Origin of the sequence: Tychonema sp. LEGE 07196 (assembly GCF_963890365.1) — a bacterium.
In the GTDB taxonomy this organism is placed as follows: Bacteria; Cyanobacteriota; Cyanobacteriia; order Cyanobacteriales; family Microcoleaceae; genus Microcoleus.
The window spans coordinates 1-55,126 of record NZ_CAWPRX010000182.1 but is presented as its reverse complement, the minus strand read 5'-3'; the positions used below and the strand labels follow the sequence as shown (position 1 = coordinate 55,126).

Annotated in this window: 38 protein-coding genes and 1 pseudogene; 23 read left to right on the top strand and 16 right to left on the bottom strand. The window is 45.2% G+C overall.

The window, feature by feature from the left end:
- Positions 1-1,110: CRISPR-associated endoribonuclease Cas6 (gene cas6 / locus AACV78_RS21650; RefSeq protein ID WP_445329595.1), on the top strand; the 1,110-nt coding region annotated here is incomplete at its 5' end.
- A 265-nt stretch (positions 1,111-1,375) separates the two neighbouring features.
- Here the strand turns inward: cas6 and AACV78_RS21645 are convergent.
- The 3 genes from AACV78_RS21645 to AACV78_RS21635 form a co-directional block, all read right to left on the bottom strand.
- A complete protein-coding gene (locus AACV78_RS21645; protein WP_194012780.1) occupies positions 1,376-2,818 on the bottom strand; it encodes a DUF2079 domain-containing protein in 1,443 nt (480 codons plus the stop codon).
- Between the two features lie 108 nt (positions 2,819-2,926).
- The gene (locus tag AACV78_RS21640; protein WP_228042376.1) at positions 2,927-4,498 is read right to left on the bottom strand and encodes a DUF2079 domain-containing protein; all 1,572 of its coding nucleotides are present in this window, start codon (positions 4,496-4,498) and stop codon (positions 2,927-2,929) included.
- Positions 4,499-4,507: 9 nt separating this feature from the next.
- Positions 4,508-6,052 carry a DUF2079 domain-containing protein gene (locus AACV78_RS21635; protein ID WP_194012781.1) on the bottom strand — a complete coding sequence of 515 codons (1,545 nt, stop codon included), beginning with the start codon at positions 6,050-6,052 and terminating at the stop codon, positions 4,508-4,510.
- 127 nt (positions 6,053-6,179) lie between these two features.
- Here AACV78_RS21635 and dxr point away from each other — a divergent pair, with 127 nt between their 5' ends.
- Positions 6,180-7,370, top strand: a complete 1,191-nt coding sequence (gene dxr, locus AACV78_RS21630) for a 1-deoxy-D-xylulose-5-phosphate reductoisomerase (protein ID WP_194012782.1) — start codon at positions 6,180-6,182, stop codon at positions 7,368-7,370.
- A gap of 320 nt (positions 7,371-7,690) precedes the next feature.
- Positions 7,691-8,365 carry a Uma2 family endonuclease gene (locus tag AACV78_RS21625; protein ID WP_194012783.1) on the top strand — a complete coding sequence of 225 codons (675 nt, stop codon included), beginning with the start codon at positions 7,691-7,693 and terminating at the stop codon, positions 8,363-8,365.
- Between the two features lie 12 nt (positions 8,366-8,377).
- On the opposite strand, the gene AACV78_RS21620 is transcribed toward AACV78_RS21625, so the two are convergent.
- The gene (locus AACV78_RS21620; RefSeq protein WP_194074333.1) at positions 8,378-8,890 is read right to left on the bottom strand and encodes a phosphoribosyltransferase; all 513 of its coding nucleotides are present in this window, start codon (positions 8,888-8,890) and stop codon (positions 8,378-8,380) included.
- 97 nt (positions 8,891-8,987) lie between these two features.
- Between AACV78_RS21620 and AACV78_RS21615 the strand changes: the two genes are divergently transcribed.
- The gene (locus tag AACV78_RS21615) at positions 8,988-10,160 is read left to right on the top strand and encodes an RNA-guided endonuclease InsQ/TnpB family protein (protein WP_194010741.1); all 1,173 of its coding nucleotides are present in this window, start codon (positions 8,988-8,990) and stop codon (positions 10,158-10,160) included.
- Between the two features lie 97 nt (positions 10,161-10,257).
- Positions 10,258-11,007, top strand: a complete 750-nt coding sequence (locus AACV78_RS21610) for a pentapeptide repeat-containing protein (RefSeq protein ID WP_194010742.1) — start codon at positions 10,258-10,260, stop codon at positions 11,005-11,007.
- A 285-nt stretch (positions 11,008-11,292) separates the two neighbouring features.
- On the opposite strand, the gene AACV78_RS21605 is transcribed toward AACV78_RS21610, so the two are convergent.
- A complete protein-coding gene (locus AACV78_RS21605; protein WP_194010743.1) occupies positions 11,293-11,493 on the bottom strand; it encodes a hypothetical protein in 201 nt (66 codons plus the stop codon).
- A gap of 732 nt (positions 11,494-12,225) precedes the next feature.
- Complete coding sequence (locus tag AACV78_RS21600) at positions 12,226-12,423, bottom strand: hypothetical protein (RefSeq protein WP_194010744.1); 198 nt, start codon at positions 12,421-12,423, stop codon at positions 12,226-12,228.
- 1,546 nt (positions 12,424-13,969) lie between these two features.
- On the opposite strand from AACV78_RS21600, the gene AACV78_RS21595 reads away from it, so the two are divergent.
- The 5 genes from AACV78_RS21595 to AACV78_RS21575 all read left to right on the top strand — a co-directional run bounded on the left by AACV78_RS21595 (position 13,970) and on the right by AACV78_RS21575 (position 25,849).
- Positions 13,970-14,158, top strand: a complete 189-nt coding sequence (locus tag AACV78_RS21595) for a hypothetical protein (RefSeq protein ID WP_194010745.1) — start codon at positions 13,970-13,972, stop codon at positions 14,156-14,158.
- 1,222 nt (positions 14,159-15,380) lie between these two features.
- Positions 15,381-16,235 (top strand): calcium-binding protein, encoded by an 855-nt coding sequence (locus AACV78_RS21590; RefSeq protein WP_194010746.1) that lies wholly within the window; start codon positions 15,381-15,383, stop codon positions 16,233-16,235.
- Between the two features lie 481 nt (positions 16,236-16,716).
- The gene (locus AACV78_RS21585) at positions 16,717-19,938 is read left to right on the top strand and encodes a tetratricopeptide repeat protein (protein WP_194010747.1); all 3,222 of its coding nucleotides are present in this window, start codon (positions 16,717-16,719) and stop codon (positions 19,936-19,938) included.
- A 24-nt stretch (positions 19,939-19,962) separates the two neighbouring features.
- Positions 19,963-24,054 (top strand): tetratricopeptide repeat protein, encoded by a 4,092-nt coding sequence (locus tag AACV78_RS21580; RefSeq protein WP_194010748.1) that lies wholly within the window; start codon positions 19,963-19,965, stop codon positions 24,052-24,054.
- Positions 24,047-25,849, top strand: coding sequence for a tetratricopeptide repeat-containing sulfotransferase family protein (locus AACV78_RS21575; RefSeq protein WP_194010749.1), 1,803 nt, complete (start codon positions 24,047-24,049; stop codon positions 25,847-25,849). The genes AACV78_RS21580 and AACV78_RS21575 overlap by 8 nt, the downstream gene beginning before the upstream one ends.
- Before the next feature lie 124 nt (positions 25,850-25,973).
- On the opposite strand, the gene AACV78_RS21570 is transcribed toward AACV78_RS21575, so the two are convergent.
- Positions 25,974-26,153, bottom strand: a complete 180-nt coding sequence (locus AACV78_RS21570) for a phosphotransferase (protein ID WP_194010750.1) — start codon at positions 26,151-26,153, stop codon at positions 25,974-25,976.
- A gap of 64 nt (positions 26,154-26,217) precedes the next feature.
- Here AACV78_RS21570 and AACV78_RS21565 point away from each other — a divergent pair, with 64 nt between their 5' ends.
- From AACV78_RS21565 to AACV78_RS21520, 10 genes are all read left to right on the top strand, one after another.
- Complete coding sequence (locus AACV78_RS21565; protein WP_194010751.1) at positions 26,218-26,952, top strand: glutathione peroxidase; 735 nt, start codon at positions 26,218-26,220, stop codon at positions 26,950-26,952.
- A 195-nt stretch (positions 26,953-27,147) separates the two neighbouring features.
- A complete protein-coding gene (locus AACV78_RS21560) occupies positions 27,148-28,119 on the top strand; it encodes a sodium-dependent bicarbonate transport family permease (RefSeq protein ID WP_194010752.1) in 972 nt (323 codons plus the stop codon).
- A gap of 4 nt (positions 28,120-28,123) precedes the next feature.
- On the top strand, positions 28,124-28,432 hold the full coding sequence (locus tag AACV78_RS21555; protein ID WP_194010753.1) for a P-II family nitrogen regulator: 309 nt from the start codon (positions 28,124-28,126) through the stop codon (positions 28,430-28,432).
- A 357-nt stretch (positions 28,433-28,789) separates the two neighbouring features.
- Entirely contained in the window at positions 28,790-29,275 is a 486-nt protein-coding gene (locus AACV78_RS21550; protein ID WP_194010754.1) for a hypothetical protein, read from the top strand.
- Between the two features lie 171 nt (positions 29,276-29,446).
- Entirely contained in the window at positions 29,447-31,420 is a 1,974-nt protein-coding gene (locus tag AACV78_RS21545) for a carbamoyltransferase family protein (protein WP_194010755.1), read from the top strand.
- 241 nt (positions 31,421-31,661) lie between these two features.
- Complete coding sequence (locus tag AACV78_RS21540; protein ID WP_194010756.1) at positions 31,662-32,069, top strand: SxtJ family membrane protein; 408 nt, start codon at positions 31,662-31,664, stop codon at positions 32,067-32,069.
- A complete protein-coding gene (locus tag AACV78_RS21535) occupies positions 32,070-32,234 on the top strand; it encodes a DUF5989 family protein (protein WP_194010757.1) in 165 nt (54 codons plus the stop codon).
- A 4-nt stretch (positions 32,235-32,238) separates the two neighbouring features.
- Positions 32,239-33,471, top strand: coding sequence for an SGNH/GDSL hydrolase family protein (locus AACV78_RS21530; RefSeq protein WP_194010758.1), 1,233 nt, complete (start codon positions 32,239-32,241; stop codon positions 33,469-33,471).
- Between the two features lie 13 nt (positions 33,472-33,484).
- Complete coding sequence (locus tag AACV78_RS21525; RefSeq protein WP_194010759.1) at positions 33,485-34,810, top strand: hypothetical protein; 1,326 nt, start codon at positions 33,485-33,487, stop codon at positions 34,808-34,810.
- A gap of 6 nt (positions 34,811-34,816) precedes the next feature.
- Positions 34,817-36,151, top strand: a complete 1,335-nt coding sequence (locus AACV78_RS21520) for a hypothetical protein (protein ID WP_194010760.1) — start codon at positions 34,817-34,819, stop codon at positions 36,149-36,151.
- Between the two features lie 164 nt (positions 36,152-36,315).
- Here the strand turns inward: AACV78_RS21520 and AACV78_RS21515 are convergent, their stop codons facing one another.
- Entirely contained in the window at positions 36,316-37,647 is a 1,332-nt protein-coding gene (locus AACV78_RS21515; protein WP_194010761.1) for a hemolysin family protein, read from the bottom strand.
- 438 nt (positions 37,648-38,085) lie between these two features.
- Here AACV78_RS21515 and mfd point away from each other — a divergent pair, with 438 nt between their 5' ends.
- Both mfd and AACV78_RS21505 read left to right on the top strand, forming a co-directional pair.
- Positions 38,086-41,658: a transcription-repair coupling factor gene (gene mfd, locus AACV78_RS21510; RefSeq protein WP_194074332.1), complete on the top strand. Its 3,573-nt coding sequence runs from the start codon at positions 38,086-38,088 to the stop codon at positions 41,656-41,658.
- A 200-nt stretch (positions 41,659-41,858) separates the two neighbouring features.
- Entirely contained in the window at positions 41,859-42,512 is a 654-nt protein-coding gene (locus AACV78_RS21505) for an S-layer homology domain-containing protein (RefSeq protein ID WP_339383754.1), read from the top strand.
- A gap of 495 nt (positions 42,513-43,007) precedes the next feature.
- Here AACV78_RS21505 and AACV78_RS21500 read toward each other — a convergent pair whose 3' ends face one another.
- Positions 43,008-43,724 carry a biliverdin-producing heme oxygenase gene (locus AACV78_RS21500; protein ID WP_194012505.1) on the bottom strand — a complete coding sequence of 239 codons (717 nt, stop codon included), beginning with the start codon at positions 43,722-43,724 and terminating at the stop codon, positions 43,008-43,010.
- Positions 43,725-44,007: 283 nt separating this feature from the next.
- On the bottom strand, positions 44,008-47,253 hold the full coding sequence (gyrB, locus tag AACV78_RS21495) for a DNA topoisomerase (ATP-hydrolyzing) subunit B (RefSeq protein ID WP_194012506.1): 3,246 nt from the start codon (positions 47,251-47,253) through the stop codon (positions 44,008-44,010).
- A 286-nt stretch (positions 47,254-47,539) separates the two neighbouring features.
- Between gyrB and miaA the strand changes: the two genes are divergently transcribed.
- Positions 47,540-48,463, top strand: a complete 924-nt coding sequence (gene miaA, locus AACV78_RS21490; RefSeq protein WP_194012507.1) for a tRNA (adenosine(37)-N6)-dimethylallyltransferase MiaA — start codon at positions 47,540-47,542, stop codon at positions 48,461-48,463.
- A 378-nt stretch (positions 48,464-48,841) separates the two neighbouring features.
- Here the strand turns inward: miaA and AACV78_RS21485 are convergent, their stop codons facing one another.
- The 6 genes and pseudogenes from AACV78_RS21485 to AACV78_RS21460 form a co-directional block, all read right to left on the bottom strand.
- Complete coding sequence (locus tag AACV78_RS21485) at positions 48,842-49,537, bottom strand: CsgG/HfaB family protein (RefSeq protein WP_194012508.1); 696 nt, start codon at positions 49,535-49,537, stop codon at positions 48,842-48,844.
- Between the two features lie 194 nt (positions 49,538-49,731).
- The gene (locus tag AACV78_RS21480; RefSeq protein ID WP_194012509.1) at positions 49,732-50,106 is read right to left on the bottom strand and encodes a DUF1823 family protein; all 375 of its coding nucleotides are present in this window, start codon (positions 50,104-50,106) and stop codon (positions 49,732-49,734) included.
- A gap of 129 nt (positions 50,107-50,235) precedes the next feature.
- Entirely contained in the window at positions 50,236-51,267 is a 1,032-nt protein-coding gene (gene gap, locus AACV78_RS21475) for a type I glyceraldehyde-3-phosphate dehydrogenase (RefSeq protein ID WP_194012510.1), read from the bottom strand.
- A gap of 340 nt (positions 51,268-51,607) precedes the next feature.
- Positions 51,608-52,528: an NAD(+) kinase gene (locus tag AACV78_RS21470; protein WP_194012511.1), complete on the bottom strand. Its 921-nt coding sequence runs from the start codon at positions 52,526-52,528 to the stop codon at positions 51,608-51,610.
- Positions 52,529-52,816: 288 nt separating this feature from the next.
- Positions 52,817-54,355: a hypothetical protein gene (locus AACV78_RS21465; protein WP_194074331.1), complete on the bottom strand. Its 1,539-nt coding sequence runs from the start codon at positions 54,353-54,355 to the stop codon at positions 52,817-52,819.
- Between the two features lie 75 nt (positions 54,356-54,430).
- Positions 54,431-55,024, bottom strand: a pseudogene (locus AACV78_RS21460) (cobaltochelatase subunit CobN); the annotation flags it as partial.
- Positions 55,025-55,126 lie beyond the last annotated feature (102 nt).

Sequence of the window (55,126 nt, the reverse complement as noted above, 5' to 3'; positions counted from 1 at the left end):
CATCCCGCCCGCCCCAAAAAATCTGATTCTTCTGGGCTGAATTGGCCCGCTGACACCGAGTTAGTCGGATTAGTGTTTGAATTAACTCCCCGCGCTGCAAGCTATCTGTACGCGCAGTATGCCATAGGTTTACACGCTTGGTTTTTGCATCAAATACAGGAAACTGACCCGGATTTATCGCAGCTTTTGCACGACGGGGAGTCAGAAAAAGCCTTTACTATATCGGGATTGGAAGGTGATTTAGCTGCAAGCGGCAAAGAATTTCAGCTTGCGGGCGATCGTATTTATCGCTGGTACGTCACAGGACTTTCAAAGCGAGTAGTGCAGTGGCTGAGTCAGTGGCTGCAAAATTTGCCCGAAGAGATAGATTTGCGAAATGCTCCGCTACTCATTCGCTCTTGGGAAATTGCTTTTGCTCCCACAACTTACCAGCAATTACTAACAGCAGAATTACCATTATCGCGCAACGTAAAACTTAGTTTTGTAACTCCTACAAGCTTTCGCAGCAAAGGTCATCACTTCCCGCTACCAGTTCCCGAAAATGTTTTTCACAGCTATTTGCGCCGATGGAATAATTTTTCTGGGGTAATTTTTGACCAAGCAGAATTTTTGAATTGGATTGATGAAAATGTAATTATTAGCCGCCACAAGTTGGAGTCGCAGAAGGTGGCGGCTGGCAAAAAAGGCATGGTGACGGGGTTTACTGGGGCTGTGGAATTTGCGATCGGGCGATCGGGCCAAAATCGCCCAGATTTTGTACAATTATTTTATGCTTTGGGGCAATTAGCGCCTTACTGCGGCACTGGGCACAAAACAACTTTTGGTTTGGGACAAACGCGATTGCAATGGCTGACAGAATCGCCGACAGAAGTGTCGATACAAAGTGTTTTGGCGGCGCGAATAGATGAATTGACAGAGAAGTTTATGGAGATCAGAAAGCGTAAAGGTGGCAGTCGGGCTGCTGAGATTGCGGAAACTTGGGCGACGATTTTGGCGCGCCGGGAATTGGGAGAATCTTTGTTTGATATTGCTGCGGATTTGCAAATGCCCTATGAAACTGTGAAAACTTATGTGAAGTTGGCAAGAAGGGCTTTGAAAGTTGAGGAGTAAAATAATTGGGCATGGGCTCGCGCAGGGCATACCTCACCACGTTTGAGAACCGCTATAGGACTTACCCACGGGTAGCCAGAAACCGGGTTTTTTACGAAAATAATTCGTTTTCACCAGCAGATTAGGTAAAAAACCCGGTTTCTTTAGTCGCAGCGCGTAAGTCCCGATCAAATTGATTTGTTAATGAGGTTTGTTTTACGAACCGCGTTGGCGTAGCCTGCGCGAAGCGCTTAGGCGCAAAGGGCGCGAAGGAAGAGATGATGATTTATTTTTTGGCGTTTTGAGTAAATAGATATATATCATCTCGCTGATATTTGAGTTTAAATTGGGGATTGTTGGTGAGTTGAGTTACTAGGTTTTGTACAAAAGCTCGATCGCTCATCCAGCCGGGATACCTCAGATTCAGCAAGACATAATCAAATTCTGCGAGATTTGCAGGAGGTGTCTTAGTCTCAGTTAACTTTACCACGGGGCGGTGCGTTAAGTGGGGAGCAACGCGAGAAGTTGTTAAAACGCTGCCTTTTGTGTTGACGAGAGCGATGGCTTCTTTGGTAGCTGGCAAAGTGTCGAGGTAATCTAGATAAATAGTCCAAAAATATCCGTATTTTGCTAAAGCTAAAAAAGCGATTAATGACCAAATTATAATGATTTTGGGCAATGGATAATTAGGAATTGGCAATCTATCAAATATTATCTTTCCTTGAGACTGATTTCTATCTGCTAAACTAGAAATTACGGCCACTAATAAAAATGGCAAAATCGGAATAGAATATTGATGGATCAAATCCCGCTGAGCTGGGATATCGGAAAGAATATTCATCGCCAACATCGGCACGGCGCTAATTAAAGGTGTCAGGTGACGCAGGGAAAGCCACCAAATTACAGGCAAGGTTAATAACGCTAAATATTCAACTGTATCTAAAGAAAATAAACGTCCTAAAACTAGATTTGGTTTGAAAATTAAATTAACAGCAATTTCTAAAACTGAATGTCCTAAATATTGATATCGCCCGATTCCTGCGTGTTCTCTTCCTAGATTGAAATACGGTATTACGGCTTGAGTCACTACCAGGAACCAAGCCGCGCCGAGAAACAGAGCTATGAGTCCGCAATTGCGTTTTTTGTCGAAACACAACAGCCACAAACCCATCGCAGCTACAGTTAAAGATAATACGGCTTTGCAGCTCAAAACTAAGACGATAGCAGCACAAAACCACAGGGTTTTATTGAGTCTGGCGGCTAGGATTGCTGCTAGCAGTGCGGGTAGGGCAATTACTTCTGGGTGGAAGTCGAAGAGGTTGACATTGAAGACTAATGGATAGAGAAGGTAAATACAGGCGATCGCCCGAGATATGCTATTATTTAATCCGGCTTGAATGGCCAAACTCCAAACTGGCAAAGCACCCAATGCTAGAGCAAATGCTTGGACTAGCAACAGCCAATGAACGTCGGGATATATTTTGTAAAGCAAAGCTACGGGATACATCACTCCAGCGGCGTGATTTCCCATGTGGTGAATTTGGAGAAATGAGGAAAACGGCGTTTGTCCCTGACTGATTAGATACGCTACTTGGTCGTAAATTCCCAGTTCAAAGGCGTTGGATTGAAACAGGGCGTGGCGTATACTGCTGCACAGTAAAAATATTAGCACAAAAAGGGCGATCGACCAAATTACAGGCTCGTATTTTAGATGCTTAAAATTGTTCATATTGTATTCATCCCAAAATTATCTTAAAATTATCTGCGTTTCTCTCTGTTTCTCTGCCTTAAATCTGCGGTTGGTTTTGAGCGATGAATAATTCTTGCAATAACTCTACTAATTCTGAATTCTTTCAAACAAAAAAACATCATCTTGCTGATAGCTTATCTTAAATTCAGGAGAATTTTTAAGTTGAGCCGCGACACGCACAGCAGTATCCGCAGTATCCGGCCAAGGATGGCGCAAATTTAGCAGTACATACTCAAATTCATTCAAACTTTGTCCGTTAGCAACTTGATGCAGCAATTTAATTGTTTTTCGGTGAGCGAGATGAGTTGCTAGAGAATTATCTGTTAACACATTGCCTTTTGTTTCCACTCTGTTAATTGCCTGTCGCGTAGCTTGCCAAGTATCGAGAGATTCTAAATAAATTGTTCCAAAATAGCCGTACTTAGCCAAAGCTAAAAAAGTGATTAGCGCCCACAAAATTAATAATTTTGACAGCCAAGAGTTAGTAAATAGCAATTTGCCACTTTTCCTGCTTTGGCGAACCCAAATCCGGTGCTTCCAGATACGTTTAACAGATTTAATAGAAATACGCTGCGATACTTTCGTCCAAATTCGCGGCATCCAATTGCGATAATTCCACAGATAATTACCTGCATTTTTCCAGAAATTGCTCGCTCTTTTTTGTCTGTCTGCTAGGGTAGAAATTACAGCAGTTAATAAAAATGGAAATATCGGCACAGAATACTGGTGAATCAAATCTCTTTGAGCATCTATATCGGAAAGAATATTCATCAATAGCATCGGCGAAGCACCAATTAAGGGCGAAAGATGTCTGGGGGAAATCCACCAGATTGCGGGCAAAAATAACAAAATTAAATATCCCAAAGTATCTGCTGAAATCAGCCGCCCTGCTACTAAGTTAGGTTTCAGCGCTAAATTAACAACTATTTCAAAAACCGAGTTTCCTAAATAGTGATATCGCCCCACACCTGCGTGCTGTTTTCCTTGATTAAAATACGGTACTATTGCTTGAGTTGCTATCAAAAACCAAGCCGCGCCGAGAAATATAGCGATGAGTCCGCACCTGCTCTTTTTTTCAAAGAAAAACAGCCAAACACCCATCATCACGATGGTTAAAGATAATACGGCTTTGCAGCTTAAAATTAATACTGTGGCGGCACAAAACCACAGGATTTTATCTAGTCTGGCTGCTAAAATTGCTGCTAAGATTGCGGGCACAGCAATTACTTCGGGGTGGAAGTCAAACAGATTGACGTTAAATACTGCGGGATAAAGCAGGTAGACTGCTGCAATGGCGATCGCCTTTGATTCGTTTAATCCCGCTTGACGTGCTAAACTCCAGCAAGGCCAAGCACCTAAAGCTAAGGAAACAGCTTGTACGAATAACAGCCAGTGAACATCGGGATATATTTTGTAAAGTAAAGCTAGCGGATAGAAAATAAACGCTGTATGATCGCCTAAAATATTGATTCCCATTAATGAGGAAAATGGCGTTTGATTTTGAGAGATTAAGTAAATTGCTTGGTCAAAAATTGCTAAGTCGAATGCTGTGGAATGAAACAATGCGTGTCGCGCGCTGCTGGCGATAAATAAGATTATCGTTGTCACGACAATCATTAAAAATACTGGATGGAATTTTGCGGATTTTAAAGTTAGCATTCTATGGATTTAATCGGGGATGCGTTTAAATAGTATAACGTCGTTTTTTTGATAAGTTAATTTAAAATTTGGATCGTTTTTTAGTTGGTTGGCTAAGGTATTTCCAATTTTTTCAGTGTCGGGCCAGGGATGGCGCAGGTTGAATAATATGTATTCAAATTCAGCTAGGTTTGTTTGGGGTGAAATTTGTGAAAGCAATTTTACGATGGGGCGGTGCGCGAAGTGAGGGGCAAGTCTGTTATCTGTTAAAATACTGCTTTGGGGTTGAACTTGTGCGACTGCTTCCCCTGTGGCTTGCCAGGTATCTAGTCTATTTAGATACAGAAAAAAATCTTTATATTCTCCGAAAATTAAGAATATTATTAATGACCAAATTATCATTTGCTTCGGTAATTGAAAACCGTGCCACAGTTGCGGAATTGGTATTTTTATAAATGGTAAATTCGCCCTTTGAGAACGGGAAAATATTTGCGGGTTTATTTTGAATTGGGAGTTTTTGCGGTTTGATTCTTTGGCGATAATTGCTAGGATTAAAAATGGAATTATCGGTACTGAATATTGATAGGCTAAGCTGCGTTGAAATGGCAAGTCGGAGAGGATATTGATAATTAGGGTAGGGATGGCAGGAATGAGGGCTGTTAAATATTTGAGGTTGTTTGGGCGGGGAAATGGCAGCAGCAGCCAAATTATGGGTAATATCAGGATGAATAAGTATTTTATTGTATCGATGGAAAGGATTCTTCCTAAGATTAATTGTGGCTTTAATAAAAGGTTGATGATTATTTCTATTACGGATTTTCCTAAATAGCTGTAGCGCCCGACTCCGGCGACTTCGCTACCGCTAAAGTAGGGGATAATTTTCTGGGAAGCAATCAAAAACCAAGCTATACCTAGCAAAAGTGCGATCGCCCCACACCGCTGCTTTTTTTCGCAAAAAAACAGCCACAACCCCATAGCAGCAACGGTTAGGGACAAAACTGCCTTGCAGCTCAAAACTAACAGAATTGCGGTACAAAACCACAGGATTTTATTTAAACGCGCTGCCAAAATTGCTGCTAAAATTGCGGGTAAAGCGATTACTTCCGGGTGAAAATCAAATAAATTGATGTTGAATACTACCGGATAGAGCAAGTAAATAATTGCGATCGCCCGGGATTGTTCTTGATTTAAACCGCCTAAACGCGCTAAACTCCAGCTAGGCCACGCCCCCAGGGATAAAGCAACTGCTTGTACCAACAGCAGCCAATGCACGTCTGGGTAAATTTTGTAGAGCAAAGCTAGCGGATAATAGATTACCGCTGCGTGATCTCCCAAAATGTGCATCTCCATTAAAGAAGAAAAAGGTGTTTGGTTTTGGGAGATCGAGTAAATTGCTTGGTCAAAAATTCCTAAATCGAAAGCTGTTGATTGGAATAAAGCGTGCCGCAAACTGCTACAAAAAAAGAAAATTGCCGCAGCGGTGCCGATCGCCCAAACCAGACTCGACGGTGGCTGCGATCGACCTTCTTCTATATTTTCGGCGCTGTCATCAACAAAATTTTCCCTATTCTCCATGAAATCTGGCACTAGCTGATCGGTCAAAATATGATGCCATCGAATGTGCTTGCCGCGCAATAGTTAACCGCTAATTTTAGTTCGCGCAATCGTAATATTAGAATAATCCACAAAACCTTAAAAAATTGTGAAAGCAATAACTCTTCTCGGCTCCACAGGCTCCATCGGCACTCAGACTCTGGATATTGTAGCTCAATACCCCGAACAATTTCGGATTGTCGGGTTAACCGCAGGACGAAATGTAACATTGCTGGCGCAGCAAATTCGCCAGTTTAAACCAGAAATTGTCGCGATTTGTGACGAAGATAAATTACAGGAATTGCAGGAGGCGATCGCAGATATCGACCCTCAACCTATTTTACTTGCTGGGGAGTCAGGCGTTGTCGAAGTTGCCAAATACGGCGACGCTGAAGCCGTAGTCACCGGCATAGTTGGCTGTGCGGGTTTGCTGCCAACAATTGCGGCTATAGAAGCAGGCAAAGATATCGCCTTAGCAAATAAAGAAACCTTAATCGCCGGCGGCCCCGTTGTCAACCCCTTAATCGAAAAATATGGTGTTAAAGTATTGCCTGCCGATTCGGAACATTCGGCAATTTTTCAGTGCTTGCAAGGCTTGCCGGCGGGAGGGTTGCGCCGGATTATTCTTACAGCTTCCGGCGGTTCTTTTCGAGATTTGCCGATCGACTTCTTAGCAGAAGTAACAGTCGCCGATGCCTTGAAACATCCGAATTGGTCGATGGGGCAGAAAATCACGATTGATTCTGCTACTTTGATGAACAAAGGATTAGAAGTAATTGAAGCTCATTACTTGTTTGGAATGGATTATGACGACATTGATATTGTCATCCATCCCCAGAGCATAATTCACTCGTTAATTGAACTGCAAGATACGTCGGTTTTGGCGCAATTAGGCTGGCCGGATATGCGGTTGCCGCTGCTTTACGCTTTGTCTTGGCCGGAGCGAATTCCTACAGATTGGCCGCGGCTGGATTTGGTAAAATCTGGCGATTTAACTTTCCGAGAACCAGACCACAAAAAGTATCCTTGTATGCAGTTAGCCTATGCAGCGGGACGTGCGGGCGGCTCCATGCCTGCGGTGCTGAATGCGGCGAACGAACAGGCGGTAGCGCTATTTTTGGACGAGAAGATTCAGTTTTTGGATATTCCGAAGTTGATTGAGCAGGTGTGCGACAAACACCAAGCTGATAACTGTGAAAGTCCTGGTTTAGAGGATATTTTGGCAGCGGATCAGTGGGCGCGGCTGGAAGTTTTGGCTGGAAGTGTCGAATTGGGCGATCCTCTTCGAGGGCTTCGCTAACGGATTCTTTCAATTCGCTAATTGTATCAGCAGACTTGCAATTACCCACAAGCCCGCCGGGGAATAAATTCCCCGTCTCATAGCTAAAGTCGGTTAAAACCGACTGTCAAACCTTCATTAATAGATATCCAGTCCTCTTTTAGAGGACTTCAGCTATGAGACAGGGGTTTTCAACCCCTGGCGGACTTGTGGGTAAACGCAATTGCGGACTATTCCAAAAAGTGCCAAAGATCGGGCAAAACCAAATCAAACTTTTGCCCGATCGATTCTTGAATCCCTTGATAAAATAGAGCTATGACTCCCATTCATGGAAGCAACCGATGCAAACAGAAACCAAACCAACCGTATTTAAGCTAAATCAACTAATTATCCCACCAGGCAATAAAATAAAATTACAAAATATTAGCTGGGAAATGTACGAAGCTATCCTAGACGAGTTAGGGGAAGGTTACGCACTTCGACTTACTTATTATAAAGAAACACTAGAAATTGGGAGGCCGCTACCAAAACATGAAAAAGCTAAATCATTGATTGGTGACTTTGTTAAGTTACTTCTGGAAGAGCTTAATATTGATTGTGATGTTTTAGGTTCGACTACCTTCAAAAACAAAGAAATGCAGAGCGGCGTAGAACCTGACGATTGTTTCTACATTCAGCATGAAGCTGCAGTCAGAGGTAAGGAGAGAATAGATTTAACAGTAGATCCGCCTCCCGATTTGGCGATCGAGATTGACAACTCCTCACAAACCAGTTTGAGCAGCTATCAAGCTTTGAAAGTGCCGGAACTTTGGAGATATGACGGGCGAATCGTGAAAATCTATCTGCTCCAAGACGGAAAATATATTGAGTCTGATAGCAGCCCAAATTTCCCCGACTTTCCCATTATTGATGTAATTACTCAATATGTCGATCGCAGCAAAACTGAAGGCCGAAGCCCGACACTCAGAGCATTTAGAGCTTGGGTAAAAGAGCAACTACCAACCAAAGACTCGTAGCGGCGGGTTTTGCTAATTTTTGACTTTCGCCGCAAAATCAGCCGCACTCATTTTTTCGTACATTTCAAAAGGTTGGTGAATCCAAGGATTGTCAGCCAAATAATCTACATAATAATCCGGCTTTGCCACAGAACAAGCCTTGTACCAAAGTACAGCCGTCCGAATTTCCTGAATATCTTCGCCGTAGCGGTTTTGCAGCCAAAGGATACCTCGATCTAAACTAATGCCCGAATCCACCAAATCGTCAACTAACAGGATGCGGCTGCCCAAATTATCGCCCACCATTGTCAAATTAGGCGCAAACTCGATCGCCCGCCGGACTTTTCCCTCCGCCCCACCGTAGGACGAGGCCGCTAAAATCGCCAGAGGTTTGTCGAAAATCCGCGACAGAATATCGCCCACCCGCAGCCCACCCCTCGCGAGACACACAATGCGATCGAATTTCCACTGAGATTCATCAATTTTTACAGCCAAATCCTCAATTGTCCGATGGTACTCTGACCAAGAAACGTAAAGGTCGCTCATCAAAAAAATGGGTAGAAACCCCGTCCTTTTAGGACGGCTTTACAAAAAGACTTGCCTCAAACCAACAATATCACAGAAAATGTGTTAACGTGTGAGAATGGAAAAAGCCTACCGCTACCGATTCTATCCCACTACGCAGCAAGAAAATCTCTTGCGACGGACAATGGGGTGTACACGGTTAGTGTACAACAAGGCTTTGGCTGCTCGCACAATCGCGTGGTACGAGCATCAAGAGAAAGTTGGCTACAGCCAAACCTCCTCTATGCTGACGAATTGGAAGAAAGAGGAAGAGCTTGATTTTTTGAATGAAGTTAGCTGCGTACCTTTGCAACAAGGACTCAGACACCTTCAAGCAGCGTTTAGCAACTTCTTTGCCGGTCGCGCTAGATATCCTAACTTCAAGAAGAAGCATAACGGTGGCAGTGCTGAATTCAGCAAGTCAGCTTTCCGCTGGAAAGATGGACAGGTATTTTTAGCTAAATGCACTACTCCATTGCCAATTCGTTGGAGCAAACAAATTCCCGAAGGGTGCATTCCGTCTACCGTTACGGTAAGACTGACACCTGCTGGACGTTGGTTTGTTTCCATGCTTGTAGACGACTATACAATCAAGCCACTTCCGAAGATAGAGAAATCTATTGGATTGGATGTAGGAATAACCAGCCTAATTGCTACTAGCGATGGCGATAAAATCGCCAATCCTAAGCACTTTAAAAAGCTTCGCAAGAAGCTAAAGAGGAAACAGAAAGCGTTAGCCCGCAAGCAAAAGGGAAGTAACAACAGGCAAAAAGCGCGGGTACAAGTAGCAAAGATCCATGCACAGATCACCGATGCGCGTAAAGATTTTCTACATAAATTAACAACTCAACTAATTCGTGAAAACCAAACGATTGTAGTTGAGGATTTAGCTATCAAGAATATGGTGAAAAACCATAAATTAGCTTTGGCGATCAGTGATGCTAGTTGGGGCGAACTAATTCGCCAGTTGGCGTACAAATGCGAGTGGTACGGTCGAGAGCTAATAAAGATAGACCGCTGGTTTCCCAGTTCTAAGCGTTGTGGAAACTGCGGGTATATTGTAGATAAATTACCGTTGAATATTCGGGAATGGGAATGTCCTAAATGTGGGACAAACCATGACCGAGATATCAACGCTGCAAAAAACATTTTGGCGGCTGGGCTAGCCGTGTCAGTCTGTGGAGCAACTGTAAGACCCCAAGAGAGTAAATCTCGGAAGGCTGGTGCTACGAAGCAGAAACCTAATCAGTGATGATTGGGAATCCCCGCTCCTTGTTTGACGGGGTGGATGTCAAGCCTAATATTATTGAAATATCAATGATATTATTCAATATTTTGAGGGAAATGACATGAATCCAGACGAACTTCTCAGACGGTATGCAGCCGGAGAACGGGTTTTTCAGAAAGTAGACCTGGCCGGGGTCAATATGTCAAGGATAAATTTGCGCGATATTAACCTGAGTCAAGCTGATTTAAAAGGTATAAATGCGATCGGCATCATCCTTTACAGAGCCAATCTGTATCAAGCAAATATCAGCCAAGCAAATATCAGCCAAGCCAACCTCATGTCGGCTAATTTCGGCGAATGCGAAGCGGTGGGAGCGAACTTAAGCGGAGCCATCTTGCGGAGTGCGGTGCTCGGCGGGGCAGATTTAACCGGGGCGAGTCTCAGAGGTGCAGACATGAGAGAGGCCAACCTTCAGCGGGCAATTTTGATTCAAGTTTATGCAGTTAACGTTAACTTGCAAGGTGCCAACTTGACAGAAGTAAAACTTTGCCACATCAACCTCAGCAAAGCAAATTTAACCGACACCAACTTTACACAAGCCGATCTCAGCCATGCTAAGCTGACTCAAGCAAATTTGAGTTGGGCAAATTTGACCGAAGCCAATCTCGAAAAAGCAGATTTGAAGGGAGCCAATTTGAGCGGAGCAAACTTGAGCTGTGCGAATCTTCATCTAGCTGATTTGAGCGGAGTTTCCCTTAAGGGAGCAAATCTCCGGGGAGCAAACCTGCATCAAGCTAATTTACGCGGGACAAATTTAAACGAGGCGAATCTCAGAGAAGCGATGATGCCTGATGGCAAAATTTCTGAGTAAATAAGCTGGCAAAATAGAACTTTAAACTGCGGGGTGCTGTGGCGCACCCTACCTTTAGTTTAAATCCTGATTTTATTGAGAGGATTTAATTCTGTCTTTAGGTGAATGCGTTTTTGAATGGATACCGTACCGCGTACCATTCTGAGTGGAGAGGCAAAAATTTTAGATTACTGTTCAATCTCCAGATTCATCTGTTGACTAAATCTAAAATCTAAAATCTAAAATCTACTAAAATCTATTGACTGTGTATTTCCACAGAATCTGCAAAAAATTTTGTACTTGAGTTTAGTCTACGACTTTCAGCCAGCCCCGCCGAACGGCGTGGAGCAAGCGGTTGATGGCTGTTTGATCTTCTTCGCTCAGACGGTCGTTTAACAGCGCTGTTTGTAGCTGGCGTCGGTGAGTGGGAGTCAACAAACCCGAGTGATATACCTGAAAGACTAGCTCTGCAATACTAGATTGAGTTAAAAGCGTTTGGGTCATCATTGTGTTTTTTTTGAACTCGCTTTTAGTAGTATTGACTAACTTTCCAAAGTTTAATGTGATTCAAAGAGGCGAGTTAATGTGATCTATTCGGCTTTGATTTGTGATTTGTGTCAGCCAAAGTTAGGTATCGTATTTTCCTAGATATAGATAGAAACTCGAAACACCAACTCTGTCAAGATTTCTGGCTTTTGGTAATTCCGAAATCTGTAGCTTTTGTTAAGAGATTACTACAAATAAATTAATATTTATCTCATAATAGACTACGAATGTTTGCGAACTAAACCGATCGACTTAATAAAACGTAAAAGTTTTATGGGACAAAATGGGTTTAAAGCCTCCTCCTTGTAGGGGAAAGGAAAAATTAATTTCCCTCGCTGCTAATCCTGTTGGCGTAAGTCTTTCGATCAAATGACAAGCTGTTTAGTGTTTGCTGTTGAACGGGTGTAGTGGTGGAGGATTTGTCCGTGGATATACTTAAGTAATACTAACTGTTGACTACTTCCAATCGAAAATCCCGGCTTTTTGAAGAAACCGGGTTCGACTGCAACGATCGCACTACGATTTTTTTTTAATAAGGTTAAAAGCTTTACAGGAGAGAAAGTATAGCAGTGCGAGCGAAGGATGAGGTATTGCTCCCTCAATCCCCAATCCCCCAATTCCCCAATCTAAAGTCTAAAATCTAAAATCCACTGACTTCTCACCTTTTTGAGAAAGGCGATATCTCTGAGGGGACTAATCGGAAATCCCGATCCATCCGCGGCGGATGGCGTAAAGCAGGCGGTTGACTGCATCTCGGTCATCTTGGTTCAGAGCGCTTTGGCAGAACGAAAGCAGTTTGTGGCTTTGAGTGGGAGTCAGATTTCCTGAATAGGTGACTTGATAGAATAGTTCAGCGATCGCCCGATCGGATTGTAAAGTCAGAGCTTGCATGAAATTTCGTTAATCTTGACTGTTCTAATATGCAGTGTTTGAGATGACAGTAGGGTGATTGCCGTCAGCTAAGCTGTGCGATCGTTCTGAACTATACTTGCGATCGAAGTCTGGGAGTATAGGTGAGTTAAATCACCGAAGAACAAAATATTCGATCGCCTTTGGGGTCATTTTCGGGCTGCTCTCAAAGTTTGACGAAACGTCAAAAACTCATGAGAGCAAGGCTTTGAGCGCCGCTGGCTGTCGCCAAAGTGCGTGTTGAAGGCGACATCTTGGGGTGTGGAGTCTAATATCTGTGAAAGTTTGGGCGATCGACAGTTGCAGGGTCGGGGAAAATTTGCGATCGGCAAACCGCACCCTGAGATATAATAATGATCAATACTTCGAGCCCATCTTATAGACTAACAGGTAAAACAATGATCGTTATTGGCTACTTTTCGATTGCCTTAATCGTTTTTATTGTTTGGTTCAAAAGTTTTTGGAACGATAGTGCGACATCAAAAACTGACTTAATCTCTTGGATAGCCTTAGTAATCGGCCCTCTGATTTGGCCTGTTGTGCTGCCCCTATCCCTTTTGCAAATTACCAGCAAAAAGTCTGTTGTTCCAGTTAAATCCGAGTAATTGTTCTAATAAATTGTAGAAGTAACTGACTCAAACGCTGTTGGGTGTTTCGTCATAACTTATCCCCCCTACATCGCTCGTGGCAGCGATCGCATCTTCATCTTGTTTTTCCCTAACCATGTGCATCTATAAGGTCAATATTTTTTGACCGCTCTCCAATTCTGCATTCTACTATTTTAATCCTGCTTTTTTGTCACCAGATTACTCTGACAAGCCTGATGCTGTCATGGCTGAGGTTCCTGACAGTATCAGGGAGCATCTCTGTCCGAATGCAAAAAGTATTTTTTACGACTTGCGCTCTGTCGCGCGATCGCGCGGGCTTGGCTTATAGATGTGTCGCGAGGTAGCGTCCTCCATCGCACGGGTTCGATAACCTGTGCTGCGAGCGCGACAGCACTCAAACAAAAAAATGCTGTTTACTACACAGCCAGAAACACTCAAGCTCGATAAGCAATGTAACACGGTCTGTTGCTCGATCGAGTATAACTTAAGACATATTTATTTGAGCGATCGCTCACTAACTTCATAGTTTTTCTGGCTTTGGGCCGCCGCACGCCCTTGAGGGAATTTGGGAAAATGCGCGCAGGACAAAAACCGCTACAGTCTTTGTGCTGCAGGCTTTAGCAGCTATTGTTTCTTAAAATGTAGCAGCTTTTTACAGGCAATTGTAGAGTTGGAGAACGCCTAAATCGTCGAAGTCTTACCGCAGTTAGATAGACAATGCAAGGGGGAGACTGCAATATGAAATAGCAATAACAACTGTTTGCCCCATAGGCAAAATTTGTTGTAGGCGATCGGACATCAGGATTTGAGTACGCCAGCGTTCGGATTTTAGAACGGGTGCTGTATTGGCGGGAACTTCTCAAAAAAACGTGCCGTCACTGTAGCCAACTTTGCTATTTACACAAACAATAGGACTTAAAATGAAAGAAATATCTGAAAAGCCAGTTTATCGAATTCTTAATCTAGTGTCGCTGCTAGCCCTGAGCTACTATGCAGCTACTTCGATAGGTTATATTTTCGAGAGCGACCCTCACATTTACAGCTACGATAACCAGAGCTATTCTAACGGCTCAACTCAGCAACTAGAAGCACACAAATCGTCTCAATAGTACAGCTTGTCTATGAATGCTCAATCAAATTCCCTCGAAATTGCTAATTGCGGGCGTACTCCTCGAAGTTAACAATTAGCCAGAATTTTATTACTTAATAATCAATTTGATTAATTTAAATTGTTAAATATAATTATCAGAAAAACTTATATATTAATTGTCAACTGTCAACTGAATGCAGGAGGCTGAGGGTGTAGTTTCACTTTTAACAGTCCCATACTCCGGCTTTCAAGATTTATCTGTTTGGCATTGTGTCGCCAACCGAAGACAACTAATCCGATTTGCGATCGGCGATTGGTGGTGACTTCCTGCGCCAGCGGGTTGGGAACCTAGGCTCGATCGGTTGCATTTTTTGAGCGAAACTAATGTTAAGCTCGGCAGCAAATTATTCTCACCTTTGACCAAACGTCTTAACTCTAAGCTATTGTGCAAATAAACATTGTATATTTTGATGACAATCAAAAATCGTCAAATTCTCTCCCCCTCTCCCCTGATCCCCATCGGACCCTCAATCGCCATACACAATCTATATGAGCAACAGCTTAGTGTGCGGCCCTTAATCGCAACTCGATTGCCGAAATCACCGATTTTATTAGATAAAAACTGGGGTGATGAGCCACAAAAGTGCCTCAAGGACTGTGTTGGGGCGCAATTTTGACCGAAAGCGACCCCAAGCTTGGGCGGCCTGGGAATGCCCGCTAAATTTTTTTTTGATTTTTTGGGAACTATTGGCGGAACTCAAAAGTCAGGTCAACGAGAGTATACTAAAACATTGCAACTCCTGTTCTGCCCGAACGGGCCCGAACAGGAGTAGCAGGGCGATCGACAGTTGCCAAGGACTGCGGTGCAAATTCTCAATCTTGAGAGCATACTCCCATTAAAAATGGTCAGCGTGTATTTGCAGACTAATGTTTTAAAAATGACTAGCCGCACCAGAGCTAGGTATGGTAAACTCACAAACGTTTAAGTGGAATATTTTCGTGTTAGAGGAGGGAGTTGTGGAGTGGAGAGTCCAAAGCAGGAAAAAACCGATATTTGCTGCTATACGAATAAAGGATTGTACTCGCGCTCCGGGGCTCCCTGCTGACAAATTAAATTACATGACAGCTTATAGCAGCCGGGTCAATTAGGGTCTCAACCGATGTCCGGTTTCATTTATTGAATCCCTTTGGAGGGAAAAGTGTATTGTAGAAAAATGATTGATCTTTTAGGAGGAGTGTAAATGACACAGGTAACTAATCCAACAACGCCAGTAACTTCTAACCCGACAGGTGGTGGTGGTTCTAACATTATCGGCGCTCAAACGGATAACAGATTGAACGGCACCCAACAAGCCGATATCATTCTGACTTTTGGCGGCAATGATGTCATTGCTGGCGGTGGTGGTGATGACATCATTATTTCCGGTGGCGGCAGTGACAGCATCGGCGGCGGCAGTGGCAACGACGCTATCTTTGCAGGCAGCGGTAACGATGCGGTCGCTGGCGGTGACGGCGACGACCGGATCTTTGGCGGTAAAGGAAATGACATCATCGACGGCGGTGCTGGCAATGACTTGGTTTCTGGCGACAACGGCAACGACACCGTACTCGGCGGAAGTGGCAACGATACCGTCTTTGGCGGCCGGGGCAACGATATCGTGAGCGGTGGCGACGGCAACGACAGCCTCTACGGCGGTAAGGACAACGATACAGTCGATGGCGGTGCTGGCAATGACTTTATCTCTGGCGACAGAGGTAGCGATGTCTTGACTGGCGGTGCCGGCAGCGACACGTTCTACTTCGCTGGTTTTGGCGGCGACTTCGGCGTAGACACGATCACTGACTTTACTCCAGCCGAAGATAAGATCGTATTGAAGTCAGGCGGTGTGTTGGGTGCTTTGGGCACAGGCTTGGATTCCAGCGAGTTTGTCGTGGTTTCTAACTTCAATGCAGCCAGCAGCCCTGGAACTGCTAACAAGTTGGTTTACGACCCGCAAAACGGTGTGTTGTACTTCAACGGTACCGGCGGAGTGCTAACTATTGCTCAGTTGCAACCTGGCCTGACAATTACCTCGAACAACTTAGAACTGTTCTAAAACAACTGGCAGTTGTGGGCCAGCACTGGATAACATCTGGGGCTGTTCTTACAACTGCCGATCGTGTTTTAAAGGATTTCAACCTCACTCTGCTACCAGCGGGGTGAGGTTTCAATTCGGGAATTGAAGTAGGGACTGTTATAGCAGGAGGCAGGAGGCAGGAGGCAGGAGGCAGGAGGAAGAGGTAATAATAGCAATGATTTGGGCACTCGAAAAGACCCTAAGCGTTGTGGCGGTTGCTATAAAAAAAAATCGATCGCCAGTTATTGATGAAATTAATCGATCGCCCGCTCGCCTAATACCAAATTCATAAAATAGCGCTACATATCTACCCCCCCCCAGCCCCCCCTTATTAAGGGGGGGAGTCAAACTTTCGGTAGTAGCATAACTTTATGAAATTGGTATAAAATATACAAAAATTTTAAAATCATAATTTATAAGTTTTCCTGAAGCGGGGAAAAACCGCAACTGCCCAGAAGCAATGAGCACTGAAGCATACATCCGTCAAGCCCAAGTTTATTTGAAGCAGGGGAAGTTAACTGAGGCGATCGATATTTGCCATCAGGCGATCGAACTACAGCCATTTTCGCCGCTAGCTTACACCACTTTAGGCGAAATTCTCGAAGCGAGCGGAGACCCGACAGCGGCAAGAGATGCTTTTGTGCAAGCTTTGGAAATTTCGCCCCAGTTTGTTCTGGCTCATGCTTATTTGGGTCAACTTTACAACGAGTATTGCTGGTTGGATGAGGCGGCTTTTCATTACCGCAAAACTCTGGAGTTGAAGCCAGATTGGGCGGAAGTTCATTATAACTTGGGAAATGTTTTTCACAAGCAGGGTAATTTGTTGGGCGCGATCGACTGTTACCGAAAGGCGATCGCCCTTCAACCCAATTATCTCCTTGCTTGCTACAATCTGGCTGTGGTTTTAGATGAAAACAATCAGCTTGCTGCGGCTATTGATACCTACCGTCTGACGATTGCCAAACAGCCGGATTATGTGGAAGCTTACAACAATTTGGGCGTGCTTTTGCTGAAGGACGATCGCCCTGCTGAGGCGATCGAGATTTACCAACAAGCGATGGAGATTAAGCCGGATTGGGCGACGCTGCACAATAATTTGGGGCAAGCGCTGCAGGACAAAAATCCCGATCGGGCGATCGCATCTTACCTCAAAGCTATTGAGTTGGAACCCGACATGGTTTTAGCCCACTACAATCTGGGGAAAGCTTGGCAATTGCAGGGAGAACATTCGGCGGCGGTTGCTTGTTTCGATCGGGTAATCGAACTAAATCCCCAACATATTTCGGGCTGTACGGATGCCGGATTTTCTTTGATGGTTTTGGGTCAAATTGCCGAAGCCATGCCTTATTTTCGGCAGGCGATAGCTCTGAAGCCTGATTTTGTTGAGGCTTACTGCCGTTTGGGAGAAATCCGGCAAACTGCTGCTGCAGAGGATGATGAATTGTCAAGGGCGATCGCTGCGTGCGATCGATTTCTCGCAGCATTGATGGGAAGTTCGGCAACGGATTTTGTAGCGGATGTAACGGATTTAACGGATTTAAAAGTCAAGGAAGAAGGAAGAAGGAAGAAGGAAGAAGTCCGAGGGAAGAAGTCCGAGGGAAGTTCGGCAACGAGCAATGTACGGGATGTAACGGATGTAACGGATGTAAGTCCGTCGGAAGAAGTCCGAGGGAAGAAGGAAGAAGGAAGTTCGGCAACGGATTATGTAGCGGATGTAACGGATGTAACGGATGTAACGGATGTAAGTCCGTCGGAAGAAGTCCGAGGGAAGAAGGAAGAGGGAAGAGGGAAGAGGGAAGAGGGAAGTTCGGCAACGGATTATGTAGCGGATGTAACGGATGTAACGGATGTAAGTCCGTCGGAAGAAGGAAGAGGGAAGAAGGAAGAGGGAAAAGGGAAGAAGGAAGAAGGAAGAGGGAAGAGGGAAGAGGGAAGATTAATTACCGATTCCCCCTTACCAATGCCCAATGCCCAACGCCCAATGCCCAATTGCCCTGTTTGGCCGATGCCCGATTCCCAATTACCAATTGCTGAAATTTGCGATAATTTAGCAGCAATTTACCTGCATTTGGGTAACGCTTTAACAGAGTACGGCGGTGCTGAATCTGCCGCCGCTTATTATCAAAAAGCTTTGCAAATTAATCCGAAAAATCCAGAACTTTACTGGCGGCTGGGCAATTGCTTGGTACAGCAAAAGCGCCTGAATGCGGCCATTGCAGTTTACCACATGGCTTTGACGGTTCAACCAGCTCTACCGCAGGTTTATGTAGAATTGGCAAAAGTCCAGGAAAAACAGGGGCGCTGGCAACGGGCGATCGACTATTATCAAAAAGTTTTAGAATTGCAAAGCTGCGGGTATACTCAACTATCGCAAACAGGGAACTCTCTGGCAATAGCAACAAGTGCGATCGCACTTCCTCAAGGTATTTATCTATCGACTTGGGATTGGTTGGTTAATGCCCAATTGGATGCTGGGAATTATGTAGAAATAGTTTGGCAAGCCCAGACAGAAAATGCCGAAGTTTTGGCTCATTCCCAATTACCAATTGCTCATTCCCAATTGGCAAATTCCGATTGTGGTGGTTTGACTTGCGGGCTGTGTTTGCAGCGAATTTCTAAGTGGTTCGATCCGGTGCATTTGGGTTGGGGAGTTTACGGTTTATCTAACTCGAAACCGATACCTGTGGATGCGCTAAAAACTTTTGTGGCACAGATTCCCCACGGGCGAGTTTGGATTGTGCCGCAGCAAAATTATTGGCTGATTTCCAAGGCGATCGCTGTCATTACTCCCGATAATTATTTGTTGGCTGATGTGTCGAGAGATTATCCTGATTTGTTGCCGGGATGCGACAAGCATGATGTTAGAAAACATAGCGTTTTTGACTTAGAATCTTTTCCAGGTTTAAAACAAATTGAGGGCGTGGTGGCGGTGCTTTCTGGCTTGTCGGGAAATGTCTATTTTCACTGGATGGTGGACGTTTTGCCGCGAATTGAATTGCTGCGGCAAAGCGGTAGGGATTTGGCAGAGATTGATTGGTTTTTGGTGAATAGTTGTCAGCACCAATTTCAGCGGGAAAGTCTCGAAATTCTGGGCATTCCCGAAGCAAAGGTTTTGGAGAGCGATCGCCTGCCTCACCTTCAAGCAACAGAGTTAATTGTACCTTCTTTTGCGGGATATTTGGGCTGGCCGCCTGGGTGGGCGATGGATTTTTTGAGGCGGGAGTTTCTCACGAAAATTATCCCAGGTTCGAGTTATCCAAAACGCATTTATATCAGCCGCCACAAAGCGAGGTATCGCCGAGTTTTGAACGAGGAAAATGTGGTTGAGATTTTGGAAGAATATGGGTTTGTTTCTATCTTCCCTGAATCGATGTCTTTGGTTGAACAAATTGCTCATTTTGAGGCTGCTGATGTGATAGTTGCCGCCCACGGTAGCGGCTTAACTAATACGATGTTTTGTCGGCAGGGAACTAAAGTAATTGAGTTGGTGTCGCCTCACTATATCAGCCATTATTACTGGGGGATTAGTCAACATTTGAAGTTAAATCATTATTACTTGGCGGGCGAGGCTTTTGAATGCTATCCTATTAGACAGTTAATGTATCAAAATTCACTGACTGAAGATATTTTGGTGAACTTGAGTTCGCTAAAAAGGATGCTTGAAGTGGTTAATTTGGGTTAGCTGGCATTTGGAGTAAATTTAATTATGCCCTCGATTGAGAAGATGCAAAAAGCAGCGGTTGATTTGAATCGGCAAGCAGAAATTCATTTAGCTGAAGGAAGATTTAATGAGGCGATTGCTGCTTGCGAGTTAGCGCTGAAAATTGAACCGAATTTGGCTGCTGCTTGTCAGACGCTGGGAAAGGTGATGCAGGTGCGAGGTGAAATTGAACAAGCTAAGCAGTGGTATGAATCGGCGCTGGATCGCAATCCAAATTTGCCGGAAGTTTACGCTAATTTAGGCATTTTGTATTCTCAGGCGAAACAGTGGGAAAAGGCGATCGCCAGTTGTGAAAAAGCGATCGCCCTAGCGCCAAATTTTGCTGCTGCTTACCGACAGTTGGCGAAAGTTTGGACGCAGTTGGAGAATCGAGAAAAGGCGACTGAGTGTTGGTATCAAGCTTTCAAAATCGAGCCGAATTGGGCAACTGCTGACGAGTACGTCACCTTGGGAAATGGTTTAGTTGAATTGGGAAAAGTGCCACAAGCGATCGAATGTTATTCCCGGGCAATTGAGTTAAACCCGCAACTGGCAACAGCTTATCACAATTTGGGGGAAATGCTGGTAGGTCAGAAGCGGTGGGATGAGGCGATCGCCAATTACCGCCAAGCCATTGCCATCAATCCAGATTCTTTTGAATCTTACCACAGTTTGGGTAAAACTTGGGCCGAGCGAGGAGAATGCGATCGGGCGATCGCCTGTTACCGCAAAAGCCTCGAAATCAATCCGAATTACGCCCGTGCATACCTTGGTTTGGGCAATGTTTGGGCGCAGAAACGCGAGTTTGATGTCGCAATTCAATGTTACCGTCAGACTCTGGAAATCAATGATAATTCCTATTGGGCGCACAATTATTTAGGCGAAGCTTTGGCTCAAAAACAAATGTGGGAAGAAGCTATTAGTTGCTACCGCCAAGCCATTGCTATCAATCCCGAAATTCCTTGGTTTTACTGCAATTTAGGAATTGCTTTAACCTGCGAAAAATCCTGGAATGAAGCTGTTAGCGCTTACCTCCGCGCGATTCAACTCGAACCGAATTTGACTGGAATCAATCAGAGATTGGGATATGTTTTGCGGAAGCGCAGCGAATCGGGTTTAGACAGCACAATCGAAGTTTATTGTCAAGCTATAGAGCTGCTTCCTAGCGGAAAAAATTACCACACATTGCTGGGAATTGAGTTGGATGGAGCGGAATTTTTGATAAATTTAGGCAACAGTTTAGCGAAACAGAAGCAGTTGGAAGGTGCGATCGTATTTTATAGCATGGCCATCAAAATCGATCCCAATGCTGCGGAAGTTGTCGCCAAACTTCAGGAAGTGCGGGCGAAACAACAGGAATTGTACGCAGAAATCGCTGCTTACCGCCACCAAATCGCAATCGATCCGAGCAACTCTAAGGCTTACAATGATTTAGGCAATATTCTACCGCAATTAGGAGAATTGACCGAAGCAATTATTTGCCACCAAAAAGCCAGTGAATTGAGAGGTTGGCCAGAATGTGCGGCGAAAAATTATCAATTTACCCAAGATTGGTTTACCCACAATATCCCTATTTGGCAGCGGCATTTGCAGCAGTTTACCGGAATCGCAGATTTTCAAGTTGTGGAAATCGGCAGTTTTCAAGGAATGTCGGCTTGCTGGTTGTTGGACAATATTTTAACTCATCCGACGGCAAAAATTACTTGCATCGATTTGTATTTTCAACAACATTTTAAGGGCAATATTGTTAAAACGGGAGTGGGCGAGAAGGTAATTGAATTAGAAGGTTACTCTCAAGATTTGTTAATTAATTTAACTTCAGAATTTTACGATATTGCTTACGTTGACGGCTGTCACAAACCCACCAGCGCTTTGCAAGATGCGATTTTATCTTGGAGGTTGGTAAAAGTTGGCGGATTGATGATTTTTGACGATTACGAGTTTACTTTTCCCGATAGCCCGGAGCAAGATACTAAAATTGGAATCGATGTTTTTTTGGAGATGTTTAGCAGTCAGTTAGAAGTAGTACACAAAGGCTATCAACTGATTGTCAAAAAAACGGACAATCAAAAATTGGGCGAAGAGCAAACTCTGTTGTCTCTGGGTTGGGAAAAGTTGGGGGATATTGCGGCAAATACGGGTTATTTGGATGAGGCGATCGCCCGCTATCAAACAGCTATCAAAATTAAGTCTGAGAATTACTTGACTCACCACAAGTTGGGTAAAGCTTTGCAAGCAAAAGATTTGTTTGAGGAAGCTGGGGCCGCTTACCGAAGGGCGATCGCGCTTAACCCTAATTTTAGTTGGGCTTACCACTTTCTGGGGGAAACTTTACAGGCGATCGAGCAATACAGCGAAGCCGCTGCTGCTTACCACAAAGCGATTGAATTAAATCCCGATTTTTGTTGGAGTTACAATAATTTAGGCGATGCGCTGATGGAGCTTTCTGAGTGGGAAAACGCTGCTGTTAGTTACCACAAGTTAGTTGAACTGAATCCCGATTTTTGTTGGTCTTACGAGAGATTAGGTAAGGCTTTGGTTGCACTAGAAAATTGGGAAGAGGCGACGGATGCTTACCGCAAAGCTATTGAATTAAATCGGGATGATTGTTGGCTGTACAATAGTTTGGGCGAAGTTCTAGAAAAACAAGAAAATTGGCCGGAAGCAGCGGTGGCTTTTGGCCGTGCTGTTGAGCTAGAACCCAATGAGAGTTGGCTGTACAAAAAGTTGGGCGATGCGCTGCGGAATCAAGGGGAATTGGAAAGGGCGATCGCCATTTACGAAAAAGGCATAAATCTCGATCCAAAATCCTGTTGGTGTTACGAAGGATTGGGTTTGAGTTTAATTGTAAAACAGCAGTGGGAACCTGCAATCACTAATTTAGTTCAAGCCCTGCAAATTCAACCCGATTTGTTTGAAGCTTACGATAATATAGGGTATGCTCTGGAACAACAAGGAGAAGTCGATGAGAGCGATCGAGCAAAATGCAGCAATCAAATCTTACCTTTAAGTATTCTCAAAAAATACTGTGGGTTTACAGAAGATTTGACCGTTACAGCAGAATCCAATCCGCACCTCACCTGCATTGACATCTATCCTGCGAGTCAAATCAATTTATCTGATTCCAAAACAATCGACAGCAGCCGCAGATTTGGGGAAAATCAAAGTCATTCCAGAAAAGCTTTTGTTGCCGTATTGTCAAACGGACGAGCTTGGGCCGATGTTGTGACTACCGCCGTGATTAATTCAGACAATAAACTTGTTGCTGATATTTCAATGGGTTGTGCTGAATTAGTAATTACTTCCGACAAATTGCCTCCCGCTGAACACGTCGATGGAAATGTGGCTTTTTTATCTGCTCGCTGGGGTGGAGCCTCTTATTTTCATTGGATGTTTGATGTGATTACCCGATTTGACCTTTTGCAGCGCAGCGGATTGATAGAAACTATAGATAAGTTTGTTGTCAATGCCTCGGATTCTTCCTATCAAGCAGAAACTTTAAATACTTTAGGAATTTCTCAACATAAACTTTTAGAAAGCCGCTGCAATTTACATATTACAGCAGATAAATTAATAATTCCATCAATATCTTATGACGGAGCGGGGGCTGTTTCAAAATGGAAGTGTGAACATCTACGACAGACATTTTTAAATGAACAGCAGCCACTAAATACAAATTATTCAGAGCGCATTTATATCAGTCGCGAACAAGCATCCTATCGGCGAATCGTCAACGATGAAGAGGTAATTAAATACTTAGAAAAATTGGGGTTTCGTGCAGTCAATCTGGAAACGATGTCGGTAGCGGAACAAGCAGCGTGTTTGGCTGCTGCTAAAGTGGTTGTCGCACCTCACGGAGGCGGGTTGACTAATCTAGTTTTTTGCAGTCCGGGAACTAAGGTAATTGAGATTTTTTCTCCCCTTTACGTTCCGCATTGTTATTGGATGATTAGCAACTTGTGCGGTTTGGAACATTACTATTTAATTGGTGATTTGGTTGATGATCGAACTCCGACAAAACCATTACATAAGAATATGCGGTTGGATTTGAACTCGCTGGAACAATTACTAACTCTTGCAGGAGTTTTGCATGGATAATGACTACCACGAGTTGGGAAATTCCCTGCAATCAAGCGGTAGGTTTGATGAGGCTGTTGCTGCTTACCGCAAAGCTGTTGAGTTAAACCCGGATTTTTCTTGGTCTTATCACAATCTGGGCGATGTTTTGCTGAAACTCGAACAATGGGAGGATGCTGTCTGCGCGTACAAAAAAGCTGTTGAGTTAAATCCCGATTTTTCGTGGTCTTATCACAATTTGGGCGATGCTTTGCTGAAACTTCGGGAATGGGAAGAGGCTGCTGCGGCTTACCGCTGCGAGATTGCTCTCAACTCGGATTTTACTTGGTCTTTTTGCAATTTGGGCGATGCTTTAACTCAACTAAAACAGTGGGATGAAGCTATTGCTGCGTATTTGAAAGCTGTGGAAATTGACGGAAGTTTGCCGGGAATTTATGATAAATTGGGGTATGTTATCGGACAAACAAAGTCTGATTTAAAGTTGGTATTAGAACAGGGTCAATTGCAAATTACACCGGAAAATTGGGATTTTTATTTGCAGTTAGGAAAAAATTTAGGAAAGTACGATCGCCCAAAAAGCGCAATTATTTTTTACCAACTTCTCTTGACATACGCTCCGAGTTGTGCAGAACTGTCAGCGGAATTAGAGGAGTTGTTACAGCAGCAAGAAAAGTACGTTAGCACTTTAGCCTCCGCCCGCGCCACAGTCGCCCAAAAACCCGATGATTGCTGGTCATATTACAATTTGGGTGCTGTTTTGAGCCAGCAAAAATATGGGGAGGAAGCGGCGGAAACATTTTTGCAAGCAATCCAAATAAATCCCGATAATCCTTGGTGGTTTTATTACAATTTATGGGAAATCTTGGTTGAGCAAAATAAGCTGGATGAAGTTGAGAAGTTGTGCCGCGAAGTTGTGGAAGCTCAACCGGAGGCTTTTTGGCCTTATTTGAATTTGGGCGAAGTTTTGACGAGACAAGGCAAAATTGCTGAGGCGATTGATTGTTATCAAACTGCTAGTTATAAACAAACTTTGGCATCTGCTATACTTAAAAATACAGGCAATTTGCCTCTTACAAAAACAACAGATAAAGTTAAATTTCCTAATTTTATAATTATAGGTTCTCAGCGGTGCGGCACGACTTCTCTGTACACTTATTTAGCTCAACACCCGCAAATTCTGACTCCGATTAAAAAGGAGATGGATTTTTTTTCGTGGCATTTTCACAGGGGAATTGATTGGTATTTGGCTCATTTCCCGCCCATGCCGGAGGGAGGGGAGTTTGTGACTGGTGAGGCTAGTCCTAGTTATTTTGACTGTCGGGAAGCGCCGAAACGTCTCTACAGCGCGTGTCCAGAGGCTAAGCTGATTGTGCTGTTGCGAAATCCGAGCGATCGCGCGATTTCTCATTTCTACCGCTTAAAGGGCTTGAATTGGGAAGGGCGATCGCTCGATCGGGCAATTAGCGATGAAATTGAACGGTTGAATCAAAATCCAGAATACATCATCGGCGAAGAACCGGGGAATTATTTAGCGCGCGGCAGATACGTAGAATTTATTAAAAATTGGCTGGCTTTCTTTCCCAAACAACAGTTATTAATTTTGAAAAGTGAAGATTTTTATGCAAATGCGGCGGCGACTGTCAAACAAGTTTTAGAATTCTTAGATTTGCCGGAATATCAATTACCTGAATATCAAAATGCTAATCCCGGTTTTTATCCGCCAGTAAACGAGTCAGTTTGCGAACTTTTAAACGATTATTTTAAACCTTATAATCAGGAATTAGAGGAGTATTTGGGGAGAAAGTTTGATTGGTAGTTAGTTGTTATTTGTTAGTTGTTATTTGTTAGTTGTTATTTGGTGGTTGGTGGTTGAAACCGCATCTTGTCAAACAAAGTCGGCCTGCGCCGGTTCATCAAGGGTATCCAAAACCCGGATTTGGTTATGAGTCGGCAGTTGTGAGTCGGCAGCAGGCAGGAAAACAAGCAACTACCAACCTCCAACCGCCAACCTCCAACTGCCAACCTCCAACTGCCAACCTCCAACCGCCAACCTCCAACCGCCAACCTCCAACTGCCAATTGCCCGCTGACTAAAAAACCTGTTTTCCCTTGACAAGTCATACTCGTTATGAGTACGCTATAATGAACGAAGGAATTTAACCCAAATACTCAAGGACTCAAAATTATGCTGCCTAACAAAGAAGGTCAAAGAGTACCCAAAGTCACCTTTCGCACTCGCAAAGACAACGAATGGGTGGATGTCACCACCGATGACTTGTTTGCAGGCAAAACGGTAGCGGTGTTCTCGCTACCGGGAGCATTTACTCCCACTTGTTCCTCAACACACCTCCCTGGCTACAACGAATTGGCGAAGGTTTTCAAAGAAAATGGCGTAAATGAAATCGTTTGTATTTCCGTCAATGACACCTTTGTGATGAACGAATGGGCAAAAGACCAAGAAGCAAACAATGTGACGTTAATTCCCGACGGTAACGGTGAGTTTACTGAAGGCATGGGAATGCTGGTAGACAAAACAGATTTAGGCTTTGGAAAGCGGTCTTGGCGCTATTCGATGCTGGTCAAAGATGGTTTGGTTGAGAAAATGTTTATTGAACCGGAGGAACCGGGCGATCCTTTCAAGGTGTCCGATGCTGAGACGATGCTCAAGTACATCAACTCTTCAGCAACCAAGCCCAAGGTGGTTTCGGTGTTTACAAAAGTAGGCTGTCCCTTCTGCGCTAAGGCTAAGGCCATGCTGACTGAAAAGGGCTTGGATTATGAAGAAATCGTCCTCGGCCAAGACATCACAACCCGATCGCTCCGGGCCGTAACTGGTGCTACAACAGTGCCGCAAGTATTTATCGACGGCAAGTTGATCGGCGATTCCGAAGCCCTAGAATCTTACTTGGCAGTGGCTTAGTGAGTTAAAAAACAACGGCTGCGGGTGTGTGCTGCACACCCTACAACGGCTGCGGGTGTGCAGTAGACACCCGCAGCCGTATTTAGTCCGATCGAGCTTTCGGAGTCAAAGGTTCGATCGCGCCATCGATCGCTTCTCGTGCAACAATTATGGGTGAAACAATATTAAAAAAATCAAAAATGGGAGTTAACGATCGTGGATTTGAGTCTCGTAGCGTCAAATATCTTAAATCCACCAGTTTTAGCTTTTTTCATGGGAATGGCAGCAATTTTTCTCAAATCCGATTTAGAAATTCCCGCCCCCATCCCCAAACTGTTTTCCCTGTACCTGCTGTTTGCGATCGGATTTAAAGGCGGCGTCGAACTGTCCAAAAGCGGTATTGACCAGCAAGTCGCCCTGACAATTTTGGCAGCAATGTTGATGTCTGCCCTCGTACCAGTTTATACTTTCTTTATACTGAGAATCAAACTCGACGCCTACAATGCTGCGGCGATCGCAGCCACCTACGGTTCCATCAGCGCCGTCACCTTTATCACCGCAACCTCTTTCCTCACAGCACAGGGCATCGACTTTGACGGTTACATGGTAGCAGCGCTAGCATTAATGGAATCCCCAGCAATTATCGTCGGCCTAATTCTCGTCAGCGTATTCGGCGGCGAAGAAGAAAAACGAGAAATAGTTTGGTCAGAAGTGATCAAAGAAGCCTTTCTAAACAGTTCAGTATTTCTGCTAATTGGCAGCCTAATTATGGGGATACTGACAGGAGAGCACGGCTGGGAAGTTTTAAGTCCCTTTACTCAAGATTTGTTTTATGGAGTTTTGACTTTTTTCTTGTTAGACATGGGCTTGGTTGCTGCTAGCAGAATTCAAGATTTGCAAGAAGCAGGAATTTTTCTAATCTGCTTTGCAATCCTCATTCCCATAGCTAACGCAGGAATTGGTTTAGTCATAGCAAAATCAATCGGAATGGGGGAGGGAAATAGCCTGCTGTTTTCAGTATTGTGTGCGAGTGCTTCTTACATCGCAGTACCCGCAGCAATGCGGCTGACGGTTCCCGAAGCTAACCCGAGCCTTTACATTTCAACAGCCTTAGCAGTGACGTTTCCGTTTAACATCATTGTAGGCATTCCCACGTATCTATACGCAATCAATATGTTTTGGAGGTGAACCGATGGAGACAGTTAAAAGAATAGAAATTATTGCTAACTCCGTGGAGCTCCAAAAGATTTTAGAGGGTTTAGAAAAAGCGGGAGTCCCCGGTTATTCAGTGATTCGGGATGTCGCCGGCAAAAGCACTAGGGGCAGTCGCAAGCGCGATTTAGCAATGACAATGCTGGATAATATATACGTGCTGGCTTTTTGTGAACCCGATCGCATATCGGCAGTTGCAGAAAACATTAGACCAGTGCTAAATAAATTTGGCGGGTCGTGTTTTATTTCCGATGCGGTGGAATTGCTAACCACTAAGTGCGTTGGGTAGCGATTAGTCATTATAGCCTTTCTCTAAAACGTGAGGTACCAGTTTTGCTATAAAAAGCTTGACACTGTAAGGGTTGCAGCACACCTCGGCATACCTCATGTTGTAGAGAAAGGCTATAGTAATGATAGATTTTAGAGACATAAAATACACTGCACACTAAAATTATCTTTCGGTCATTATTCGGTCATTATTAGGATCAATCATTCTGTAGTTGTCTCTGAAATCACGAACAATCTACAAGCAAAACCCGCCCCACCCAACTATCAAATATTCTGCGACTTACAAAAAAAACTCACGCAACATACAATTTCTGTACTCTGTTAAGATCGCTCAATATCTTGACAAGCAGCCCGATCCATGCAGACTATTAAAAAATCAACCAGACCTTTCAACTCTCAAGATACATATCCCTGTCCCGTCTGTCGCACCGGTGAAATTGCTACGATGCCGATGATGGAAGCTCTAGCTTGCAACTTCTGCCAGCACATTTTTACCGCCAGCGAAGAAAGGCAATCGCTCCAAATGGCCGATCGCCAGCCGCCCGTAACTTGGCACTGGAACGGCAAAAAATGGATAGGAGCACACCTCGAAGGCGTAGAATTCGGATGGCCTTATTTTGCCGCAGCGATCGGTCTCATCTTCCTTCCCACAACCTTGCTCGGACTTTCAGCTTACTACTTTCCCCCGGTTCCCGGCAGCCGCTTGTCGTGGCTGCCCGCAGCTTGGACTGGTTTAGCCTTTTTGTCCCATTTAGGCATAGTGCTGTGGTTGGTAGGCGAATTTTATCAATTCCCCGCGGCCACTTACTTGAGAGCTTGGGGGCGCAGGATTCGCAGGCGCTAGCTGGCTGGTGTCAGACGGTTGAGGGCCGCGCACCGAGATTTATTTCGGTAAAATTTAAGTAAAATTGGAGGCGATCGCCAAAGTCAATTCCAAATCAGCACCACTAAAGCTATAATCATTAGCTATTCTAAATACTCAGATACGAGCGCATAGCGATTTGTAAGGAGAGCGATGAACATACTTGGAATCTCGGCGTACTACCATGACAGCGCCGCAGCCTTAATTCGCGACGGAGAAATTATCGCCGCAGCGCAGGAAGAAAGATTTTCCCGCAAAAAACACGACGCCAGATTTCCTAAGAATGCGATCGCCTATTGCCTGAAAGAAGCGAACATAGAATTGCGGGAAATCGATCGCATAGTCTTTTACGACAAACCATTAGTCAAATTCGAGCGCCTTCTCGAAACCTACTTAGCCTACGCACCCCAAGGTTTTCGCTCTTTCCTAACCGCCATGCCCATATGGCTGAAAGAAAAGCTTTACCTCAAAACCATGCTCAAAAGAGATCTCGCAGAAATAGGCAACTGCAAAACCAATAAACTGCCATCTCTGCTATTTACCGAGCACCACCAATCCCACGCAGCCTCAGCATTTTTCCCCAGCCCATTCCAAAAAGCCGCCGTTTTGTGCCTCGACGGCGTAGGCGAGTGGGCCACCACATCCGTTTGGCTAGGAGACGGCAACCAACTAACACCTCAGTGGGAAATCGATTTTCCCCACTCCCTAGGTTTGCTTTATTCAGCTTTCACCTACTACACAGGCTTTAAAGTCAACTCTGGCGAATACAAACTCATGGGTTTAGCACCCTACGGCGAACCCAAGTATGTAGACAGAATTCTCACCAATTTGATCGACCTCAAAGATGACGGAACTTTCCGTTTAAACATGGATTATTTCAACTACACAGTTGGCTTAACCATGACAAATAAGAAGTTTGACGAACTGTTTGAAGGGCCGCCGCGTCAAGGTGAAGGACAACTGACTCAGCGGGAAATGGACATTGCAGCTTCCATTCAAGTTGTTACCGAAGAAGTTGTTTTGCGGCTTTGCAGAACAGTTAAAAAAGAATTGGATGTCGATTATCTTTGTCTCGCGGGCGGCGTTGCTCTCAACTGCGTTGCTAACGGCAGACTTTTGCGGGAAGGTATTTTTAAAGATATTTGGATTCAGCCGGCGGCGGGAGATGCTGGCGGTGCTTTGGGCGCGGCTTTGGCGATTTGGTATCAGTATTGCGAACAAACTCGCACTGTGGGCGACGAGTTACTGGCAGTAAATAATATTAAGCCGGAGAGGACTGAAGTCCTTACTACCAGTGGGGAGGAGAGGACTGAAGTCCTCACTGCAAGCCAAGCTGTCGCAACTGTGGCGAAGTCTGTCGCTCATTTAACTTGTCACGATCAAATGCGCGGTTCCTATTTGGGCCCGAAATTTACAGACGCAGAAATTCTTGAATATTTGGATGCTGTCAAAGCCAGCTACCACCGATTGGACGATGCCGAATTGATGCCGCAGTTGGCGGAAATTTTGGCACAGGGAAATGTGGTGGGATGGTTCCAAGGGCGGATGGAATTTGGGCCGCGGGCTCTGGGCGGGCGATCGATTATTGGCGATCCGCGCAATGCTAAAATGCAGTCCGTGATGAACCTGAAAATTAAATATCGCGAATCATTTCGACCTTTTGCGCCGTCAATTTTAGCCGAACGAGTTGCGGATTATTTCGAGATTGACCACTCCAGCCCTTATATGCTATTGGTAGCACCAGTCAAAGCCAGTCTCCGCATTCCCATGACTCCCGAACAAGAGCAGTTGTTTGGCATTGAAAAGCTCAACATTCCGCGATCGGAAATTCCGTCTGTTACCCACGTCGATTACTCGGCTCGCATCCAAACAGTTCACAAAGAAACCAATCCTCGGTACTATGACTTAATCAGTCATTTTGAAGAGCGATCGGGATGTTCGATTGTGGTAAATACTTCCTTCAACGTCCGAGGCGAACCCATTGTTTGTACTCCCGAAGATGCTTACCGCTGTTTTATGCGAACCGAAATGGACTATCTGGTTTTAGAGAATTACTTGATTCCTAAATCAGAACAAATTCCTTGGAAACAAGATGATGCTTGGAAAAATGAATTTGAACTAGATTAGTTATTAGTTATTTGTTGTTGGTTATTGGAAGAGTGCAAAGAACCAATAACGAATAACCAATTTAACTGGTTCCCCGGCTCTGCCTGGGAACCGATATCACTCTTGCTCTGCCTCGCTTGCTTACGGAGTCAAATTCGAGGCAGAGCCTCCGGATCTGCGTTACCAGGCTCTGCCTGGTAACGAGCATTCTTCCTTCTTCCCTCTTCTTTCTTCCTTCTTCCCTCTTCCTTCTTCCTTCAACATGAGCGACGAAATTAAACAACTAGATCAAAAAGGCCTGCGCGATTTCGGGTTGCTAATTGGCGGCTTAATTGCACTGCTGTTCGGTTTAGCAGTACCTTTACTGCGGCGGCATTCTATACCTTGGTGGCCCTGGGCTGTCGGTGCAGTGCTAGTCGCGCTAGCATTGGTTGCACCAAAATCCCTGAATCCCGTTTATCACGCATGGATGCGGTTTGGACTGCTCCTCAACAAGATCGAAACGCCGATCGTCCTAGGGATAGTTTTTTACCTGATAGTTTGGCCGATGGGAGTTATCAAAAACCTGTTTGGCGAAGATGCAATGCGGCGCAAACTAAATCCGAAAATGGATACCTACCGCATCCCAAGCAAAGCAAGAACAAAAGTTAGTATGGAGCGTCCTTTCTAAGTGTTTGAATCAACATTAGACTTTCTCAAAGATTTGTGGGCGTTTATGAGAGAACGCCAAAAATATTGGCTGATACCCTTAATTGTGACTTTAGTATTTTTGGGAGCTTTGATTGTATTGAGTCATGGTTCTGTGATTGCTCCGTTTATTTACACGCTGTTTTGAAAGAATGAGCAAATTGAAAAATTTGGGTGTCAACTTAGGTTTGATACTCGGTAGTTTATTCATGGGGGTGGTAATTGGTGAAGTTGGATTGCGAGTTGCAGGAGTTGAGGGCTACCCCAAAATTGGAGCTTTCGCAGACTCCGCGCCAACTCGTTTCCACACTGCCGATCCCGATTTGGGCTGGAAGCTGAAACCTGGTGTATCCGGGGAGTGGAAGGGCGAAGGTGAGAGTTTTGTGCAGGTGAATAGTGAGGGTTTGCGCGATCGCGAACACACAAAAGCCAAACCTCCCAATACCCTCAGAATCGCAGTTTTGGGCGATTCTTTTACCGAAGCAATTCACGTACCAGTCGAACAAACTTTCTGGTCGAAATTGGAACGAAAGCTAGGCAACTGCGAAGCTGTTAAGGGACGCAAAAATGTTGAAGTTATCAATTTCGGCGTGCAGGGTTACGGTAATGCTCAAGAATTGATAATGCTACGAAAAAAAGTGTGGGATTACAATCCTGATATTGTAATTCTTGCATTTTTTATTGGCAACGATGTAATTAACAATTCCCCTAAACTAGAATACGACCACTATCGACCATTTTTTGCGTATAATGCTAGCGGCAAGTTAGTACCGGATATGTCTTTTCGCAATTTAGCACCGATAGACCGCAACGCAAGAGCAGTTTCATTCGTAGACAAATTGCCCAGTTTTCTGGTCAACAATTCGCGCATTTTGCAAGTCATCAAAAAAATTGACATAGACCAGAAAAAGCTGCAGTTATCGGCAGATTTTTCCGGTTTGAGTACCAAAAACTTCATTCCACCTCAAGATGCAGCTTGGCAAGATGCCTGGAAGGTAACAGAAGGTTTGATTGTGGAGATTCGCAATGAAGTCGTGCAGAAAAATGCTGATTTCTTACTTGTGACGATCGGCGATCCGATACAAGTTGAACGGGATGCCCAGAGGCGAAAAAATTATATGAGAAAAAACAAAATTCAGGATTTGTTTTATCCCGATAAGCGGCTAAAAAAATTGGGCGCGCGCGAGGGTTTTCGGGTACTGAATTTATCCGAACAGTTTCAAGGTTATACTGAAAAATTTCAAGTGTGCGCCCACGGTTTTGAGAATTCTGTACCCTGTGGGGGTCACTGGAATGAACTCGGACACAGGCTTGCTAGTATTTTGATTGCTCGCAATTTGTGCGAAAACTTGAAGCAGTCTCAAGCCCCCAAACAACAACCGTAATCAGTCAAATTACATGAAAGACTCAACTTCGTTCAAAAAAGGCAAAAATATATTAACTTTAATCGCTGTTAATTTGGCGATCGCTTTTATTTGTCTTGAAGCTTTGTCGCTAGCTTTTTATTTTGTCAATCAAAAACAGTTTTTTTATACCAGAACCAAAGGCAAAGAAAAAGTAGCAGAAGACATTGAAAGGCTCGGAATTAGGCTAGATGAATCTATCGTAGAAAGACTGCACCCGTTTTTTGGCTACGTGCTCAAACAAGGTGCTTTTCCCAATGAAAAATTAAAATTAAAAGTCAACAAAGAAGGCTTTTATTCTCTGTACGAATATCCGTTTATTAAAACTAATAATAATCAATTGATTGTAGGAATTTTCGGCGGTTCTGTTGCTAACAACTTTGCCGTAAATGAATACGTCACCAAAAGATTTTCTCAAAAGTTAAAGAGTTATCCAGAATTCGCCAACAAAGAAATTATAGTTTTAAATTTCTGTAACGGCGGCTACAAACAACCCCAACAATTATTGATTTTAAATTACTTTCTAGCCTTGGGTCAAGATTTAGATTTAGTCATCAATATTGACGGTTTTAACGAAGTAGCACTGTCAAATTTAAACAACAAAGCTGGATTAGAAATAGGAATGCCCAGCGTTCAACACGTCAAGCCGCTGACGAGTTTAGCCAACAACAACTTGTCGCCGGAAGCGATGAGTTCGATCGTGCAAATTAGCGAAACTAAAAAACAGTTGAAAGCAGGTATTGACAAATTGCAAACTTGTCAGCTTGCTTTGTGTCACGCTATTACATCGCTACAGGTGAAACAATTAGTCAACAATTACCAGAAAGCCCTTGTCAAGTATGACCGGCAAGTCAAACAATCCAACCAAAACACGGAAAATAGCGGTATAGTATACCTTCCCAAAGCTGACTTTGTTTTGCCGGATGCTGCTGCTTTTAATGAAATAGCATCGATTTGGTACGAATCGTCGATCGCGATGAATCAAATTTTATCAAGTAGAAAAATTAAGTATTTTCACTTTATTCAGCCCAACCAATATTATCAAACTAAACGAATCTTTACCGCCAAGGAGGACGAAATTGCGATCGACAAGAATAGTCCTTATATTGAAGGGGTGAAAAAAGGTTATCCCGTACTGTTGTCTAAAGTCGATGGTTTGCAAAAAGCTGGGGTTAATGTTTTTAACGCCGTGAATATTTTGGACAATACCAAAGAAACAGTTTACAAAGATGGCTGCTGCCACTACAATTCAGTAGGAGAGGAAGTATTAGCAGACTATGTTTCCAGCTCAATGATTAAAGTAGTAAGAGAGTCAAAATAGATATTTATGAAAGATTTTAAGTCGATTAAAAAAATCCCAGAAATTCTCAAAATTGCTGCGATTAACTTAGCGTTTTTACTTGTTTTCCTGGAACTCGGTTCGCTGGGATGGTATTTTATCAAGCACAAGCAATTTTTCTATACTAGATCGAATGTGCAAGATAAGTCGGCTTTAGGAATAAATTTGGAAGGAGTGCGGCTGAATCAGTCTATTATAGTCAGGCTGCATCCTTTTTTTGGATTTATCGAAAAACCGGGCCCCGATTTTCGCCCCGGTTTTAAAGTTAACAATTACGGGTTTATGTCTCCCTACGATTATCCGTTCAAAAAAACCAAGCCAAATCAATTTATCATTGGAGTTTTTGGCGGTTCTGTGGCTTCTAATTATGGAATATTTGAAGTTCAAAATAAAATTTTACCTCAATACCTCAAGAAACTTCCCGGTTTAAAGGATAAAGAATTTGTAATTTTGTCTTTTGCTACTGGAGGCTACAAACAGCCGCAACAGTTATTGATTTTAAACTATTTTTTGTCTTTAGGTCAAGAATTAGATATGGTTGTGAATATAGATGGATTTAATGAAGTAGCACTTTCTAATCTCAACAATAAAAATAAAATCGATCTGGCGATGCCAAGTATCCAACACCTTATGCCACTGACTCAGTTAGCGAATAATAGTCTTTCTATAAAAGCTATGAAAACAACTCTGAGAATCCAAGAAACTAAAACTAAGATTAATCAAGGGTTGGAAAGTTTGGAACACTGTTCTTTGGCTGCGTGCGATGCTTTGATTTCTGTTTACGTTCAAAATTTAGTCAACAATTATCGCAAAGATACGATCGCCTTTGAGAAGGAACGGACTAAACCCCAAAAAGATGACGGCGGTAGCGTTATTTATATGAATACTAATAAGTCTGTTTTAGAGGATTCAGTAGCTTTTGAACAAATTGCATCGCAGTGGGCAAAAAGTTCAATTTTTATGCACAAAGTTCTGTCTGCTAGCAATGTGCCGTATTTTCAGGTTCTCCAGCCCAATCAATATTATCAGACGAAAAGGGTGTTTGGTGAAGCTGAAAAGCAGATTGCTTTTAACAAGGATACTCCTTATGCTAAGGCTGTGGAAATTGGCTATCCGGTTCTTTTGAGTAAGTTTCCTAATTTACAAAAAAATAATATCACTATTTTCAATGGGGTCAAGGTGTTCGACAAGACTAAAGATGTTGTTTATGTAGATAGCTGCTGTCATTACAATCAAGCTGGACAGGCGATATTTAGCAATTATGTGGGCCGTTCTATTCTGGAATCTTTGCAGAAGAATGAGGCTAGGAGTAAGAAGAAGTAGGTTGACCAAATTATATCAAATCCGGCTTACATAGATAGCCCGATAATTTACATTATGTATCGCAAAATAACCATGATAAGGTTTGTAGTGAGGACTTTAGTCCTCAGAAATTGATCGGGACTAAATTCCTCACTACGAACCTATTTTACCGCCGATCGCAAATTTTAGGTATTTGCTTCGGTTTTAGCCCGATCGCCTGCAGAGTCGATCGGCATTACCAATATCTTATCAACTCGGTTGCCGTCCATATCCACGACTTCGACTCGCAAACCGTTCCACTCAAAATGCTCCGCTGCTGTCGGAATCTTCCCCAAATTTGTAATCACAAAACCGCCCATTGTGTGGTAGCTCCCCCTATTTTCTGACGATATTTCATCAATTCCAAACAATTCAAAGAAATCTTCGACCGGCAGCATTCCGTCTAACAGCCAAGAACCGTCCTCGCGCTGAACTGCTTGGGGTTCGTCGGCATCTTCTATTGAAGGAAAGTCACCAACGAGTTCGACTAAAATGTCGTTAACTGTCACCAATCCTTGAATGACTCCGTATTCGTCAACCACCAAGGCAATTTGATTGCTAGATTGCTTAAAAAGCTCCAATACTTTTAAACCGCGCGTGCTTTCAGGTACAAATAAAGGCCTGCGTAAAGAAGCACTTAAATCGAGGGGTTGACCTGTCAAAGTGCGAGACAGCATATCGGTAACGTGTACTAAACCGACAACATTATCGAGTCCGCCCTGGCAAACAGGAAACCGAGAATGACCGCTGCCGAGCATTTTTTGGCGGTTTTCTTCTACTGAGTCGTCGAGGTCGAGCCAAGTAAGATCCGGTCGCGGAGTCATTAAGGCGCTGACTCGCCGATCGCCCAAACGAAAGACTCTTTCTACCATGTCTTGTTCGGCTTCTTCAAAAGTTCCGGCCTCGGTACCTTGCTCTATTAAAACTTTAATTTCTTCCTCTGTAACTTGCGGTTCTGTTGAAGGCACAATCCCCATAATCCGCAGGATTAAGTCAGTGGAATAACTTAAAACATAAACGGCGGGAGCGCCAATTTTGGACAGCATTCGCATCGGAATAGCGACACTGGAGGCGATCGGCTCAGGGTTGTTGAGGGCGAGGCGCTTCGGCACGAGTTCGCCAATAATTATGGTGAGATAAGTTATGGTTAAAATTGCGATGACTGAGGCGATCGCCCCTGAGTAGGGTTCCAAAGCCGGAATCAAGCGCAACAGAGGTTCTACTCTTTTAGAAATCGTCGTTTCTCCGAAAGCGCCGGACAGGATAGCCAGCAGCGTAATCCCGATTTGAACAGTCGGCAAGAACTGATTGGGGGCATTAGCCAGATCCAGCGCTACACGGGCATTGAGCGAACCCTGGTTTGCCATCTGTTGCAGTCTCACCTTCCGTACTGAGATGATGGCCATCTCTGACATCACAAACACGCCATTGAGGAAAACCAGCAGGAGAACAATCAGAAGGTCGGTACTTGGGGACATTTCTCAAATTATCGGTGGTAAAGGCGAAGCACACTGGCGAGTTAGTCGATTTTAGATTTTAGATTTTAGATTTTAGATTGACTCCGCAGCCAGTATCTGGGGGATTTCCCTAATGTCTAAAATTTTTCGATCTTTACAACTTGAGTCGGGGGCTTGTATCCGTCTTTGGGTGCAGTCACAGGAGAGGTCTGGAAGCGGTCAATCTCGATCGCAAAATCGAAATTTTTTCTAAACCTGGCCCTATATTAACGGAACTGGCTCGATCGCGATCGCAAGTTCGAGATTTTTATAGAAAGCCTCTAGCAGAAATCTACCTGTAGTTGAGTGGCACTGCCAACAGCCGATCGCCACAATGATAGATGTTTGTCGTACAATCGAACTTACTTAGCAGGCCGCGGGGAAGAGCCTTCGCCCATCGGGGATTAAAATTAACAGCCAATGACTTTCTCTTCAATAATTCGTACTTTGGGGCGATCGCCCCTAGCAACAGAACTTCTCAACAAGCTCAAACGGGATCACTGCTTGCAACTGGCAGGTCTAGCCCGCTTACCTAAAGGTTTGGTAGCTTCCGCCCTCGCCCAGGAAGAAGAGCGAAACCTATTAGTCGTGACAGCAACTCTGGAAGAAGCAGGGCGCTGGGTGGCCTCTCTAGAAGCGATGGGCTGGCAAACCGTACATTTTTACCCGACTTCCGAAGCTTCGCCCTACGAGCTATCCTACTCCGACGAGAACGAAATGACCTGGGGACAAATGCAGGTGCTGGCGGATTTGGTGGACAAGCAAGAAAAAACCGCCAATCAGTCGAAGCCGATCGCCATTGTCGCCACAGAAAGATCCCTGCAGCCTCATTTGCCACCTCGAAGTGCTTTTGAGCCTTACTGTCTGACGCTGAAGCGAGGCGAAGTTCAAGACTCCAAGATACTTGACCGCCAACTGGCGTCGATGGGATACGATCGCGTGAATTTGGTAGAAACTGAGGGCCAGTGGAGCCGCCGGGGCGATATTGTCGATGTGTTTCCGGTGGCGGCGGAGTTGCCGGTGCGGCTCGAATGGTTCGGGGATAATTTGGAACAAATACGCGAGTTCGATCCGTCTTCGCAGCGATCGCTCGATAAGGTCGATCGATTAGTTTTAACTCCTACTAATTTTAACACAATTATTAAAGCAGTTTTAGTCGAAACCGGGAATTTAAAAACGAACCGCGAAGACGCGAAGGGCGCTAAGGAAGAGAAAGAGGAAGGGGAAGATAAGGTTATTAGGCGGTTGTTGGGTTTGGCCTTCGAGAAACCCGCATCTTTGTTGGATTATTTGCCGGAAAATACTTTAGTTGTGGTTGACGAACCTGCCGGGTGCGAAGCTCACAGCGACCGCTGGTTCGAGAACGCACAGGAACAGTGGGAAAGTTGCAACCGGGAATCAGAAGCAGTAAGTGATGAAACGGAAAGATTGCCAATTGCTAGTTTGAAAGTTCCCAAAATTCACCGCAGTTTTGCTGAATTGATGGCGGATGTAGCTGTTTTTTACAGGTTAGAAGTTTCTGAATTGGCAGAAGATTCTGCTACTCGAAAAATTAAAATTTCTGCAGGGGGCGAGCAGCTATCGCCTCCGATTAATTTGGCCAGCAGGCCTGTGCCGGTGATGCCTCACCAATTTGCTAAACTCTCTCAAATGCTCCGGGAAGAGCGCGATCGGGGTTTTACGGTGTTTATGGTTTCGGCTCAACCGAGCCGCTCTGTTGCTCTGCTGTCGGAACACGACTGTCCGGCTCAGTTTGTGGTGAATCCGCGCGACTTTTTGGCGATCGACAAATTGCAGTTGCAGCACGTTCCCGTAGCTTTGAAATACAACGGGCTGGCTGAATTGGAAGGGTTTATCCTGCCGACTTTTCGGATTGTTTTAATTACCGATCGCGAATTCTACGGCCAGCATTCTTTGGCAACTTTTAGCTATGTCCGCAAACGCCGCCGCGCTGCTTCTAAAAAGGTTGACCCGCACAAGCTGAGTCCGGGGGATTTTGTGGTGCACCGCCAGCACGGAGTTGGCAAGTTTCTCAAGTTGGAACGCTTGACGATCGATCGCGAAACTCGCGAATATTTGGTGCTGCAATACGCTGACGGTACTCTCAGAGTCGCGGCGGATCAATTGGGCGCGCTGTCGAGATTTCGGACTGTCGGCGAGAAAGCGCCGGAACTCAACAAGCTGACAGGTCAAACTTGGGAAAAAACTAAGACAAAAGTTCGCAAAGCTGTTAAGAAATTGGCAGTGGATTTGCTGAATCTTTACGCTAAAAGAGCTAAACAACAAGGTTATGCTTTTCCTCCCGATATGCCTTGGCAGCAAGAGTTGGAGGATTCTTTTCCGTACCAGCCAACGCCGGATCAGTTGAAGGCTACTTTTGATGTGAAACGTGACATGGAGGGCGATCGACCGATGGATCGTCTCGTCTGCGGCGATGTCGGTTTTGGCAAGACGGAAGTCGCTCTCAGAGCTATTTTTAAGGCGGTTACAGCGGGCAAGCAGGTGGCCATGCTTGCGCCGACGACAATTTTGACCCAACAGCACTATCACACCCTCTCAGAGCGTTTTTCGCCTTATCCGATCCAAGTTGGTTTGCTCAATCGCTTTCGCACAGAAACCGAGCGCCGGGAGATTCACAAGCGCTTGGCCACTGGGGAGTTAGACGTGATTGTCGGCACTCAAGCTGTTTTGAGCAAGGCGATTAAATTTCGCGATTTGGGCCTGTTGGTGGTGGACGAAGAACAGCGGTTTGGGGTGAAGCAAAAGGAAGCGATTAAAGCCCTCAAAACAGAAGTTGATGTGCTGACTCTGACTGCGACTCCGATTCCCCGGACTTTGTATATGTCGCTGTCGGGGATTCGGGAGATGAGTTTGATTGCGACTCCGCCGCCAAGCCGCCGCCCGATTCAAACTCATTTAGCGCCCTACGATTTGGAAGTTGTGCGGACTGCTATTCGTCAAGAGTTGGACAGGGGCGGTCAGGTTTTTTATGTCGTGCCCCGGATTGAGGGGATTGATGAGTTGGCGGATACGTTGCAAACAATGGTTCCGGGGGCGAGAATTGCGATCGCCCACGGTCAAATGGATGCTTCGGAACTAGAATCTATCATGCTGACTTTTAGTGCCGCTCAGTTCGATATTTTGGTGTGTACGACGATTATTGAGTCTGGTTTGGATATTCCCCGCGTCAATACTATTTTGATTGAAGACGCGCAGCGGTTTGGTTTGGGTCAGCTTTACCAGTTGCGGGGACGGGTGGGGCGCGCCGGGATTCAAGCTCACGCTTGGCTGTTTTATCCGAAGCAGAATAAGCTTTCGGATGCTGCAAGGCAGAGGTTGCGCGCTATTCAAGAGTTCGCGCAGTTGGGTTCTGGCTATCAGTTGGCTGTCCGAGATATGGAAATTCGGGGCTCTGGTGATGTTTTGGGTACGGAACAGTCCGGTCAAATGGAGGCGATCGGTTTTGATTTGTATGCTGAAATGTTAGAGGAGGCCATTCGCGAAATTAAAGGTCAGGAAATTCCGAAGGTTGAGGATACACAAATCGACCTGAGTTTGACGGCGTTTATTCCTGCTGATTATATTGGGGATTTGGATCAAAAGATGAGCGCTTACCGCTCTGTGGCTTCTGCTAATACTCCAGCAGATTTGCAGCAAATTCGGGCCGATTGGTGCGATCGTTACGGGCCTATTCCTCTGCCGGCCCAGCAACTGATCCGCATTGTCGAACTCAAACAAATCGCCAAGCAAATCGGTTTTTCTCGGATTAAACCTGAGAACAAGCTGCACATTGTTTTGGAAACGCCGATGGAGGAGCCTGCTTGGAATTTGCTCCAGGCTAATTTGCCGGAACATTTGCGCTCTCGTTTTGTCTACAGCAAGGGGAAGGTTACTATTCGAGGTATGGCGGTTTTGACTGCCCAAAAGCAGTTGGATAATTTGATTGATTGGTTGGGTAAAATGCAGGGCGCTTTGCCGGAAGCAATTTTTTGATTTTTAAGTTGTGTTAAGCGAACACTTGAATTTTCTCTCTGCCCTCTTTTGTCTTAATTCGGCTACGCTACTTCGACCGTGTCGTACAAGTCAGTACGAGTTAGGACGAATCTTCCCTGCATCCATTAAATCCGTGGAGCGAGTCTGTTGTCGAACTTCCTTCAGTCGTAGCACAAAGGATTAAAATAGTGAAAACGTTAGTGTGTGTTTTTTTTGCGATCGCGCTAGCGCAAGGAGTGCCAACGGTGGTTCAAGCTCAACAAATTATTGACCCGATCGATCGGGTTGTTAGTGCTGGATTGATGAATAAAGATCCTAGCGGTAATTTTAATGCTGATAGCCTTGTCAGCCGCGCTGATTTGGCGGTTATTTTAGTAAAAACTTTTGGTTTGGAACGACGGAAAACAGCTCAGAAACCAGATATGGAATTGCCGGACGTAGCTAAGAGTTACTGGGCTTACAGTGCGATTCAAACTGCTTTGAAAACGGGAACAATGAGCGGATATCGCGACGGAATGTTTTTTCCTAATCAAAGGGTGACTCGTGCTGAGGCTTTAGCAATTTTTGCTCAAGCCTACGGTGTTTTTCAGTTTCCCGACGCGACTGTTGGCGAGATTTTAACTAAGTATCCAGATGCAGGGGAAATCCCTAGTTGGGCTAGAAAGTCTATGGCTACTGCACTTTATGAAGGGTTTGTGAATGTTGATATTGGAACTAATAAAATTAATCCTTTGAAGCCGATGACTCGCGGGGATATCGCTTACGCTTTGAGCAAGTATTTGGAGCGACAGGTAAGGCCGACTTCTTTACCAGTCCGTGACGAGGGGCCTCCGAATCGCGGTATGGGAAGGTAATATTTGTTCTGTATTGAAATTTAATTTTTGGGGATGCCAAAATGCCCGCGCCATCCCAGAGAAGTCCTAGGGTGCGATCGATTACCAAAACAAAAACCGATCGGGCGTGCGGAATGCGAGTCCGCCAAAAGGAGTGGACTCGCATTCCGCACGCGCGAACTCATCTTACTGCAGCTAATCTTTCTTTCCTCTGCAAAAACTCGTGATATCAAATCCGGTAGCATCCCAATTATAAAATCGAGTCAGATCAAATCCGCGCTTCATAGTTCTGTATTCATCTCTCTCTTGTCTTCCTCTGTGTTCTCTTCGCCCTAGCGCCGGTTAAATCACCTGACGATGCTACCGGAAACGATATGAAGCGTAACTATCCTGTAGGAAATCACCCGCAATGCAAAATCCTGGAGCTTTGGTGACTGTGAAACGAGCCATCAAACCCCCAGGATTTAAATTTTTCCTCTTAAACGAGGTTCAAAATTATCGTCTGCAGACCTTAACTTACTCAGCAGTAGCCAATTCGGTATTGCCGCCGCCACGCTTCCGCGTTAGGGTATTGAACAGCATCTGACCGACTGCTTTAATCAAATTGCCTTCTAATTCCATAAACATTTTCATGTTCATGCCAAAAGCTGCATTAGCTTCATCAACAATTCGCTCTGCTGTAGCTTCGTCAATAGGCAGTTCATTCATTGCCTGACGGTAGTTATTCTTAAACTCTTTTTCATCAGGAATATCCTGGAATTCATAGAAAGCAGTGCCTTCTCCCTCAGTAAGATTCATCCCGCGCTGAGCAATTCCCTTGAGGATTTGTCCGCCGGACAAGTCGCCCAGGTAGCGAGTGTAAGAATGAGCTACTAACAGTTCTGGTGCGGTAGCCGAAATCTCCTGAATCCGCTTCACATAAGCTTTAGCTGCGGCTGACGGAGCTACTTGTTCGCGCCAATTGGCGCCGTAGTAGTAGAACAAATCTTGCTCTAAGCTTTGTTTGCGATTCAACTCAGAAAAGTAAATTTTTGAAATAACCGGATGGTGCTTTTGGCGTTCCATTTCCTCTTCGATTGCCGAGTAGACAAAGTAGAGGTTTCCTACTAACTTCCGGTAAGAAGTTTTTTCTACAACGCCTTTTAAAAAACACTTGACAAAACCAACGTTTTCTGCCATAGTGTGGGACTTTTTGGTTCCCTCACGCAATTTGGTCGCTAAATTGATGCTCATGCTATATTGTCCAACCTTCTATTTTTGTGGTAGCTGATGGATGGGTCAAAAATCTAAAAATTACCTAAGTATTTACCTTATATCGATTTGATGAGAGCTTGTATTAATTTTTATAACAAAAGTTGCAGTGGGCGGTAGTCATTAGTCATCAGTCATCAGCCAGTAACTAATGACTAATGACTCATCTTGGCCAGCAAACAAATGTCAAATGTCAAATGTCAACCGCCAACTGCTAACAGCCAGCAAACAAATGCCAACTGCTAACTGCCAACTGTCAACTAATTTAGATGTCCAAGTCGAGCATATTGAGTTTGGGGCCGTAGGTTTCGATAAATTCGCGGCGGGGGGCGACTCGATCGCCCATTAAAATGGTAAAGATGCGATCGGCCTCAGCAGCGTCTTCAATCTCCACCCGTTTCAGCGTCCGAGTTTCCGGGTTCATCGTGGTATCCCACAACTGTGTCGGCATCATTTCGCCCAAACCTTTGAACCGCTGGACGGTGTAGTTAGCATTCGCCGGAAATTCATTGCGGACGAGATTGTTCATTTCGCGATCGCTGTAACAGTAGTAATGATTCCGGCCGCGTTCTACTTTGTAGAGAGGAGGACAAGCAATGTAGATGTAACCTTGTTCTACAAGTGCCCGCTGGTAGCGGTAGAAGAAAGTCAACAACAGCGTGCGGATGTGTGCTCCATCTACGTCAGCGTCAGTCATAATTACGATGTGGTGATACCGCAATTGACCGGGATCGAATTCTTCGCCTTTGATGCCCAAACCCAGGGCGGTAATTAACGATTGAATTTCGTTATTTTTGTAGATTTTGGCATCGTCGGTTTTCTCAATGTTGAGAATTTTACCGCGCAAAGGCAGGATTGCTTGGAATTGGCGATCGCGCCCTTGTTTCGCACTGTTATGGACAAAAACTCCCGCAGCTAATGCAAAGTTGTGACTGTTAGGCACTTCGATGTCGTAAACATCGTACCGTTCCTCCAAATGTTCGATCGACACAACGCGGTGGTTGTAATTGCGAACAGCTTGGCGAGCCAGCAATTGATCTCCGCCAAAGTAGCGATCGCAAAAAGTTTGGTACTTCAACAAACACTTATCCTTTTTCGTCCGGCGGCAAGCATCGTAATAATCTACATTAATACAGCCTTTTTGCAACTCCACATACTTCAACATTTCCAGAGTTTTCCGGTAGTAAGTTTCGTTCAAAGCAGCTTTGCGTTGGCGGCGAAACTCCGGCGTCCACTGTTCCTTAGTTTTTTCGCGCCGCCAGTCCAACAAATTCTCATCTTGCCATTGTTCTTTAGCAAGTTGAGAATGAGTCTCCCGCGCTTCAGGATTGTTAGCAAAATGATTGCGAACCCGTTCCGACTGAGCCAAACGGTTTTCTTCGGAGCTCCAATACTCTTGCTGCGCTTGGTTGAGCAGTTCATTATTTTGCTCGCGATAAGCTTCATTAGTGTCGTAAAACTCACGCCACTTGCTCGTCATGTAAGCTTTGTACTCTTCATCTTCCCACTGAGCTTTTGCCTGTTCAGACAGAATTTGTCTGGTTTCAGGATGCTGCATGCGCTCTTTCATCATCGCCCGAAATTCATCAGTCATGTGAGCTTGACGGCTCTTTTCAATGACATCCGGCCTGTGCAATGTTTTCTCAAGATTGGCGCGGTGTAAAGCCAAGTGTTCCTGAGCAGGTAGCCGCTGAATATTGGTCGGATTGTTGTTGAGTTTGTTGAAGTCAACGTGGTGGCGGTGATTGCCGTCAGATGCTTGATACACCTCATGTTTCAGGTTGTAGAAATCCGATAACAGATGACTGTAAATCCACTTGTCACTGTTGGGATTCCAAACCATTTCGTAACCGTTAAGCCCCTGCCCATTTGGCTTCTTTTTAGACAACTGGCGGTTGAGAGGCATTAACGAATCGTCCGGTGTCAGCAGTGCTGCTGCTTTGTAAGTGCCATCCCGCAACATGAACCGATGATCTGGAGTACAAGTGATTGTCTCGCCATTGTCTAATGTCAGTTTGACAACTTCAGCATTTGCTTTAGTCATGCGAGCGTTAGTTATCCGCTCAAACCCTATGTTTCCACTTTCGCGAATGGTGTAGCAAAAGTGTTCTTTACCTTCTGCTTGTTCGTCAACTATCTCTTTGATAGTTTTTGTAGTGCCGTCAGCTAATATTATTTCTTGAGATGAAAAAAAACAGCCCCCAGCACTATCCCCTTCAACTAGGTATATCTCAGACAGGGCGGGGTCTCTGGAGCTACAGTCCGCTAATTTTCCGGGCAAAGGAGACGATTCTAAGACGGATTTGCGGCGCACTAAGTCGCGGGCGCGGCGGGCAGCTTCAGCAGCTTTAAATGCCTGAATTGCTTTTTCCAAAATAGCGTCGGCTACTTGGGGGCGAAATTCCAAATATTCGGTCAATACTTCGCCTACCAAGGAATCGACAATTCCCCGGACTTCGGTATTTCCCAACTTGGTTTTTGTTTGGCCTTCAAATTCTGGATCGGGGACTTTGACCGAAATTACTGCTGTCAAACCTTCGCGGACGTTTTCACCGGCGAGGTTGGGTTCGTTTTCTTTGATTTTGTTGCGCTTGCGGGCGATCGAATTCATCGTCCGCGTCAAAACGGCTTTCAAACCTTCTAAGTGCGTACCGCCGTCGATCGTCCGAATGTTGTTAGCAAAACCCAGAACGTTGTCGCTAAAAGCATCGACGCACCACTGCAAAGACACTTCTACCTGCACGTTGTTGCGTTCTCCTTGCACGTAGATCACCTCTTCGTGCAGGGGTTGCTTGTCGCGGTTCATGTAGGCGATGTATTCCTTGATGCCGCCTTCGTAACAATAGGTTTCGACGCGCGGTTCGCTACTTTTGAGCAATTCCAAACGGCGATCGCTAAACGTAATTCTCACGCCCGCATTTAAATAAGCCAATTCTCGCAAGCGTCCAGAAACCGTAGCGTAATCGAACTCAATGCCAGTGCTGAATATCTGAGTGTCTGGCAGGAAACAAACTGAAGTACCGGTGCGATTTCCTTTGCTGGGCTTTGCCTCAAGTTCGCTGACTGGAAAGCCTCTTTCGTAGCGCTGCAAATGTTCTTTTTGGTCGCGCCAAACTGTAACCTTTACCCACTCCGAAAGCGCGTTTACAACCGAAATACCTACACCGTGCAATCCTCCAGAAACCTTGTAACCGCCGCCGCCAAATTTACCGCCGGCGTGCAGTACAGTCATTACTGTTTCTATTCCCGATTTGCCAGTCTTGGCAACGATGCCGGTGGGAATACCGCGGCCGTCATCTGTGACACTGACTGAACCGTCGGCGTTGAAGTCAACCTCGATGTGAGTGCAGTGGCCAGCCAGCGCCTCATCGATGGAATTGTCCACAACCTCGTAAACTAGATGGTGGAGTCCTCGCGGGCCGGTTGTACCGATGTACATCCCCGGTCGTTTGCGGACTGCTTCGAGACCTTCGAGAACTTGAATCTGGTCGGCGCTGTAGCTGCTGGTCATACAAAATAGCTCCAATAATGAGGTCTAAAGCCCCAAAAGCTTCTAAAATGGAAAAACTCCTAAAATTATAGCATAAAACGGTTAATGGCGATGCTAGGGCATTCTAAATGGAAATTTATTAGGGGGACGGAGGCGAATAGTTGTGAGATTGCTTCGCGACTTTCCTGGTGCAGCGCGGTAAATGAGTGGATGGAGAGAGGGGAAAGTGGAGAGGAAGAGAGTCTAGGAGAGGATTTGACGGTTTTTATAGCGAAATGAAATATGCTTTTGAAATCTGCGGCGGCTTATGTTTAGATTAATTACGATTTGTGGGGCGACTGCGACGGGGAAGTCGGGGGTGGCTTTGGCTTTGGCTTCACGACTGCGATCGGCAATTTTGAGTGCGGACTCCCGTCAAGTGTACCGCGAATTTGACATCGGGACTGCAAAACCTACAAAAACCGATCGCGATGCGGTACCGCATCACTTAATTGATATCTGCGATCCGACGGCAACTCTAACACTCGCAGACTACCAGCAGCAAACTCAAAAAATAATTGCTGATATCGATTTTCCGGTTTCTCCCCCGCTGTTATTGGTGGGAGGGACTGGTTTGTATATTAAATCGATTGTCAGGGGTTTGAAAATTCCGAGGGTTGCACCGATGCCCCAATTGCGATCGCAACTTGCGGAACTAGGACAATCTCAATGTTACGCGATCTTGCAGCAGGTCGATCGCTCTGCTGCAGAAAAAATTCACCTCAATGATTCGGTTAGAACTTTAAGAGCACTCGAAGTATTTTATGTCACCGGGCGCTCTATTTCCGAACAGCAGGGCGAAAGTCCTCCCAATTATCCTATTTTACAAATTGGGTTGGATTGTGATATCGATGTTTTGGGCGATCGCATCAAACAGCGCACCGCACAAATGTTAGAACGCGGTTGGGTGGCTGAAGTAGAATATTTGTCTAAAAAATACGGCTGCGACTTGCCTTTATTGAACACGCTGGGCTATCAGGAAATCAAACAATATTTGGCTGGCGACATTACCCTGAATCAAGCTAAGGAATTAACAATTTTGCACACGAGGCAATTTGCTAAGAGACAGCGAACTTGGTTTCGAGCGTCCCCTGAAATTGAATGGTTTGATGTTAGCGCGCCAGATTTGCTGGAACGAGTTTGGCAGAGAATGCAGGAGTTTTTAGATCGAGATTTCGGCGACTGGCTATAATCCGAAGCTGTTCGGAAAAAAACATTTCGTCACTCTCAATAGTTGAGGATGTTTTTTGGGCTGATATCGTTTCCGGTTGGATCGGAATTATTTAACCGCAGAGGGCGCAGAGAACACAGAGGAAGAGAAGAGAGAGATGAAACATCCACTTGTTGAGGCGCTGTCTGCTATTTTTCGCTGACCTACCGCGTATTCCGGGTTTCTAATCTGGTTTCTTTACAGTTAGAGAACTGTCAACTGATGGTTGTTGGAGAAACCCGGTTTCTGGGTAGTGCATCTCAATGGAATATGCTGCGAATCAATTGATACAACTTCGTCTTTCCGATCCTGGCATCTTGAGGAATGCCGATTTTTTTAACCCAACTTGGTATGATTATTTTACGGCAATTTGTTGGAGAATTCTGCCAGTTTAGTCACCATTTGGGATACGGCTTTATCAACTGCCGCGCTCAAAAGTCCGTCTTCATTGCTACTGCCGGAATTACCGCCAATACCTCGGACAGAAAAATTGGAATCGCTTTGATCGGCTTCTCCTACTGATTTAGCTGTGGCAAGAATATCCCCGGAATCTGTACCGATTAACCTTGCGTCTATTTGAACGGTAGCTTTGGTTTTTTGCGAACCGCCGCCGATTCCCATGAAACTGCCGCCGCCGGATTGTTTGTCTATATTAAACTTGGTGATGGTGCCGATTAGTACCGCGTCAACTCCTAATTGTTTGCCAATTTCGGCTGCTGTGCCGGCATCCATTGAACCTGTGCGATTTTGTTGTTTGAGCACTTGTTCGAGTTTGCTGCGATCGACTACTGTATAGGTGCCATTGTTGACGAGTTCGTTGATTAGCAGTTCGCTGATGCCTTTGGCTGCGCCGACTCCCCGGTAAGAAGTGTAATAGCTGTTGGTGGTGCCGTAGTCGAAGTCCATGACGACGAGGCGCTTTTTGGCGGTAGTTTGGGCGATTTGAGTTGGGGGTTGGGTGGTTGCCGGTGTGGCGATCGCATTGACTGAAATGCCTGCTAGCATTAGCGCAGCTAGAGAAATGCCGGTTAAGCCAGATATGGTGGTTGTTTTCATAAATTTTTCCTCGCTGTTGTTTTGTGCCGATGTTTTGTGCCGACTCTAGAATACTTCACCGAACCGGCTGATGTCAGGGTTGCGGGCGATCGAGTTGGAATGCGGGAAAGGGATTTTAGTCTTTTTTGACTGCTAAAATTCTAATTTTTTTTAATTAACCGCAGAGGATACAGAGAAACAGAGGAAGAGTTTAATCAAGGTTTCAAACCCCCAGCTTCCATAAAACCCATCAACCAATTAGCCATCGTCGCCCTGCGAGTTTGTCTCGGCCCGAATTCCCCAATTTTATAGCCCTTAAACCCCAATTTTTCCTTCAGTAACTGCTTGTTTTCTGGAGGGGTCGATCGCGTCAATTTCACCGTCGCAGGCCTAGAATCGATAAAATCGGGCGGTTCCGGGTAATCTTGACGCCATTCCGGTGCAACATTTTCATTATTCCACACCCCAGTCTCGGCATCGCAGCGGTAGCCCAGATACAGCCAAACTAAGCGGTTGACAGCAGCATCGTCCATTTCTTCGTTGAGGATAGCCCAAATAGTTTCGTGATTGAGTGGTGGTAATTCTGACATGATTAAAGTGCGATCGCAAATAACAACAATTTAACCTATAGCGGTCTACCGAAATAGTAGGTTCAGCGCGGGAAAACCTGCATTGATTAGTGCTCGCAGTCGATCGCCCCGCCGAACCACCATACAATACTACTTACTCAAAATACCGTCCTTCTCGGCCATCGACAGCATCAAATCGATCGCGCGGCAAGAATAACCCCACTCGTTGTCATACCAAGAAATGACTTTAAAAAACGTAGAATTCAGTTCAAGTCCCGCACCTGCATCAAAAATGCTCGATCGCGCGTCGCCCCGAAAATCCGTCGAAACCACCGCATCCTCAGTATATCCAAGAATGCCTTTGAGTTCGCCCTCTGAGGCTTTTTTCATAGCCTCGCAAATTTCTTTGTAGCTAGTTTCCTTACTTGTTTTAAAAGTAAGATCCACCACAGAAACGTCAGGAGTTGGGACTCGCAAAGCCATTCCCGTCAATTTTCCCTTCAATTCCGGCAACACCAAAGTAACAGCTTTCGCCGCACCAGTCGAAGATGGAATAATATTTTGAGCCGCGCCTCGTCCTCCCCGCCAATCTTTTTGGCTTGGCCCATCTACAGTAGGCTGAGTAGCAGTCATCGCGTGAACAGTAGTCATTAAACCTTCTTCCAAACCGAAGTTATCGTTAATAACTTTGGCAATTGGTGCCAAACAATTCGTAGTGCAGCTAGCATTAGAAACAACAGTATCTTTTGCCGGGTCAAATTTGTGGTGATTGACACCTACTAGATATGTTGGTACTTTTTCCGGGTCTTTAGTCGGTGCTGAAAGTATTACTCGTTTTGCTCCCGCCGTCAAGTGTTTTGATGCGCCTTCAAAATCTGTAAACAATCCCGTAGATTCTACAACATAATCTGCACCTGTTTTAGCCCAAGGCAATTCGGCTGGATTTCTAATTGACGTACAGGGGATAAATTTTCCGTCAACGATGATACCGTCTGGCTTACCTTCAACTTCGCCGTCATAAATTCCGTGGGTGGAGTCGTATTTGAAAAGATAAGCCAGATTTTCTGGCGAAACTAAGTCGTTAATGCCGACAAATTCGATGTTGGGGTTTTTGATGCCGGCACGCATGACTAGCCGTCCGATGCGACCAAATCCGTTGATGCCGACTTTTAATGCAGCCATTGTTACACTCCTCTTGAAAATATCGCTAATCGATCGCCTAGTGTGGGTTAGAATTTACCACGCTTGCCTGTTTTGATAACTGATTCTTTTCTATATCTTAAGGATTCTGACTTCGGCCTCCGTTTGGGTGCAATTCATCCTGAAATCACCGCAGGTTAAGGGCTGATTGCTGACGATCCATAATTGTAAATTTTTTATAACGATAGCAGGCGCTGATTTTTTTTCACAAGTGCGTTTTTGCAATTAAAGGAAAGTGATAACCAAAGATTTATCTCAAAGCAAAAACCGATTAGAAACGAAAATTTAATAATTCAAACATTTGCTACATTAATAATATCGATTAATTGCGGTGATTGTTGCTGTACTTAATTCTAGCTCCTGCCCATTGCAGTTTTTCCCTCAAAGTGCCGTAATAAGAATAGTTTTCCCGCAAAATGATAAACTTGGCTTCGCACTCTGCCATCCGCACATCTACGCGCTGTCCCGGCCAAATTGCAGTACCCAAAATGCCGTCTGTCCAGAGTTTTGTACTGAGTTCGTAATCTGCTAAGGGCCAAATGCTGACGACTGAACCGGGCGGCAAAACTACAGCCCGACTCGATAAGCTTAAAGGGCAAATTGGAGTAACTGCGATCGCATCCATTCCGGGATGAATAATCGGCCCGTTGGCGGAGGCGGTGTAGCAAGTTGAACCGGTGGGAGTTGCCACAATTAAGCCGTCGCCTTGGTATTGATCGACTACTTCGCCGTCAACTTCCATTTCTAGAATACAGCTCGGCATTCGATCGGCAGAAGCTGGTTTAATGCACATTTCATTGAGTGCCAAAAATCGATCGCTTTGGGGTTCGAGATTGGTTCTGTTTCCCTCAAAAATCGCCGCCTGCAACATCATCCGCTTCTGCACAGCATATCTGTCTTCCGCCAGTCTGTCCCAAATCTCGTCAGTATTCTGGAAATCATCAAAAGACTCAGTTAAAAAACCCAGATGTCCCCCCACATTCACCGCCAAAATCGGGATGCCGTCAGCAGCTAAATTCCGCGCTGCAGCCAGGGCCGTACCGTCGCCCCCCAGAACCACGGCTAAATCTATGCGGCTGTTGCTAGAAGCTAAAAACACCGGATACGGATTATCTTTCGCGCCGCTAGGGCCCATCAAAACTTGACACCCGCGACTTTCTAACTGGCGGGCGCATTGTTCTGCCCACTTCTGGGCGTGGATGTCTCGGGCTTTGTGGGCGATAATTACTTGTTTTAGTTGCACAACCTATCTATTTTAGATTTTGGATTTTGGATTTTGGATTGTGAGATTTTAGACTAGACCAGATTGCAAAACTCGCTCTCCTATTTTGAAATTATCGGCGTCGATCTGCGTCGATCTGCGGTTTTCCTATCAATCAAATATTTACGCCATAAGTCTAATTTATATTTTGCAACATTGTTCGGAATTTGGAGGCAGGGCCTCCGGATCTGCGTTACCAGGCAGAGTCTGGTAACGAGAAAACTAGAAATTCCCCAATCTAAAATCTAAAATCTAAAATCTAAAATCGCATCATCCGTCATTGATTCGGGATTTGGGGCGCGGCCAGATAATGCTGGTATCGGATGCTAGCAGGCGAGAAACGGCGATCGCCCCAAAACGGTTGAGGTGGCTTGGATCGAAAAAAAAGTCGTTGCGGCCGGGCCACCGCTGGGACAAGTCGCGGAAAGCGAAGCCTTGTTGCTGCGAGAGTTGCTGCATTCGCTGCCGGAACTGCTGTTCTGCCTGCAGTCGCGCGGGATCTAAGTAGTCGTCGGAGAGGGGTAAATTGACGAAAATTAGGGGGATTTTGCGCGTTTTGGTAAATGCTACCACTGAGTTAAAGGCTGTTGCTTGTTTTCCGCCGAGGTTGAAGTTTTCGTAGTCGCGATCGTACATACCTGAAACGTAGGGGCGTTCTTGATAATAGGTGTTGGGATTGTAGCGCGCCGATAGGGCCATGAATCCGTTGGAGTCGATCGCATTTGCGAGTGCGCTGACTTGTCTGATTGCTACTGTTGTCGGCTGCGCTGCATCATAGACAACGGGCAAGATTTCCGTTCCACCAGAGAGGAATTTGATTGTGGGGCCCGCCTCTTCCCCGCCTCCTGCCTGAGCTCTGCGGAAAATACCACCGCCGCCACCGCCACCGCCGCCACCACCACCACAGGGCTGCGGGAATTTGTAACATCGGGGAATCACGTTGGGTTCACCAGACGGGAGTTTGGGACGAATGCCCGCTGCTAAAAGTTGGCTGCCTTGTGAATCGACGATTGAATTAAAAGTGCGATCGTCCCGGCCGCTGTTAAATGCCCGCACGCCGTCGGCCCAGACAATCATTTGAGGCAAATAATCCGGCTTCAACAGCCGCCGCAGTTGAAAGTCAACTACTTGTGCAGTTGCGCCGTTGATTGCAAAATTAAATATTTTTAAGCCCGGACGCCCGGACGCCGCCAAAGCTTGTTTTAGCTGTTTGGGATCGACGCCTTGCAAGGCGCGGGAACTGCCGACAATCAAAACATCTGGCGGCCCGACAGTCGCAACGTAGGATAGGTAAAGTTCTAGTTGTTCGTTGAGCAAATCGCTGCTGAAACTAACTGTACTGGCGGCTTGCGATCGGGTTGCGCTCGCTTGCTGTTGCGAATAAACCAGGTTTTTCGTGTACTCGGTGACTTTTTTCTCGGCAAACGCCCGCCGGGGACTGCCGGGGGGAACCGCTTGCATCCAAGCGACGGCTTGCACCCACAGGGCTGCCACTTCGTCCCAGTCTTCTTTGGAATTGGCTGATTGAGCCAAATTAGAAGCTTGGGTGGCAAAGCTAATTGACTCCGCAAATGGGTCGTTTTGGGTGCAGGAAGCAGCGCTGAGGGATTTTTGGGTTTTGTTGGGGTTTCGAGCCAACACAGAGCTTGGCGGCTCTGCTAGGGCTGCCGGTTCGGTGGTGTGAGATGCCCCGGAGTTTTTGGGCGGGTTGGGCTGCGAACATCCGGCTGTTAGGGCGATCGCGGCTGCGGCGGCGCAGGTAAGTTTTAAGATGTTAGTGCTCAGGATAGCAATATAGCGGCGAATCATACAGCTTTCACCGTTGGCGAAACATTAGTAGATATTACCGCAAACAGTCAAAATTCTCTCGGTGCGATCGCGCCTTTAATTGCGTATTTCTGTATGGGATTCGATGACTGCTTCGGCTTGCAGGGCGATCGATCGCAATTTATCAAGAGTATCCCGATCGGCACTCTTCCACAACCCCCGCTGGCGAGCTTCTAACAATCTTTCCGCCATATCTCGCAGCGCCCAAGGATTGTTTTCTTGGATAAATCCCTGCACTTTTTCATCAAAAATGTAAGCCTCTGCAATTCCTTCATACATAAAATCTTCTACACAATTTGCCGTCGCATCGTAAGCAAACAAAAAATCCACCGTTGCAGCAATTTCAAAAGCACCTTTATAACCGTGGCGCATCGCCCCCTCAATCCATTTCGGATTTACCGCCCTGCTGCGATAAACCCGCGCTATTTCTTCTTTCAGTTTTCGCACTTTCGGATTTTCGGGAATCGAATTATCGCCGAAATAAGTTTCAGGATTTTTGCCTTGCAAATTGCGAATTGCCGCCGTCATTCCGCCTTGGAATTGATAATAATCGTCGGAGTCGAGGATGTCGTGTTCGCGGTTGTCTTGGTTTTGCAGAACTATTTGCATTTGGCCGAGGCGTTTTTCAAAGGCTTCGGGCGCACAACATCCCCATTCACGCCCGGTAAATTCACCCCCCCTAGCCCCCCCTTACCAAGGGGGGGCTACTTCCCATACCCTTCCAACCCCCCCTTACCAAGGGGGGGCTACTTC

Bases quoted from the DNA above. Each gene is read 5' to 3' on its own strand.
- gyrB (WP_194012506.1), bottom strand. From the start codon at position 47,253: ATGACCAGCAGCTACAGCGCCGACCAGATTCAAGTTCTCGAAGGTCTC.
- AACV78_RS21485 (WP_194012508.1), bottom strand. From the start codon at position 49,537: ATGAAAACAACCACCATATCTGGCTTAACCGGCATTTCTCTAGCTGCG.
- AACV78_RS21570 (WP_194010750.1), bottom strand. From the start codon at position 26,153: ATGACTTGTCAAGGGAAAACAGGTTTTTTAGTCAGCGGGCAATTGGCA.
- miaA (WP_194012507.1), top strand. From the start codon at position 47,540: ATGTTTAGATTAATTACGATTTGTGGGGCGACTGCGACGGGGAAGTCG.
- AACV78_RS21520 (WP_194010760.1), top strand. From the start codon at position 34,817: ATGAAAGATTTTAAGTCGATTAAAAAAATCCCAGAAATTCTCAAAATT.
- AACV78_RS21545 (WP_194010755.1), top strand. From the start codon at position 29,447: ATGAACATACTTGGAATCTCGGCGTACTACCATGACAGCGCCGCAGCC.
- AACV78_RS21595 (WP_194010745.1), top strand. From the start codon at position 13,970: ATGAAAGAAATATCTGAAAAGCCAGTTTATCGAATTCTTAATCTAGTG.
- gap (WP_194012510.1), bottom strand. From the start codon at position 51,267: ATGGCTGCATTAAAAGTCGGCATCAACGGATTTGGTCGCATCGGACGG.
- AACV78_RS21600 (WP_194010744.1), bottom strand. From the start codon at position 12,423: ATGCAAGCTCTGACTTTACAATCCGATCGGGCGATCGCTGAACTATTC.
- AACV78_RS21605 (WP_194010743.1), bottom strand. From the start codon at position 11,493: ATGATGACCCAAACGCTTTTAACTCAATCTAGTATTGCAGAGCTAGTC.
- AACV78_RS21615 (WP_194010741.1), top strand. From the start codon at position 8,988: ATGGAAAAAGCCTACCGCTACCGATTCTATCCCACTACGCAGCAAGAA.
- AACV78_RS21565 (WP_194010751.1), top strand. From the start codon at position 26,218: ATGCTGCCTAACAAAGAAGGTCAAAGAGTACCCAAAGTCACCTTTCGC.
- AACV78_RS21580 (WP_194010748.1), top strand. From the start codon at position 19,963: ATGCCCTCGATTGAGAAGATGCAAAAAGCAGCGGTTGATTTGAATCGG.
- AACV78_RS21540 (WP_194010756.1), top strand. From the start codon at position 31,662: ATGAGCGACGAAATTAAACAACTAGATCAAAAAGGCCTGCGCGATTTC.
- AACV78_RS21620 (WP_194074333.1), bottom strand. From the start codon at position 8,890: ATGAGCGACCTTTACGTTTCTTGGTCAGAGTACCATCGGACAATTGAG.
- AACV78_RS21590 (WP_194010746.1), top strand. From the start codon at position 15,381: ATGACACAGGTAACTAATCCAACAACGCCAGTAACTTCTAACCCGACA.
- AACV78_RS21500 (WP_194012505.1), bottom strand. From the start codon at position 43,724: ATGAGCATCAATTTAGCGACCAAATTGCGTGAGGGAACCAAAAAGTCC.
- AACV78_RS21515 (WP_194010761.1), bottom strand. From the start codon at position 37,647: ATGTCCCCAAGTACCGACCTTCTGATTGTTCTCCTGCTGGTTTTCCTC.
- AACV78_RS21610 (WP_194010742.1), top strand. From the start codon at position 10,258: ATGAATCCAGACGAACTTCTCAGACGGTATGCAGCCGGAGAACGGGTT.
- AACV78_RS21635 (WP_194012781.1), bottom strand. From the start codon at position 6,052: ATGGAGAATAGGGAAAATTTTGTTGATGACAGCGCCGAAAATATAGAA.
- AACV78_RS21640 (WP_228042376.1), bottom strand. From the start codon at position 4,498: ATGCTAACTTTAAAATCCGCAAAATTCCATCCAGTATTTTTAATGATT.
- mfd (WP_194074332.1), top strand. From the start codon at position 38,086: ATGACTTTCTCTTCAATAATTCGTACTTTGGGGCGATCGCCCCTAGCA.
- AACV78_RS21625 (WP_194012783.1), top strand. From the start codon at position 7,691: ATGCAAACAGAAACCAAACCAACCGTATTTAAGCTAAATCAACTAATT.
- AACV78_RS21530 (WP_194010758.1), top strand. From the start codon at position 32,239: ATGAGCAAATTGAAAAATTTGGGTGTCAACTTAGGTTTGATACTCGGT.
- AACV78_RS21480 (WP_194012509.1), bottom strand. From the start codon at position 50,106: ATGTCAGAATTACCACCACTCAATCACGAAACTATTTGGGCTATCCTC.
- AACV78_RS21645 (WP_194012780.1), bottom strand. From the start codon at position 2,818: ATGAACAATTTTAAGCATCTAAAATACGAGCCTGTAATTTGGTCGATC.
- AACV78_RS21585 (WP_194010747.1), top strand. From the start codon at position 16,717: ATGAGCACTGAAGCATACATCCGTCAAGCCCAAGTTTATTTGAAGCAG.
- AACV78_RS21525 (WP_194010759.1), top strand. From the start codon at position 33,485: ATGAAAGACTCAACTTCGTTCAAAAAAGGCAAAAATATATTAACTTTA.
- AACV78_RS21550 (WP_194010754.1), top strand. From the start codon at position 28,790: ATGCAGACTATTAAAAAATCAACCAGACCTTTCAACTCTCAAGATACA.
- AACV78_RS21465 (WP_194074331.1), bottom strand. From the start codon at position 54,355: ATGATTCGCCGCTATATTGCTATCCTGAGCACTAACATCTTAAAACTT.
- AACV78_RS21575 (WP_194010749.1), top strand. From the start codon at position 24,047: ATGGATAATGACTACCACGAGTTGGGAAATTCCCTGCAATCAAGCGGT.
- AACV78_RS21555 (WP_194010753.1), top strand. From the start codon at position 28,124: ATGGAGACAGTTAAAAGAATAGAAATTATTGCTAACTCCGTGGAGCTC.